General features: G+C 70.8%; 48 protein-coding genes (2 of these 48 only partly in view). 17 read left to right on the forward strand and 31 right to left on the reverse strand.

What is annotated here, in order from left to right; genetic code table 11:
* Window positions 1-456, forward strand: the final stretch of a protein-coding gene (gene sthA, locus AB0B68_RS08220) for a Si-specific NAD(P)(+) transhydrogenase (protein ID WP_355006606.1). 948 nt of this gene lie to the left of the window's left edge; 456 of the gene's 1,404 nt are visible here — the last part of the coding sequence; its start codon lies off the left edge, out of view; it ends in the stop codon at window positions 454-456.
* Here sthA and AB0B68_RS08225 read toward each other — a convergent pair.
* Entirely contained in the window at window positions 453-860 is a 408-nt protein-coding gene (locus tag AB0B68_RS08225; protein WP_357258552.1) for a MerR family transcriptional regulator, read from the reverse strand. The genes sthA and AB0B68_RS08225 overlap by 4 nt on opposite strands.
* Before the next feature lie 28 nt (window positions 861-888).
* Between AB0B68_RS08225 and AB0B68_RS08230 the strand changes: the two genes are divergently transcribed.
* Window positions 889-1,584, forward strand: a complete 696-nt coding sequence (locus tag AB0B68_RS08230; protein ID WP_357258555.1) for a methyltransferase domain-containing protein — start codon at window positions 889-891, stop codon at window positions 1,582-1,584.
* 154 nt (window positions 1,585-1,738) lie between these two features.
* On the opposite strand, the gene AB0B68_RS08235 is transcribed toward AB0B68_RS08230, so the two are convergent.
* The 9 genes from AB0B68_RS08235 to AB0B68_RS08275 form a co-directional block, all read right to left on the reverse strand.
* Window positions 1,739-3,046 (reverse strand): endo-1,4-beta-xylanase, encoded by a 1,308-nt coding sequence (locus AB0B68_RS08235; RefSeq protein ID WP_357235191.1) that lies wholly within the window; start codon window positions 3,044-3,046, stop codon window positions 1,739-1,741.
* 115 nt (window positions 3,047-3,161) lie between these two features.
* Window positions 3,162-4,517, reverse strand: coding sequence for a PHB depolymerase family esterase (locus AB0B68_RS08240; RefSeq protein ID WP_357258558.1), 1,356 nt, complete (start codon window positions 4,515-4,517; stop codon window positions 3,162-3,164).
* A 312-nt stretch (window positions 4,518-4,829) separates the two neighbouring features.
* A complete protein-coding gene (locus tag AB0B68_RS08245) occupies window positions 4,830-6,968 on the reverse strand; it encodes an alpha-glucuronidase (RefSeq protein ID WP_357203522.1) in 2,139 nt (712 codons plus the stop codon).
* Entirely contained in the window at window positions 6,965-8,998 is a 2,034-nt protein-coding gene (locus AB0B68_RS08250) for a beta-galactosidase (RefSeq protein ID WP_357203519.1), read from the reverse strand. The genes AB0B68_RS08245 and AB0B68_RS08250 overlap by 4 nt, the downstream gene beginning before the upstream one ends.
* Complete coding sequence (locus tag AB0B68_RS08255; protein WP_357203516.1) at window positions 8,995-9,684, reverse strand: DUF624 domain-containing protein; 690 nt, start codon at window positions 9,682-9,684, stop codon at window positions 8,995-8,997. The genes AB0B68_RS08250 and AB0B68_RS08255 overlap by 4 nt, the downstream gene beginning before the upstream one ends.
* A 90-nt stretch (window positions 9,685-9,774) precedes the next feature.
* Entirely contained in the window at window positions 9,775-11,412 is a 1,638-nt protein-coding gene (locus AB0B68_RS08260; RefSeq protein ID WP_357203513.1) for an extracellular solute-binding protein, read from the reverse strand.
* Window positions 11,413-11,459: 47 nt separating this feature from the next.
* Entirely contained in the window at window positions 11,460-12,371 is a 912-nt protein-coding gene (locus AB0B68_RS08265) for a carbohydrate ABC transporter permease (RefSeq protein WP_357203510.1), read from the reverse strand.
* The gene (locus AB0B68_RS08270) at window positions 12,368-13,357 is read right to left on the reverse strand and encodes an ABC transporter permease subunit (RefSeq protein ID WP_357258561.1); all 990 of its coding nucleotides are present in this window, start codon (window positions 13,355-13,357) and stop codon (window positions 12,368-12,370) included. The genes AB0B68_RS08265 and AB0B68_RS08270 overlap by 4 nt, the downstream gene beginning before the upstream one ends.
* Window positions 13,358-13,367: 10 nt before the next feature.
* A complete protein-coding gene (locus AB0B68_RS08275; protein ID WP_357203504.1) occupies window positions 13,368-15,731 on the reverse strand; it encodes a glycoside hydrolase family 3 N-terminal domain-containing protein in 2,364 nt (787 codons plus the stop codon).
* Window positions 15,732-16,050: 319 nt separating this feature from the next.
* Between AB0B68_RS08275 and AB0B68_RS08280 the strand changes: the two genes are divergently transcribed.
* From AB0B68_RS08280 to AB0B68_RS08290, 3 genes are all read left to right on the forward strand, one after another.
* On the forward strand, window positions 16,051-17,088 hold the full coding sequence (locus tag AB0B68_RS08280) for a LacI family DNA-binding transcriptional regulator (protein WP_357203501.1): 1,038 nt from the start codon (window positions 16,051-16,053) through the stop codon (window positions 17,086-17,088).
* A gap of 20 nt (window positions 17,089-17,108) precedes the next feature.
* Window positions 17,109-18,107 carry an acetylxylan esterase gene (locus AB0B68_RS08285; RefSeq protein ID WP_357258564.1) on the forward strand — a complete coding sequence of 333 codons (999 nt, stop codon included), beginning with the start codon at window positions 17,109-17,111 and terminating at the stop codon, window positions 18,105-18,107.
* 277 nt (window positions 18,108-18,384) lie between these two features.
* Window positions 18,385-19,539, forward strand: coding sequence for a cellulose binding domain-containing protein (locus AB0B68_RS08290; RefSeq protein ID WP_357258567.1), 1,155 nt, complete (start codon window positions 18,385-18,387; stop codon window positions 19,537-19,539).
* A 72-nt stretch (window positions 19,540-19,611) separates the two neighbouring features.
* Here AB0B68_RS08290 and AB0B68_RS08295 read toward each other — a convergent pair whose 3' ends face one another.
* The 11 genes from AB0B68_RS08295 to AB0B68_RS08345 all read right to left on the reverse strand — a co-directional run bounded on the left by AB0B68_RS08295 (window position 19,612) and on the right by AB0B68_RS08345 (window position 31,734).
* The gene (locus tag AB0B68_RS08295; RefSeq protein WP_357258570.1) at window positions 19,612-20,076 is read right to left on the reverse strand and encodes a MaoC family dehydratase; all 465 of its coding nucleotides are present in this window, start codon (window positions 20,074-20,076) and stop codon (window positions 19,612-19,614) included.
* 20 nt (window positions 20,077-20,096) lie between these two features.
* Window positions 20,097-21,245, reverse strand: coding sequence for an acyl-CoA dehydrogenase family protein (locus tag AB0B68_RS08300; protein ID WP_357258573.1), 1,149 nt, complete (start codon window positions 21,243-21,245; stop codon window positions 20,097-20,099).
* 46 nt (window positions 21,246-21,291) lie between these two features.
* Entirely contained in the window at window positions 21,292-24,117 is a 2,826-nt protein-coding gene (locus AB0B68_RS08305) for an AAA family ATPase (RefSeq protein ID WP_357258577.1), read from the reverse strand.
* A 64-nt stretch (window positions 24,118-24,181) separates the two neighbouring features.
* The gene (locus AB0B68_RS08310; RefSeq protein ID WP_357203488.1) at window positions 24,182-24,793 is read right to left on the reverse strand and encodes a TetR/AcrR family transcriptional regulator; all 612 of its coding nucleotides are present in this window, start codon (window positions 24,791-24,793) and stop codon (window positions 24,182-24,184) included.
* A gap of 94 nt (window positions 24,794-24,887) precedes the next feature.
* Window positions 24,888-25,655, reverse strand: coding sequence for an SDR family oxidoreductase (locus AB0B68_RS08315; RefSeq protein WP_357258580.1), 768 nt, complete (start codon window positions 25,653-25,655; stop codon window positions 24,888-24,890).
* Between the two features lie 145 nt (window positions 25,656-25,800).
* Window positions 25,801-27,087 (reverse strand): ABC transporter substrate-binding protein, encoded by a 1,287-nt coding sequence (locus AB0B68_RS08320; protein ID WP_357258583.1) that lies wholly within the window; start codon window positions 27,085-27,087, stop codon window positions 25,801-25,803.
* Between the two features lie 84 nt (window positions 27,088-27,171).
* A complete protein-coding gene (locus tag AB0B68_RS08325; RefSeq protein WP_355006586.1) occupies window positions 27,172-28,284 on the reverse strand; it encodes a branched-chain amino acid ABC transporter permease in 1,113 nt (370 codons plus the stop codon).
* Window positions 28,281-29,159 carry a branched-chain amino acid ABC transporter permease gene (locus tag AB0B68_RS08330; RefSeq protein WP_355006585.1) on the reverse strand — a complete coding sequence of 293 codons (879 nt, stop codon included), beginning with the start codon at window positions 29,157-29,159 and terminating at the stop codon, window positions 28,281-28,283. Before AB0B68_RS08330 ends, AB0B68_RS08325 begins: the two co-directional genes overlap by 4 nt.
* A gap of 30 nt (window positions 29,160-29,189) precedes the next feature.
* A complete protein-coding gene (locus tag AB0B68_RS08335) occupies window positions 29,190-29,912 on the reverse strand; it encodes an ABC transporter ATP-binding protein (RefSeq protein ID WP_357258587.1) in 723 nt (240 codons plus the stop codon).
* On the reverse strand, window positions 29,909-30,697 hold the full coding sequence (locus tag AB0B68_RS08340; RefSeq protein WP_355006583.1) for an ATP-binding cassette domain-containing protein: 789 nt from the start codon (window positions 30,695-30,697) through the stop codon (window positions 29,909-29,911). Before AB0B68_RS08340 ends, AB0B68_RS08335 begins: the two co-directional genes overlap by 4 nt.
* Before the next feature lie 137 nt (window positions 30,698-30,834).
* Window positions 30,835-31,734 (reverse strand): alpha/beta hydrolase, encoded by a 900-nt coding sequence (locus tag AB0B68_RS08345; protein WP_357195861.1) that lies wholly within the window; start codon window positions 31,732-31,734, stop codon window positions 30,835-30,837.
* Window positions 31,735-31,918: 184 nt separating this feature from the next.
* Between AB0B68_RS08345 and AB0B68_RS08350 the strand changes: the two genes are divergently transcribed.
* The gene (locus AB0B68_RS08350; protein WP_357258590.1) at window positions 31,919-34,180 is read left to right on the forward strand and encodes a catalase; all 2,262 of its coding nucleotides are present in this window, start codon (window positions 31,919-31,921) and stop codon (window positions 34,178-34,180) included.
* Window positions 34,181-34,289: 109 nt separating this feature from the next.
* Here AB0B68_RS08350 and AB0B68_RS08355 read toward each other — a convergent pair whose 3' ends face one another.
* A complete protein-coding gene (locus AB0B68_RS08355; protein WP_357195867.1) occupies window positions 34,290-35,162 on the reverse strand; it encodes an LLM class F420-dependent oxidoreductase in 873 nt (290 codons plus the stop codon).
* Window positions 35,163-35,311: 149 nt separating this feature from the next.
* Between AB0B68_RS08355 and AB0B68_RS08360 the strand changes: the two genes are divergently transcribed.
* The 3 genes from AB0B68_RS08360 to AB0B68_RS08370 are packed head-to-tail and all read left to right on the forward strand — an operon-like array spanning window position 35,312 to window position 38,627.
* Window positions 35,312-36,466 (forward strand): acyltransferase, encoded by a 1,155-nt coding sequence (locus AB0B68_RS08360; protein WP_357258593.1) that lies wholly within the window; start codon window positions 35,312-35,314, stop codon window positions 36,464-36,466.
* Window positions 36,463-37,605: an alanine racemase gene (alr, locus tag AB0B68_RS08365; RefSeq protein ID WP_357258596.1), complete on the forward strand. Its 1,143-nt coding sequence runs from the start codon at window positions 36,463-36,465 to the stop codon at window positions 37,603-37,605. The genes AB0B68_RS08360 and alr overlap by 4 nt, the downstream gene beginning before the upstream one ends.
* Complete coding sequence (locus AB0B68_RS08370; RefSeq protein ID WP_357195876.1) at window positions 37,602-38,627, forward strand: D-alanine--D-alanine ligase family protein; 1,026 nt, start codon at window positions 37,602-37,604, stop codon at window positions 38,625-38,627. The genes alr and AB0B68_RS08370 overlap by 4 nt, the downstream gene beginning before the upstream one ends.
* Before the next feature lie 12 nt (window positions 38,628-38,639).
* Here the strand turns inward: AB0B68_RS08370 and AB0B68_RS08375 are convergent, their stop codons facing one another.
* The 4 genes from AB0B68_RS08375 to AB0B68_RS08390 are packed head-to-tail and all read right to left on the reverse strand — an operon-like array spanning window position 38,640 to window position 42,283.
* Window positions 38,640-39,143, reverse strand: a complete 504-nt coding sequence (locus AB0B68_RS08375; protein WP_357258599.1) for a hypothetical protein — start codon at window positions 39,141-39,143, stop codon at window positions 38,640-38,642.
* Window positions 39,140-40,600 carry an ATP-binding protein gene (locus tag AB0B68_RS08380; protein WP_357195881.1) on the reverse strand — a complete coding sequence of 487 codons (1,461 nt, stop codon included), beginning with the start codon at window positions 40,598-40,600 and terminating at the stop codon, window positions 39,140-39,142. Before AB0B68_RS08380 ends, AB0B68_RS08375 begins: the two co-directional genes overlap by 4 nt.
* A complete protein-coding gene (locus AB0B68_RS08385; protein WP_357195884.1) occupies window positions 40,597-41,289 on the reverse strand; it encodes a response regulator transcription factor in 693 nt (230 codons plus the stop codon). Before AB0B68_RS08385 ends, AB0B68_RS08380 begins: the two co-directional genes overlap by 4 nt.
* A gap of 16 nt (window positions 41,290-41,305) precedes the next feature.
* A complete protein-coding gene (locus AB0B68_RS08390; RefSeq protein ID WP_357258602.1) occupies window positions 41,306-42,283 on the reverse strand; it encodes a phosphatase PAP2 family protein in 978 nt (325 codons plus the stop codon).
* Between the two features lie 270 nt (window positions 42,284-42,553).
* Between AB0B68_RS08390 and AB0B68_RS08395 the strand changes: the two genes are divergently transcribed.
* Window positions 42,554-43,060 carry a winged helix-turn-helix domain-containing protein gene (locus AB0B68_RS08395; protein WP_357195890.1) on the forward strand — a complete coding sequence of 169 codons (507 nt, stop codon included), beginning with the start codon at window positions 42,554-42,556 and terminating at the stop codon, window positions 43,058-43,060.
* 73 nt (window positions 43,061-43,133) lie between these two features.
* On the opposite strand, the gene AB0B68_RS08400 is transcribed toward AB0B68_RS08395, so the two are convergent.
* Window positions 43,134-47,558: a S8 family serine peptidase gene (locus tag AB0B68_RS08400; RefSeq protein ID WP_357258605.1), complete on the reverse strand. Its 4,425-nt coding sequence runs from the start codon at window positions 47,556-47,558 to the stop codon at window positions 43,134-43,136.
* A gap of 195 nt (window positions 47,559-47,753) precedes the next feature.
* On the opposite strand from AB0B68_RS08400, the gene AB0B68_RS08405 reads away from it, so the two are divergent.
* A complete protein-coding gene (locus tag AB0B68_RS08405) occupies window positions 47,754-48,326 on the forward strand; it encodes a winged helix-turn-helix domain-containing protein (RefSeq protein ID WP_357195896.1) in 573 nt (190 codons plus the stop codon).
* A gap of 13 nt (window positions 48,327-48,339) precedes the next feature.
* Here AB0B68_RS08405 and AB0B68_RS08410 read toward each other — a convergent pair whose 3' ends face one another.
* Window positions 48,340-49,230, reverse strand: coding sequence for a diiron oxygenase (locus AB0B68_RS08410; protein ID WP_357195899.1), 891 nt, complete (start codon window positions 49,228-49,230; stop codon window positions 48,340-48,342).
* Between the two features lie 48 nt (window positions 49,231-49,278).
* Between AB0B68_RS08410 and AB0B68_RS08415 the strand changes: the two genes are divergently transcribed.
* The 6 genes from AB0B68_RS08415 (at window position 49,279) to AB0B68_RS08440 (ending at window position 55,166) form a co-directional block, all read left to right on the forward strand.
* Window positions 49,279-50,007, forward strand: coding sequence for a TetR/AcrR family transcriptional regulator (locus AB0B68_RS08415; protein WP_357258608.1), 729 nt, complete (start codon window positions 49,279-49,281; stop codon window positions 50,005-50,007).
* On the forward strand, window positions 50,004-50,300 hold the full coding sequence (locus tag AB0B68_RS08420) for a DUF4873 domain-containing protein (protein WP_357195905.1): 297 nt from the start codon (window positions 50,004-50,006) through the stop codon (window positions 50,298-50,300). Before AB0B68_RS08415 ends, AB0B68_RS08420 begins: the two co-directional genes overlap by 4 nt.
* Window positions 50,301-51,794, forward strand: a complete 1,494-nt coding sequence (locus AB0B68_RS08425) for an NAD(P)/FAD-dependent oxidoreductase (RefSeq protein WP_357258611.1) — start codon at window positions 50,301-50,303, stop codon at window positions 51,792-51,794. It abuts the gene before it with no gap.
* Window positions 51,784-52,656 (forward strand): SDR family oxidoreductase, encoded by an 873-nt coding sequence (locus tag AB0B68_RS08430; RefSeq protein ID WP_357195911.1) that lies wholly within the window; start codon window positions 51,784-51,786, stop codon window positions 52,654-52,656. The genes AB0B68_RS08425 and AB0B68_RS08430 overlap by 11 nt, the downstream gene beginning before the upstream one ends.
* On the forward strand, window positions 52,653-53,480 hold the full coding sequence (locus AB0B68_RS08435; protein ID WP_357258614.1) for an alpha/beta fold hydrolase: 828 nt from the start codon (window positions 52,653-52,655) through the stop codon (window positions 53,478-53,480). The genes AB0B68_RS08430 and AB0B68_RS08435 overlap by 4 nt, the downstream gene beginning before the upstream one ends.
* Window positions 53,481-53,606: 126 nt before the next feature.
* Window positions 53,607-55,166 carry an OFA family MFS transporter gene (locus tag AB0B68_RS08440; protein ID WP_357195979.1) on the forward strand — a complete coding sequence of 520 codons (1,560 nt, stop codon included), beginning with the start codon at window positions 53,607-53,609 and terminating at the stop codon, window positions 55,164-55,166.
* An 89-nt stretch (window positions 55,167-55,255) separates the two neighbouring features.
* Here the strand turns inward: AB0B68_RS08440 and nrfD are convergent, their stop codons facing one another.
* From nrfD to fdh, 3 genes are all read right to left on the reverse strand, one after another.
* On the reverse strand, window positions 55,256-56,221 hold the full coding sequence (gene nrfD / locus AB0B68_RS08445; RefSeq protein WP_357258617.1) for an NrfD/PsrC family molybdoenzyme membrane anchor subunit: 966 nt from the start codon (window positions 56,219-56,221) through the stop codon (window positions 55,256-55,258).
* Window positions 56,218-57,261, reverse strand: a complete 1,044-nt coding sequence (locus AB0B68_RS08450) for a 4Fe-4S dicluster domain-containing protein (RefSeq protein WP_357258620.1) — start codon at window positions 57,259-57,261, stop codon at window positions 56,218-56,220. The genes nrfD and AB0B68_RS08450 overlap by 4 nt, the downstream gene beginning before the upstream one ends.
* 3 nt (window positions 57,262-57,264) lie before the next feature.
* Window positions 57,265-57,671 carry part of the coding region annotated (gene fdh, locus AB0B68_RS08455; RefSeq protein WP_357258623.1) for a formate dehydrogenase on the reverse strand (this coding region is incomplete at its 5' end). The annotated region continues 2,524 nt past the right edge of the window, so 407 of the 2,931 annotated nt are shown.

A 57,671-nucleotide genomic window follows, 5' to 3' on the forward strand; every position in this document is an offset into this window, starting at 1 on the left:
GCGTCCACCTCGATGGAACAGGGTCGGCTGGCCGCGCAGCACGCCTGCGGCGAGCCGATCCGGGAGATGCACGGCCTGCAACCGATCGGCATCTACACGATTCCGGAGATCAGCTTCGTCGGACAGACCGAGGCGCAGCTCACCGAAAGCTCGACACCGTTCGAGGTGGGCATCGCCCGGTACCGGGAGTTGGCGCGGGGTCAGATCGTGGGCGACTCGTACGGCATGCTGAAGCTGCTCGTGTCCCCCGACGACGGTCGACTGCTCGGGGTGCACGTGTTCGGCACCGCCGCCACCGAGATCGTCCACATCGGTCAGGCGGTGATGGGCTGCGGGGGCACGATCAACTATCTCGTCGACGCGGTGTTCAACTACCCGACGCTGGCCGAGGCGTACAAGGTCGCCGCCCTGGACGCGTCCAACAAGATCCGCAACATCACCCGCATCGACGGCTAGCCACCACCGCCGACCTCGACCAGCTCCGCCAGCTGAGTGCGGTAGTTCGGGCAGGTCGAGATGTCCTCGTGTGAGCAGTTCAGCCCGGCCGCAAGCAGGTCGAGCGCCGAGCGCAGCGCCGCCATCCTGGCCTGCACCGCGTCGTGGTTGCGGCGCAGTACGTCCTTTCGGGCGGCCGGGTCGCCCGCGGCGAGGAACGCCCGGATGTCCGACAGCGACAGGCCGGCCTGCTTCGCGCGCAGAATCGAGGCCACCCTGAACAGGTCGTCGCGGGTGTAGCGGCGACGACCGCCGGTGACCCGCACTGGGCGGAGCAGGCCCACCGACTCCCAGTGCCGCAGTACGTGCGCTGGCAGGCCGAAGTGGTCGGCCACCTCGCCGATCGTCATCGGGCTTGACTTCATGTCGACATTAAGTCCGAGGCTGGCAGGCATGTCCAGTCTTCTAGCTGCCCTCGATGCGATTGAGAGCGAACCCACGGCCGTCGCACTGCGCGCCCGTTCCTACGAGTTGCTCGGCGACCTCACCGGCCGAACCGTCGTCGACGTTGGTTGTGGCAGTGGCCGTGCCGTCGGCGAACTGGCCGTGCGCGGAGCCCACGCGGTCGGCGTCGACGTCGATCCCGAGATGATCGCCGTGGCCCGCGCGCGCTGGCCTGCCGGCGAGTTCCACGTCGGCGACGCCACCGAGCTGCCGATCGAGACCGGATCGGCCACGTACTACCGGGCGGACAAGGTGTTGCACGTGCTCGACGATCCGGCGCGGGCCGTGGCCGAGGCACGGCGCGTGCTCACACCGGGCGGTCGAGCCGTACTGCTGGGCCAGGACTGGGACCTGATCGCCATCGATTCGGACCAGCCGGAGACCACTCGCCGGCTGGTCCACGCGCGGGCAGACTCGCTCCCGTCGCCGCGCGTCGCCCGCAGGTATCGCAACCTGCTTCTCGACGCCGGCTTCACCGACCCGATCGTCGAGGTGCACAGCGCGGTGTTCACCGAGGACACCGCGCTCAAGCTGTTGGAACGGATCACCGACGAGGAGATCTGGCTCGCCGAGCAGGCCGAGCGCGCCCGGACGAACCGAATCCTCGTCGTCGTCCCGATGTTCCTCGTCGCCGCCCAAACCTGACCCCAGCATCTAGACGACGGTCAAGCCTCTCCCGGTGATCAAGAGGTTTCCGTCATCCGATCTGGCGTGGGTGACGCAAACCTCTTGATCAACGAGGGCAGGAGAGGGTGGGGCCGGTGCGGGGCCCTGCCCCCCACACCGGCCGGTGGGTGCGTCAGCCTGCGGAGCAGGTGGGGCTCAGGCTGCCGGCGGTGCCGTTGGCCTGGAACCCGAACTCGGTGGACTGCCCGGCGCCGACCTGGCCGTTGTAGGCGACGTTGGTCCAGTTCGTCGTGCCGGTGTTACCACTGCGGTTGGCGCTCCAGGCGTTGGTGACTGTGGCACCGGACGGCAGTCCGATCGACACCGTCCACCCGTTGAGCGCCGACGAGCCAGCGGTCACCCGTACGTTCGCCACGAAGCCACCGTTCCACTGGTTCACCGACACCGTGGCGGTGCAGCCACCCGTGCCCGGCGGCGGCGTGGTGGGCGGGTCGGTCGGCGGGTCGGTGGGCGGGTCGGTCGGCGGGTCCGTGGGCGTGGTGCCGTTGTTCAGCGCGGCGAGAACAGCGTCGTACGCGGGCTTCTTCGAGCCGTTGCTGTTGAACAGCAGCGGGGTCTGCGAAGCGCGCCACGAGTCACTGTCGCGGATGCCCCACACCGTGATGCCGTTGCAGCGGGCAACGGCCAGGCAGTCCTCGACGACGCTGCGGTACGTGTTCGCCGAAGCGCCCTGGATGTCCAGCTCGGTGATCTGCACGTCCACACCGAGCGCAGCGAAGCTCGACAGGGTGGTGCGGTAGTTGCTCACGTACGGTGAGTCGTTGTTGAAGTGCGACTGGAACCCGACGCAGTCGATCGGCACGCCACGGGCCTTGAAGTCGCGCACCATGTTGTAGACGCCCTGGGTCTTGGCGTGCGTCCAGTTGTCGGTGTTGTAGTCGTTGTAGCAGAGCTTCGCGCCCGGGTCCGCGGCACGCGCCGCCCGGAACGCCGCCTCGATCCAGTCGTTGCCGGTGCGCTGGAGGTTGGAGTCGCGACGGCCTCCGGAGCTGCCGTCGGCGAACGCCTCGTTCACCACGTCCCACGCCACGACCTTGCCACGGAAGTAGGTGGCCACCTGCGTGACGTGGTTGAGCATCGCCTGCCGCAGCGCGCTGCCGCTCATGCTCTCCATCCAGCCGGGCTGCTGCGAATGCCATGCCAGGGTGTGACCCCGCACGCTCATCCCGCGGCTGCGGGCGTGGTTGACGATCTGGTCCGCCGCCCCGTAGCTGAACTGGTTCTGCTGCGGCTCGGTGGCGTTCATCTTCATTTCGTTCTCGGCGGTCACCATGTTGAACTCACGGTTCAAAATCGTGGTGTACGCGCTGTCGGAGAGCTTGAAGCCGGCCACCGCCGTACCGAAGTAGCGACCCTTCTCGGCGGCGGACGCGCCGAGCGTCGTCCCGGCGGAGGCGGGCGCCGTCGCGAACAGCGCCATGCCGGCGGCGAGGGCACCCGCGCCGGCCAGCGCGACGGCGGCTCTGGATGCCGCCTTCCATCTCGGACTTCTCATCGTGTGACTCCTTTGAGGGTGGTGGGGTGGGAAGGGGAGATCAGGACACCGAACAGGCGGCACCGTTGAGCGCGAACGAGGTGGGCTTGCCGGTGCCGCCCTCGTGCGTGGCCTGGAAGCCGATCTCGACCGACGCGTTCGGGGCGATGGTGTTGTTGTAGGAGACGTTGCGGGCGGTCACCGCGCCGCTCACCGGGGCGTACTGGGCGTTCCAGCCGCTGGTGATGCGCTGTCCGCTGGGCAGCGTGAAGGTCAGCGCCCAGCCGTTCACGGCGGTGGCACCGGTGTTGGTGATGACCACGCTCGCGGTGAAGCCGCTGTTCCAGGCGTTGACCGTGTAGCCGACCCGGCAGGCGCCGTCGGTCGGCGGCGGCGTGGTCGGGGGCGGCGTGGTCGGGGGCGGAGTCGTCGGCGGCGGAGTCGTCGGCGGCGGCGTGGTCGGGGGCGGAGTCGTCGGGGGCGGGGTCGTCGGCGGCGCGGTGCCGTCCAGCCCGAAGAAGCGGATCACCTGCGCGGCGTCGACCGGCAGGTTGTGCGTGACACCCTGCATGCTGATCGCCTCGACCGGCGCCATCGGGCCGCTGCTGCCGTACCGGGTGCGGGTGTGGCCGGACTGCGGGGAGTCGGTGTACGTCGGGGTCTGGCTCAACCCGTGCACGTTGGTCCACTGCTTGACCTGCTCGCCGAAGTTCGGATAGCGCAGCGTCTCGTCGTTGGTGCCGTGCCAGATCTGCATCCGGGGTCGCTGGCCGGTGTAGCCGGGGTACGCCTCCCGGACCAGGTCACCCCACTGCTGCGCGGTCCGGATGAGTTGCCCGTTGGCGCACTGGCTGTTCCATTCCGAGGTGCCGCCGGTGGCGAAGCAGGCGAACGGCACCCCGGCGAACGAGGCGCCCGCCGCGAACACGTCCGGGTAGACGCCCAGCATGACGTTGGTCATCATCGCGCCGGACGAGGTGCCGGTGGCGAAGATCCGCGCGGGGTCGGCGGAGTAGCGCTGCTTCACGTAGTCGACCATCGACATGAGCCCGACCGGATCGCTGCCGCCGCCACGGCGCAACGCCTGCGGTGAGTAGACGTCCCAGCACTTGCTGCTGCGGGTTGCCGACGGGTAGATCACGATGAACCCGTACCGGTCCGCGAGGGAGGCGTACTGGGTGCCCGAGTGGAACGCGGGGCCCGTCCCGGTGCAGTAGTGCATGGCCAGGAGGATCGCCGGTCGGGTGGCTACCCGGTCCGGGACGTACAGGTGCATTTGCAGGTTGGTGGGGTTGGTGCCGAAGTTGGTCACCTGCGTGAGCGTCGCCGCCGACGCGGGAGCGGCGAACGTCAACGCGGCGGCGGCCAGTGTCACGGCCGCCATGACGACGCCAAGCATTCTCGTCTTCAGTGTCATCGTCGCGATCCTTTGCGGAAAAAGGCGCGTGGAAGGGGACTTAAGTCGAGGACTGCCCTTCGCCCGACCTTGACCGCGGCTCGCGTGACCATGTCAGCTTCAATCGAGCACACTCGATTGTCAAGACTTCCGGAAACCTTTCGCCGCAACGGTTCCGGCGGCCACCTGCGCGATAATGGGCATCGACGGGCGTCTTCAGCACCGGTGGGCGGCGATGAATTATCGGCACGTTTTCGGAACCTGCCAGGCCGCCGCTGGGCACACGGCACGACGGCGACCCGACCGGGTCACCCCGGCCGCCCGCACCGCCACTCAGTGGATGTCCCGCCCTCGCTCGTCCGGCACCCCGGACTTGCGGTAGAAGTACGTGTTGATCTGGTCGCGCCACTCGGTGGCGCAGCGCACCTGCTCGTCGAGGCGTTCGGCGACCCGCTCGTACACGCTCGGGTCGATCATGCCGGTCAGCGTCTGCCACCTGCGTCGCATCGCCGTCACCTCCTCGACCCCGGCGAAGTGGGTGTCGTAGATGTGCTGGATGACCGTCGAGCCGCTGTGCAGCACGTGCCCGTACGGCACGTGGTGGAAGAAGAGCAGCAGCTCGTCGGGGCAGGTCTCGGGTGACTCGTACACCTGCGCCCAGTACGGCGGGTACTGGCCGGCGAAGCCGGTGCCCGACGCTCGGCTGCGGTCCACACCGACGCCGTCGCGGTCGGCGAAGTGGTAGGTGCCCCACCGGGTGTACTCGTACCCGTCGACGCCGGGGCCGTAGTGGTCGCCGGGGTTGACCATGAAACCGACACCCAGCGGGGCGGTGTAGCGCTCGTACGTGCGCCACGAGTCGTCCATGATCTCGTGCAGGACCCGCCGCACCAGCTCCGCGTCGGCGGTCGCCGACGGCGGAAAGGTCAACGTGATCCACTCGTCGAGGATCGCCGTCGGGTCCCGCCGAGGGTCCCAGGCCAGCCGGCCGAACGCGTACAGGTTGGCCTGCGCCAACGGATGCCCGGTCCAGAAGAGGTCGTCGCCGACGTTGGCGACGGCGACCATCCCGCCGCCCGCCGCCGACTCCCCCGTGACCACGTCGGCGATCGTCCGCCCATCCGGCCCCCAGGGAGCGAAGCCGAGCACCTCACTCCACCACGGGCCGAGGTGGCAGACGTGCCGCTGTTGGCCCGTGTACTCCTGAGTGACCTGCAACTCCACCGCCAGCCGGGTCGCCGGCATCGCGGCGAGCACCGGTGAGACCGGCTCGCGCGGCTGGAAGTCCACCGGGCCGAACTTCACCTGGACGACCACGTTGGTACGGAACCGCCCGTCGAGCGGGGCGAAGTGGTCGTACGCGGCCCGAGCCCGGTCGGTGGACCGGTCCCGCCAGTCCTGGTGGTGGTTGTAGACGAACGCCCGCCAGTGCACCACTCCCCCGTGCGGGGCGAGGGCCTCGGCCAGCAGGTTCGCCCCGTCGGCGTGGTCACGGCCATACGTGAACGGGCCGGGTTGCCCCTCCGAGTCGGCCTTCACCAGGTAGCCGCCGAAGTCCGGGATCCGGTCGTACACCCGTCTGGTGGTGCCGGCCCACCAGACGCGTACGTTCTCGTCCAGGGGGTCGGCGGTCGGCAGGCCACCGAGGAGCACCGGCGCGGCGAAGCTGACCGACAGGTGCACCCGGATGCCGTACGGGCGCAGCGCGTCCGCGATCTCGGCCACGTCCCCGATCCGTTCAGTGAGCAGCAGCGCCTCGGTACGGGCCACATTGACGTTGTTCACCGATATCGCGTTGATCCCACAGGAGGCCAGCAGCCGCCCGTACTCCCGCACCCGGGCCAGGTCGCCGCGCGGACGGCCGTCCTGCCAGAAGATCGAGCCGCCCGCGTACCCCCGTTCGACCTGGCCCATCACCGGGTGCACTGCCACGTTGTCCCAGTGGTTCAACATTCGTCGGCGCAGCGCCGGCCGGTGCCACTCCGGGGGGCGGGCCGGGTCGAAGGCCGCCGCGCAGAGCCGGACCACGTGGAAGAGCCCGTACAGCAGGCCGGCGGGCGCGTCGGCCAGCACCGCCGTCACGTCGCCGGCCCGCGCCAACACGAAACCCTCGTCGCCGAGCGTCCCGCCGTCGCCCAGCTCGACCAGAGCCGCCTCGCCGGCGGCGCGGGCCGCCTCCACCGCCGGATTGGGCAGCTCGGCGGCATCGCGCAGGGCGAGCACCAGGTCGACGTCTACGTCCCAGGACGGGGAGTGCCACACCCGTCCGCCGTAACGGGCGCAGGCGCGCGAGACCTCGTTGAGGACGGTGTCGACGAGCAGCCCCTCGCCGTGCAGGAGGATGCGACGCGCGCCGAGCGACCGGAACGCCTCCGGCGGCAGCCAGGCCGGGTGAACGCGCGGTTCGCCACCGTCCATCGGCTCCTCGACGAACATCAGCTGCTCCAACTCCACCGACTCTTCGGCGTTCACCGGTCCTCCTCCAGCACGACAACCCCGTACGCCGGCAGTCGCAGGGCGCCGCCGGCCGCCGTACGGTCGCCGGTGAGCAGGTCGACGCCGCCGGTCCGGGCGGTCACCTCGACCGGCTCGGCGCGGTGGTTCAGCAGAAACAGCAGCCGCGACCCGTCCGCCGCGACCCGCACGGCGGATTCCAGGTCCGGCACGTCCGGGTAGGGCCCGAGCAGGTCGTGCCGGGCGAGCACCTGCCGAACCACCCAGGACACCCCGGCCTGGTCCAGCCCGGCGGCCACGTACCACCCGTCGCCGGCACCGAAGGAGTTACGGGTCACCGCGGGGGTGCCCGCGTAGAAGTCGGCCTGGTACGTGCCGACGACCTGCGCGCCCTGCGGAATCACCAGCTCGAACAGCAGGCTCGCGTCGACGTCGACCTGATCCGCGCCGTCGCCGAGGCGGACGGTGTTGACCACCTCCGGGCCGCGGGCGTCCCACTCGTCGACCCGGACGCCCATGAGCTGACCGAGCGGGCCCGGCACGTCCATCAGGAACGCCTGGTCGTTCTCGTCCACCCGGCCGGACAGGTAGGTGGTCAGCACCGACCCGCCGCGCGTCGCCGCCGCCTCCAGCCGCTGCGGCAGGTCACCCTTGAGCAGGTGCAGGGCCGGGGCCACGACCACGTCGTAGCCGGACAGGTCGGCGGCCACCGCGACGACGTCCAGGTCCACACCGGCGTCCCAGAGGGCCCGGTGGTACGCGAGCACGACCTGCTGGTAGCGGACCAGCCGGGACGGGCCGTCGGACAGCTCCAACGCCCACCAGCTGTCCCAGTCGAACAGCAGCGCCACCCGGGCCGGGGTCCGCGCGCCCAGTGACGCCGGGCCGAGCCGTTCCAGTTCGGCGCCCAGCTCGGCGACCTCCCGGAACACCCGGGTGTCGGAGCGACCGGCGTGGCCGATGACGGCACCGTGGTACTTCTCGCTGGCTCCACGGGAGGCCCGCAGCTGGAAGAAGAGGACCCCGTCGGCGCCGTGCGCCACGGCCTGCCAGCTCCACAGCCGCATCAGACCGGGGCGCTTCAACGGGTTGACGTCGCGGCACGCGGTGAAGCTCGGGGTCTGTTCCATCAGCCAGAACGGCTGGCCGTCCTTGAGCCCGCGCATGAGGTCGTGGGTCAGCGCCATCCTGGCCGCCGACGTGTCGTCGGGCGGGTAGTTGTCCCAGGAGACGAAGTCCAGATGAGGTGCCCAGCGGTGGTAGTCGATCGGGCGGTACATGCCCATGAAGTTCGTGGTCACCGGCAGTGCCGGGCTGGACTCCCGGATGGCCGCCTTCTCGTCGCGGAAGTTCGTCAGCATCGCATCGGAGGTGAACCGCAGGTAGTCCAGTGTGATGCCCGGGAACGCGGTGTGGTCCGGGCCGCGCCAGTGCTCGGTCAGCGCCGAGGGCGGCTCGATCTCCTCCCAGTCGGTGAAGGTGTGCGACCAGAAGGTGGTGTACCAGGCCTCGTTCAGCTCGTCGAGGGTGCCGTAGCGGTGACGCAGCCAGTTCCGGAAGCCGGCCGCGCACAGGGCGCAGTAGCAGGCGCCGCCGTACTCGTTGCCGACGTGCCAGGCGAGCACCGCCGGGGTGTCGGCGTAGCGACGGGCGACCCGGCGGGCCAGCTCCGTCGAGAGCCGGCGAAAGATCGGCGAGCTGGGGCAGGAGTTGTGTCGCTGACCGAAGCGGTGCTTGCGGCCCTCGAAGTCGGTCCGGGTCACCTCGGGGTACGCCTTCGCCAACCACGGTGGGTGGGCTCCGGTGCCGGTGGCCAGGCAGATCCCGCGTCCCTCGGCACTGGCCCGCTCGACGATCCTGTCCAGCAGCGCGAAGTCGTAGGTGCCCTCGGCGGGTTGGGTGAGCGCCCAGTCGAACACCCCGAGGGTGACCAGGTCGATCCGTGCCGTGTCGAAGAGACGGTAGTCCTGCTTCCACACGTCCTCGGGCCACTGTTCCGGGTTGTAGTCGCCCCCGAAGGGCACCTTGGCGCTGAGGGGCAGGCTCATCTGGTGAACTCCTCCCGGATCAGGTGGATCATCGGGTCGCCGACGCGCAGGTACGCCAGCACCGCGATCGACGCCAGCAGCATCAGCACCGCTTCGGAGAGGGCCGCGGTGATCCCGGCCGCTGCGGCCAGCAGCAGGGCGTTGCCGACGGCAACACCGGGGGTACGCACAAGGAAGTGCACGGCCAGCCGGAGCACGTCGCGGGTGCGGAAGTCGAACAGCGAGGTGATCACCAGGGCGTTGGCCGCGCAGAGCGTCACGCCCACTCCGATCAGCACCAGCGGCACCGCCCACCAGCTCGACAGGCCGACCGCGTCGCGGTAGGCGAGGTTCACGGCGAGCACTGTCAGCCACAGCAGCGTCGGCACCCAGACGCGCAGCACGCCGAGCACATTGGCCCGGTAGCCGCGCCAGAACAGGGTGGCCGGCCGCAGGTCGGTCAGGTCGGTTCGCTGGTGGCGCAGGGCGTACAGGGCGGCGGAGATCGCCGGGCCGACCGGTACCAGCAGGAACGCGGCGAGCGGCAGGTTGCTCGGATCGCGGCCCAGCACCAGCAGCGGAAGCAGGGCGGGCAACGTGGTGAGCAGCAGGAGCAACTCGACCACGAGCAGGATGTAGACGCGCGAGGTGATCCGCGACAGTGGTCCGTCGCCGAGCTGTCGCCGGGCCTGAGTCGCGCCACTCACGCTCGCTCCCTCCCGTCGACTCAGCTGATCCGTGGTCGCCGGGGGTCCGGCCGGGCCGCGCCAGGGGCGACCCGACCGGACTCCCGCCTATCAGCCGTTGTTCTTCTGGAACCGCTCGTACGCCTTGTTGACCAGGTCGATGTACTGGTCGGAGTTCTTGGCCTTCAGCTCGGCCACGTACGCGTCCCACTCACTGAGCGGACGCTGACCGAGGGCGAACTTCAGCGTGTTCTGGGTGACGAAGTCCTTCAGCGGCGTCTCCCAGAGCGACACCTGCTCGCGCTCCTCGTCGCTCAACGGGGCCGGCGGGGGCACCACCCTCGGCTTGCGGGCGTCCATCACCTTCTGGAACTCCAGCTCCTCCGGCGAGAAGAACCCGCGAACCAGGTCGGGAGTGCCGCCGTAGGCGAAGACGCCGTTGTGGAAGCCGAAGTCCTTCTGCAGGTGCTTGGGCGCCTTCGGGTTGAGCCCGAGGAAGTCGACCCCGGGGTTGAGCGTGCGCTTGCCGGACGCGTCCTTGGTGAAGGTCGTGCCCTCGACGCCCCAGCGGGCAAACTCCAGGCCTGCGTCCGAATACCACAACCAGTCGATGAACTGCATCATGGCCACGAAGTTCTTGCTCTCCCGAGCCTTCGTGGAGATCATGATGCCGTTCTCCAACCGGGGGAACGGGTTGATCTCGCCAGCCGGGCCGATCGGCAGCGGGATCTTGGCCATCTTGGCGTTCGGCAGGGTCTTGGCCAGGTCGGGGCGGTGGTTGTTGACCAGGGTCTGCGCGTTGCCGGTGACCACGAAGGACTTGCCGTTGGCGAGCTTCTGGCGTGCCTGGTCGTCGGTCTGGGTGAAGCTCTCCGGGTCGAGCAGCCCTTCGGCGACGAGCTTGTGCAGGTAGGTGACCATCTGCTTGTACTGCTCGGACGCGCCGGTGTAGCTGAACTTCTTCGCCGCCGGGTCCCAGGTCGCGTGCTGGTAGTCCCAGCCCGCCTGGGTGCCGTGGGCCGAGCCGAGGATGTTCAGCAACGCGCCGGTCGGGTTGGGCTTGCTGAAGAGGTCGGAGTACGGGTAGACGTTCGGGTACTTGGCCTTCATCGCCTTGAGCACCGTGTACAGCTCGTCCCAGGTCTTCGGGACCGCCAGGTTGAGCTCCTGCATGATGTCGGTGCGCACCAGCACCGTGTAGTCCTGCGTGGGCTTCTCGTGAAGGCCGGGCAGCAGGTAGAACTTACCGTCGGACTGCCGCAGGTTGTCGATCTCCGGCTGGAGGTTCCACTTGGTGATCTTGTCCTTGAGGTTGGGCATCAGGTCCAGGTAGTCGCTCACCGGGAGGATCGCCCCGGAGGACACGAAGGCGTTCTCCTGCGGGTGGTACGTCTTCGGGATGATCATCGGGGCGTCGCCGGCGCCGATCAGCAGGCTGCGCTTCTGCTCGTAGTCGCTCAGCGGCACGGCCACCGGTTCGATCTTGACATTGGTCCGCTTGGTGAGCTCCGACCAGAACAGCCAGTCTTCCTTGAGCGGGTAGAACGTGTGGTTGTTGTAGAGGGTGGAGAACGAGAGAGCCTCGGTGGCCTTGAACTGGTCGCCGATGCCGTAGTTGGCCATCGCGCCGACCCGGTTCTCGGAGAGGTCGGTCGACTCACCGGGGTCCTCGGAACAGGCGGTGGTAAGGGAGAGCGCGAGCAGACCCGCGGTGGCTACCGCCACGCGGCGCCACGTCTTGTGGAGCATGGCTCGTCCTTTCAATGGTGGGGTTCGGAGGTGCCGCGCGCTCGCCGTCATCCCTTGACCGCGCCGAGCATCACGCCGCGGACGAAGTACCGCTGGACGAAGGGGTAGACCGCCAGGATCGGCAGGGTGGTGAGCACGATCGTCACGGCCTGGAGTGTGGCCGCGGCCTGCACGACATCGGCCTCGGCCGCGCCTGACTGCTGTGCGTCGGTGGCACCCGCGATCAGGTTGCGCAGGTAGACGGTGACCGGCAGCAGGTCCTGCCGGTCGATGTAGAGGAACGCGGTGAACCACGAGTTCCAGAAGGACACCGCATAGAAGAGCACCATCGTCGCGATGATCGCCTTCGACAGCGGCAGCACGATCCGCAGCAGGATGCCGTACGTGTTCAACCCGTCGACCGCTGCGGCCTCCTCCAGCTCGCTCGGCAGACTCTCGAAGAACGCCTTCATGACCAGCAGGTTGAACACGCTGATGGCGTTGGGGACCACCACCGCCCAGATGGTGTTCTTCATGCCCAGGCTGGTGACCAGCACGTAGTTGGGAATCAGGCCACCGGAGAAGAACATGGTGAACAGCGCGACACCGACGAGCACTCCGCGCCCCTTGAGCTGCGGCTTCGACAGCACGTACGCGTAACAGGTGGTCAGCACGATCGAGATGAGCGTCGCGACCACCGTGTACACCACAGTGTTGCGGTAGTTCGTCCAGAACATCGAGTCGGACATCACCAGCTTGTACGCGGTCAGGTCGAACCCGCGCGGGAAGAAGGTGACCTTGCCGGCGATGATGTACGCCTCTTCGCTGAGCGAGCGGGCCACGATGTTGAGGAACGGGTACAACGTCACGACCACGACGCCGAGCAGGACGACAGTGTTGACGACGCGGAAGATCCGGTAACCCCGGCTGTCGTCCGGCCCGCGCGTCTTCGGGGCGTCGATCTTCGTACCGAAGGTCACCACAGGCTCGTCCCCACAGTGCGACGGGAGATGACGTTCGCCGACAGGACGAGGATCAGCCCGATCACCGCCTCGAAGAGGCCGATGGCCGCCGCGTAGCTGAAGTTGCTCGACTGGAAGCCCATCCGGAACAGGTAGGTGGAGACCACGTCGGCGGTCGGGTACGTCAACGGGTTGTAGAGCAGCAGGATCTTCTCGAACCCGACGGCCAGGAAGCTGCCGATGTTGAGGATCAGCAAGGTCATCATCGTCGGGCGGATGCCGGGCAACGTGATGTGCCAGGTCTGGCGCAGCCGGCCGGCTCCGTCGATCCGGGCGGCCTCGTACAGGTCCTCGTCGATGGTGGTGAGGGCGGCGAGGTAGAGGATCGTGCCCCAGCCGACCGTCTGCCAGACCTCGGACGAGACGTAGATGGTGCGGAACCACTCAGGTCTCTGCAGGAACGCCACCGGGTCGCCGCCGAACAGGTTGACGATCTGGTTGGCGGTGCCCTCGATCGAGGTCAACTGCATGACCATCGCCGCCACGATCACGATCGACAGGAAGTGCGGCAGGTAGGACACGGACTGGACGAACCGCTTGAAGCGGCGGGCCCGGACCTCGTTGAGCAGCAGCGCCAGCACGATGGGCAGCGGGAAGCAGAACAGCAGGGTCAGCGCCCCGAGCACCAGAGTGTTGGTGAACACCTCCCAGAACGTCGGGTCGCTGAGAAACATCCGGAAGTAGCGCAGCCCGACCCAGTACTCACCGAAGATGCTGCCGCCCGGCTTGAACCGACGGAACGCGATGATGTTGCCGATCATCGGCAGATACCGGAACACCAGGAAGAACAGCAGCGGCAGGATGGCGAGGGAGTAGAGCTGCCAGTCCCGGCGCAGTGCCTGCCGCCAACTGCGACGGCGTCGTGGCGAGCGCGGGGCAGGGCTCTGCACCCGCTGCGGAGGACTCGGCGGCGCCGGCGGCGGTGGCCGCAGGGTGGATGTCATCCGTGGCCTCCTATGCCGACTGCGCAACGGCCACGAGGGGCTCGACCCGCACCGAGGTGAGCAGTTCCCGCTCGAAGCCGACCTGGCGTTCGGTGCCGACCAGTCGCAGCGGCAGGGCCGCCGCCACCTCGCCGCTGGAGCGGCCGAACCGCAGTTCGACGTCGCCGGGCTCGACGATCCGTCTGCCGGTCAGCCCGGTGAACGACGCCACGTCGGCAGGTACGCCGAACGTCACGTGCGCCACCTCGCCGGGCGCCAGCGGCAGCCGGGTGTAACCGATCAGCCGGACCACCGGACGGGTGGTCTGCGCGACCGGGTCGTGCAGGTAGAGCTGCACGACCTCGGTGCCGGCCCGCTCACCGGTGTTGGCGACGGTGATCCGCACCCGTACCTCGCCGTCGACCGGCCAGGCGGTCGGATCTTCACGCGGTTCAACCACTGTGGCGTCGGACCACTCGAAGGTGGTGTAGCTCAGCCCGTGGCCGAACGGGTACGCCGGGGTCGGGTCGATCGAGGAGACCTTGTTGCGCCGGCCGAGCGGTGGCGCGAGGTAGGTGCTCGGCAGTCCGCCGGCGTCGCGCGGCACGCTGACCGGCAACCGTCCGGAGGGGTTGACCGCGCCGGTGAGCACCTCGGCGAGTGCCTGCCCACCGAGCTGGCCGAGGAAGAACGCCTGCACCACGGCCGCCGCGTCGTCGAACTCCGGGCCGAGCGCGTACGGGCGGCCGGTCATCAGGACCAGGACGACAGGGGTGCCGGTGGCGAGGACGGCGCGGACGAGGTCGCTCTGCACGCCGGGTAGTCGCAGGTCGACGGCGTCGCAGCCCTCACCGGAGGTGCCCCGGCCGAACATTCCCGCCCGGTCGCCGACGGCCAGCACGCACACGTCGGCGGCGGCGGCAGCGGCGACCGCGGCCGGGATGCCCGAGGTGTCGTCACCGGTGACGGTGCACCCTGGCTCGTGGGTGAGCATCGGGACGCGCCGGGCCAGCTCGTCGCGCAGTGTGGGGATGGCCAGGCCGAGCCCGAAGTCGCTGTGGTTGACGCCCACGTGATTGGGGAACGAGTAGCAGCCGAGCATTCCCATCGGGTCGTCGGCGACCGGGCCGACCAGGGCGACCCGGCTTGCCACGGCCAGCGGGAGGACGCCGGTGTTGCGCACCAGGACGACTGACTCCCGGGCCAGGCGAAGGGCGATGTCCTGGCTGGCCTCGTCGTCGAAGCGCAGGGACGCCACGTCGTCGGGCAGCTCCTGCCAGCCCTCGTCGAGCAGACCGAGCTCGATCTTCTGGATCAGCACCCGACGCAGCGCGCAGTCGATCAGCGCCTCGTCGACCTCGCCGCGGCGAGCCGCCTCGACCAACGGTTCGCCGAAGGCGTCCACTGTGGGCAGCTCGACGTCGATCCCGGCCCGCAGAGCGAGCCGGGCGGCCTCGGCGGCATCCCCGGCGACTCCGTGCAGGGTCTGCAGGAACCGTACGGCGAAGTAGTCGGCCACCACTGTGCCGGTGAAGCCCCACTCGTCCCGCAACAGCCCGGTCAGCAGCCCACGGTCGGCCGCGACGGGCAGGCCATCGATCTCGGCGTAGGAGTTCATGACCGAGCGGGCGCCGCCGAGGCGCAGCGCCATCTCGAACGGCGGCAGGATGACGTCGGCCAGCTCGCGGCCGCCCATCGGCACCGGCGCGAGGTTGCGTCCGCCTCGGGAGGCGGAGTAGCCGGCGAAGTGTTTCAGCGTGGCCACCACACCGGCCCGCTCCAGGCCCCGCACGTAGGCGGCACCTGTCGTCCCGACCAGGTAGGGGTCCTCGCCGATCGTCTCCTCGGTACGACCCCAGCGGTAGTCCCGGGTGACGTCCAGCACCGGGGCGAGGCCCTGGTGCACACCGGCGGCCCGCATCGACCGCCCGATCCGGTCGGCCATCGCCTCGACCAGTTCGGGGTCGAAGGACGCGCCCCAGCTGAGCGGAGTCGGGTAGACGGTGGCCCGCCACGCCGCGAACCCGGTGAGGCACTCCTCGTGCACCTGCGCCGGGATGCCGAACCGACTGGCGGCCACGATCTGCGCCTGCGAGGCCGCCAGTGACCGGGCGCCGAGCACCGGGTCGACCGGGGCGGTGCCGAACGGACGGGTCAGCTGGCCCAACCCGTACTGGATGACAGTGCTCCACGGCGGCAACTCGCTGATCATGTCCGACTGGTGCGGTGCGACGCCCTCGCCGCTGGCGTCGGCGCCGACCCAGACCCCGACGAGCTGGGCGATCTTCTCTTCGAGGGACATCTTCGGCAGGAGCGCGTCGGCCCGCTCGGTCGGCGACAGCCGCTGATCACGCCACGGCGCGGCGCCGCCGTCTCCGAGCGACTGACTTCTCATGCCCTGACCCCTTAGCTCCGGCCACATCCCCGTGCCCTGGTGGAACCAGTTCCGTGGCGGACGTTTCTCACGATCCGAAACTTTCCGGAAACCTGCGTAACCTTTTCGGCAACCTAAGTGTCCCATCGATGCCTGTCAAGTGTCCCAATCGGACTACCAGGGGATGTTTCCTGCACACGGTGAGCCCACGATCGGCGTTCCGTTGCCGACGAGCCGCGCAATGTCCAGTCAATGCGCAGTCCGAGTGCGGCAACTACTGGCGTGAATGTCCCATCATGTTAAGGTCGCCCGAAACTTTCGGATGTTGTATGAGGCCGCGATGACAGAGCACCGCCCGCTCGACCCACCCGCCTCCACCACCATCGCCACCATCGCCAACGATGTCGGCGTCTCGGTCGCGACCGTGTCCAAGGTCCTCAACGGACGCGGTGATGTCGCCCCCGGCACCAGAGCCCGGGTGGAGGCGAGCCTCGACCGCCACCAGTACCAGCGCCGCGCCCGGCGACAGGCGACCAGCGGCGGCCGGGTGGACCTCGTGTTCCACGAGTTCGACACGGGCTGGGCGATGGAGATCCTGCGGGGCGTCGAGGCGGTGACCTCAGCGGCCGGCATCGGGCTGTCGATCGCCCAGCTCGACGGCGCGCACCGCCCGCCGGCACGCTGGTTGGAGGCGTTACTCGCCGACCGCCCCCTGGGCGTGGTGTTCGTCCTCTCCCACCTGGCCGAGGCCCAACAGCAGCACCTGCGCCGGCAGGGCATTCCGTTCGTCGTCGTCGACACCGACAGCGCCACCTCGGCCTCAGTGCCGACCGTCGGGTCGAACAACTGGAACGGCGGCCTGCTCGCCGCCCGGCACCTGCTGGAGCTGGGGCACCGACGGATCGCCATCATCTCCGGGCCACCCGACGTGCTGTGCAGTCGAGCGCGCGCGGCCGGCTTCCAGTCGGCCCACGACGAAGCCGGAATCGTGGTCGATCGCGAGCTGATCCGCTACGGCAGTTTCTCCGCCGGAGCGGGGCACGCCCACGGGCTGCAACTGCTCCAGCGGCCGGACCGACCCACGGCGATCTTCGCCGGGTCGGACATCCAGGCCATGGGGGTGCTCCGGGCCGCCCGTCAGTGCGGCCTGCGAGTGCCCGAGGACCTCTCGGTGATCGGGTACGACAACCTGCCGGTCTCCGCCTGGACCGACCCGGCACTCACCACGATCAACCAGCCGTTGCGCGACATGGCCGGCATCGCCACCCAGATGTTGCTCGACCTGACCAGGGGGAACGAGCCGGCGACCAGCCGGATCGACCTGGTGACCGAGTTGGTCCTCCGGGAGAGCACCGCGCCCCCCGCCCGTCCGCACTGACCCGGCCCCTGCGAGGACCCGTGCCCCACACCGCCTCCACCTTCGACGACCTCCAGCGGTACGCGCCCGAGGTCGCCGAACCCGACGACTTCGACGAGTTCTGGCGGGACACGCTCACCGGGGCGGCAGCCGTACCGGTGCTCGTCGACGCCCGCCCCGAACCCACCGACCTGCGGCTGCTCGACTCCTGGGACGTCACGTTCGCCGGCTTCGGTGGTGACCCGGTCCGCGCCTGGTACACCCGCCCGGCCGGGGTCAGCGAACCACTGCCGGCCGTGGTCGAGTACGCCGGCTACGGGCGCGGGCGCGGTCTGCCCCACGAACGCCCGACCTGGGCGGTGGCCGGGTACGCGCACCTGCTGATGGACAACCGGGGACAGGCGGGGCAGCACGGCGCCGGGGACACCCCCGACCCGCACGGCGCGCCCGGCGGGCCCTGGCCGGCCACCTGGGGGATCCTCGATCCGCGCACCTACCACTATCGCCGCCTGATAACCGACGCGGTGCGGGCGGTCGAGGCGGTCCGCGCGCTGCCGGGGGTCGAGGGTGACCGGGTCACCGTGGTCGGCAACAGCCAGGGTGGCGGCATCGCCCTGGCGGTGGCGGGTCTCGTCGAGGACCTCAGCGCGGTGCTGACCACCGCCCCGTTCCTGTGCGACATGCGCCGGGCCGTCGCGCTCACCGACCTCGCGCCGTACGGCGAGATCGCCCGGTACCTGGCGGTGAACCGGGAGGCACAGGACGCGGTGTGGCACACGCTGTCCTATGTCGACGGGGTGAACTTCGCGCGTCGGGCGACTGCGCCGGCGCACTTCGGCGTCGGCGGACGCGACACCGTCTGCCCACCGCGAACCGCCTTCGCCGCCTACAACCACTACGGCGCCGCGAACGGGAGGCCGGTCCCGCCCGAGCGGGAGATGCACGTCTACCCGTTCAACGGCCATGAGGGCGGCGAGGCCGTGCACGTGCGGCGTCAGCTGCGCTGGCTGGGCTCGGTCCTCCATCCAGCGCGGGCCTGAACGCCCGAGGCATCGTCGGGTGCTGATGCGTTGCCGGTGTTAGCGATAACACGCTATGGTGCGTCAGGCGAGGTGCAGGGCACACCTCCGCCACGGCTTCCCGGTCCGTCCCGCCACATCCTCGACGGCCGGTGCCCGCCGTACACCGCCACGACCACCAGTGCAGACGTCCGGGTTGTTGGTCGTGCCGCGCACCCCACCTCCGCGTACCGCGTCATGACGGCAGCCGTCTCGCCGGTGGCCGCTGATGTCGCGCACCCCCACCAGAGGAAGTCCCATGCGCAGTCCAACGCTCGTGCAACCCGTCCCTCTCGCACCGACCGGCAACGCACCGACGTCGAGGCCCCGGCGGGCTCGTCGATGGTGGACGGCCCTGGCTGCCGTCGCCGCCATTGTCGCCGCCGTGCCGATCGCGACCACTCCCGCCAGCGCGGAGTCCAACGGCGGCGTCCGCGTGATGCCGCTCGGCGACTCGATCACCGACGGATTCAACGTCCCCGGCGGTTACCGGATCGAGTTGTGGCAGCGGTTCACGTCCGGTGGTTACCGGATCGACTTCGTCGGCTCCCAGTTCAACGGGCCAGCCAGCCTCGGCGACCACGACCACCAGGGCCACTCCGGCTGGACCATCGCCCAGATCGACGCCAACGTGGTGAACTGGTTGCGGGCCACGAATCCGCGGACCGTGCTGCTGCACATCGGCACCAACGACATGTACGGCGACACGTCCGGGGCCCCGTCCCGGCTGGCCACTCTCGTCGACCGGATCACCAACACCGCCCCGAACGCCGACGTGTTCGTCGCGACGATCATCCCGAAGTCCGGCGCGGACAACCAGGTCCGGGGCTACAACGCCGCGATCCCCGGGATCGTGCAGAGCCGGGCCGCCGCCGGCAAACGCGTACACCTGGTCGACATGTACCGCGCCCTGACGCTCAGCGACCTGGCCGACGGGGTGCACCCGAACGCCACCGGCTACCGCAAGATGGCCGCCGCCTGGTACGACGCCCTCCGTGCGGTGCCCGGCAGCATCGGGGGCGACACCCCTCCGACCACTCCCCCTCCGACCACTCCCCCGCCCACCACGCCCCCGCCGACCACGCCCCCGCCGTCCGGTGACTGCCGCGTCTCGTACACGATCAACGCCTGGAACAGTGGTCTCACCGCGTCGGTCTCGGTGACCAACACCAGCAGCACGCCGGTGAACGGTTGGAGCCTGGCGTTCACGCTGCCCAGTGGGCAGAGCATCACCAGCGGGTGGAACGCCACCTACTCCCCGTCCAGCGGAGCGGTGACCGCCCGAAACGTCTCCTACAACGCGACGATCGCGCCGAACGCCTCGGTCGACATCGGCTTCCAGGCAACCCACACGGGTGGCACCGGTCGGCCGGCCGCATTCACCCTCAACGGCACCGCCTGCACGCTCGCCTGACACCAACCGCCGCGGTGCCGGGTCACACCGGCTCGGCACCGCGCGGACGACCGCCGACGCGGGGTCGAGCGGTCACTGCTGCGCAGCGCCGTAGAGCCGGCTCACGGTCTCGGCCACGCAGACGGGCTTGCCGCCGCTGTCGCTCTCCACGGTGACCGTCACGACCAGCTGCACACCGCCGCTGACCGGCGACACGTCGGCGATGGTGGCGGTGGCCCGTACGGCGGCACCGACCCGCAGCGGCGCGGGGAAACGCACCCGGTTCAGCCCGTAGTTGACGCCCATCGCCACCCCCTCGACCCGGTAGAGCCCGCCCGCCAACGCCGGCAACAGCGACAGAGTGAGGTACCCGTGGGCGATCGTCCCGCCGAACGGCCCCGCCGCGGCTCGGACCGGGTCGAGATGGATCCACTGGTGGTCGTCGGTGGCGTCGGCGAAGAGGTCGACGCGGCTCTGCTCGATGCGCTGCCACGGACCGGGCCCGAGGCTCTCGCCGGTCGCGGCAGCCAGCTCCTCGAACGAGGTGAACACTCTCATGCCGGATCTCCCTACAGGTGCTAGAAGGCGTTGACGCCGGTGAGCGCGCGTCCGATGAGGAGTTGCTGAATCTGGCTGGTGCCCTCGTAGAGCGTGGCCACCCGGGCGTCGCGCAGATACTTGCCGACCGGATACTCGTCGATGTAGCCGTACCCACCGAAGACCTGGACCGCGTTGTTGGCCGCGCGGACGGCGGCCTCACTGGCGAAGAGCTTGGCCATCGACGCCTCGGTGGCGAACGGCTGGTCACTGTCGATCAGGTCGGCCACCTGCCACACCAGCAGCCGGGCGGCGGCGGTGTCCACAGCGATGGCGGCGAGCAGTTGTTGGACGAGCTGGTGCCCGGCGATCGGCTTGCCGAACTGGGTGCGCTGCCCGGCGTAACCGACTGCCGCGTCGAGGCAGCCCTGCGCGATGCCGACGCACCCGGCGGCCACCGACATCCGGCCCTTGGCGAGGGTGGCCAGGGCCAGTCGGAATCCGGCGCCTTCGGCGCCGAGGCGGGCCGTGTCGGGCACACGCACCTCGTCGAAGCCCAGCTCGCCGGTGGCCTGACCGCGCAGACCGAGCTTGCCGTGGATCTCCCGCCGGGTCAGCCCCGGGCTGTCGGTGGGCACCAGGAACGCGGTGATTCCTCGGTGCCCGGGGCCGCCGGTGCGGGCGAAGACCAGCGCGACGTCGGCGGTGGTGCCGTTGGTGATGAACATCTTCGTGCCGGTGAGCAACCAGTCGGTGCCGTCGCGGACCGCGCGGGTGCGCAGTGCGGCCGCGTCCGAGCCGCTGTCCGGCTCGGTCAGCGCGAAGCAGCCGAGTGCGGTGCCGGCGCAGAGCCCTGGTAACCACTCGGCCCGCTGCTCCGCGCTCCCGTGCGCAGCGATCGACTTCGCGACCAGACCGAGGGAGACCGAGACGATGCCGCGCACCGCCGAGTCTCCCCGGCCCAGTTCCTCCAGGACCAGGCAGTACGCGAGGTGGTCGCCGCCGGAACCGCCGTCGGCCTCGGCGATGGTCAGCCCCAGGAAGCCCAGGTCACCGAGCATGCCGACGATGGCGGGGTCGACCGATTCGCGGCGGTCCCAGGCGGCTGCGTGCGGTAGCAGCTCGCGGTCGGCGAACTCGGCGGCCAACTGGCGGACCGCCGCCTGCTCGGCGGAGAGGATGAGGTCCATGACGCACAAACTAGCGGTGATAGTTAAACGCGTCCAGACCGGACGTTCACCGGTCGGAGCTCAGACCGACGTGCCGTTCGGCCGTGAACGCGCGGGCCAGCTCGGTCCGCGAACGGATACCCAGCCGGTGGAACACGTTGCGCAGGTGGTGGTCGACCGTACGGGTGGAGAGGAACATCCGGGCGGCGATCTCCCGGTTGGTGGCGCCCTCGGCGACCAACTCGGCGATCCGCAGTTGCTGGCCGGTCAACAACCGCGCCGCGGGCAGGTCCGGCGGACCGATCGACTCCCCAGCCGCCCGCAGCTCCGTGGTGGCCTGCTCGGCCCAACACTCCACCCCGAGCAGGCTGAACATCTCGCGGGCCTGGTGCAGGTGCGTCCGCGCGTCGCGAGGGCGTCGACTGCGGCGCAACTCCTGACCGAAGAGCAGCTCGGTGCGGGCCCGCTCGAACGTGCCAGCCTCGGTGGGGTGCAGGCGCAGCGCCGCCTCGAAGTCCCGTTCCGCGTCGGTGCCGCCCCGAGGGGCGAGCAGTGCGTGGCACCGCGCGGACAGGGCCCGGCGCAACGGGCTCGCGGTGCTGCTGGCCCACCTGTCGAACGCGGCGAGCGCGGCCGTCGCCGCCGGCCGGTGCGCCAGGTGCGCCGCCGCCTCCACCAGGTACGGGGTGGCCATCACCTGCACGAGGACCTGACCTCGGCGCGTGCCGAGCCGGGACAGCGACGCCAACCGGTCCGCCGCCTCGGCGTGCCGGCCGTCCACCAGGTCGAGCACCGCCAGGGCCCACGCGGCGAGCGCGTGCGGGCGGCTGCCCGGCGTCGGCGACTCGCCGATCTCACGGATCCGCCGCAGGCTGGTCTCCCGATCGGCCCGGATCGCGGCGAGGACGGCGAGCATGCCCAGGTGTACGTTGGCGCAGTTGACCTGCCCGGTGGCCCGGGCGACGCGCAGCCCGTCGCGGGAGGTCTCCGCCGCCGCCTCGTGTCGACCCAGCCAGTACTCGGCGACCGCCCGCAGCTCCAACGCCCGCGACAGCATGGACAGCTCACCCCGTTCCCGGGCCAGCTCGACCGCGCGTTCGGCGAGCCGGTGGGCAGCACCGTCCACGGCCACCAGCAGCCCGGCCGCCGCGGCGCAGCTGAGCGCGGTGGGGGTCAACGCCCAACCGGTCAGCCGGTCACCCAGCACCACGGCGCGGCGCAGCGCGGGCCCGGCCCGCTCGTGGTCGCCCCGCAGGGTCGCCGCCACCCCGGCGATCAGACAGCCCATGACCTCCAGGGCCGGCGGGTCGCCCGGGCGCCGCAACGCCAGCGCCCGCCGGCCGACCTCGGCGTAGCGGTACTGGTCGCCGGTGAAGCAGACCGCCTCGCCGGCGCGTACCAGCCCGGCCATCGCCAGGGCACGGTCGGTGCCGTCCACCGCCGCGGTGGCGGCCAGCAGCGTGGCCGACGCACTCGAGGCGGTGCCGCAGCGCAGTTCCAGCTCGCCGCGGAGCAGGTCGGCGCGGCCCCGAACGACCGGGTCGACGCCCACCGCGCGGAGGCGGTCGAGCAGCAGCCGGGCCTCGTCGGGTTGTCCCCCGGCCCAGGCGTACCGGGCTGCGGCCAACAGACGGGTGGCGGTCAGCCTCGGCTGGTCGCTCAGTTCGGCGGCCCACCGCAGGGCCACCGAGGCTGCGGCCCAGCCGTCGGATCCGCCGACCGCCGCCTGCTCCAACTCGGCGGCGAGGGCCGGATCGGCACCCGCGGTCGCGGCGGCGAGGTGCATCGCCCGGCGCAGCCGTTGCCCGTCCGCGACCAGCACCTCGGCGAGCAGTCGGTGCGCCGCGCGGCGCTCCGCGAGCGGCGCGCTGGCCGCGATCATCGTGCGCACCAGCGGCTGCGGGAAGGTGACGCCGCGTTGCTCGACGCGGACCAGGCCGGCGACCTCCGCCGGGGCGAGCGCCTCGACCTCGGCGCCCGCAGCCGCCGCGGCCCGGATCAGGGTGCCCGGCTCGCCGTCCTCATCGAGCGCGGCGAGCAACAGCACCCGTCGGGTCTCCGGGGGCAGCCGGTCCAGCCGGGCACGGTACGCGCGACCCAGCGCCCCGTCCGCCGGTGGCGCGGCGGGCAGCGACTCCTCGCCCCGCCACTGCCCGGCGGTGAGGACCTCGGCGAGGTCCACCAGCGCCTGCGGGTTGCCCCCGCCGACCGCGGCCAAAGCGGTCAGTACCGACGCGGCCGGCCGGTCGGGCAGCCGGTCGACGCTCTCGCGCCCGGCCAGCCGATCGAGTCGATCGGTGAGGACAGCGCGGCTCTCGTGCTCGGTCAGCGCGCGCAGTCGGTGTGCCGGTATCCCGTCGAGGTTGGCGGTGACGTCGGCGGTGAGCAGGACGGCGAGCGGCAGGTGCCGCAGTCGGCGGGCCACGAACGCCAGCACCTGCGCGGTCTGCGGGTCACCTCGGTCGACGTCGTCCATCGTGGCGAGCAACGGCCGGTCCCGGGCGGCGGCGGTGAGCAGCCCGAGCACCGCCATCGACAGGGTCAACTGCCGGTCGGCCGGGCAGCTCTCCCCGGCCAGCGCGCGCCGCAGCAGATGGCGCTGCTCATAAGGGAGCGCGGCGGCCCGGTCGAGCAGCGGGTCGACCAGACGTTGCAGGCCGGCGTACGGCAGGGCGGCCTCCTCGGCGAGCCCGCTGCCGGCGAGCACTGTGCAGCCACCCTCGGCGTGTCGATGGGCGTAGCCGAGAAGCGCCGTCCGGCCCGATCCGGGCTCCCCGCGCAACAGCAGGGCACCGCCGGCGTTGGTCATGCCGTCGAGCAGGCTCCGGACAGCCCGGCACTCGTCGTCCCGGCCACGCAGCACGGTTAGTTGCACTCTTGATGCAGTAACCATGCCTGTCAGTGTTACCCATCGGAAACCGAATGGAAAGAGGGGGCGATATCGGGCCGGGCCGGAATCAGTCGGGCGCGACCTCGGCCAGCAGAGCGCCCACGGTCCGGGCCATCACCGCGCGGGCCTGGTCCACGCCGAGACCGAGCCCGTAGCGCAGCATCGACCAGGCCTGCCAGGTGCTCGCCACGACCAGGGCGTTGAGCAACTGCTCCCGTCCCGCCCCGGCTTCGGCCAACTCGACGGCGAAGAGTTCCTCGACCTCGTCGCGGACCCGTTCGATGTGCTTGAGACGGTTGCGGTGCAGCTGTTCGGAGACCGGCTCACGCATCTGGGCGGCCCGCGCCGACGGCGCGATGAGCTGGAGCAGGCGAGCCCGCTGCCGGCAGTACGCGTCGACCCGCTTCGCCAACGGCAGCCCGGGTGAAATCGGCCGGTGGGCGGCGTCCTGCTGGCGGAGCACCTCCGCGCCGCTGGCCTCGAAGAGCGTCTCCATGTCCTTGAAGTTGGTCCAGAGGGTGCGCAGCGAGATGCCGGCCCGCTCGGAGATGCGCTCCCCGGTCGGGCGGAGGTCGCCCTCGGAGATGAGCGCGAGATGCGCCTCGACGATGGCGGCGCGGGTGCGCTCGGCGCGGGCGGTACGCCCGTCGACCCGACCCGCCACATCGACTGCGTCCATCCGCCCTCGCCCCCTCACCGCCACGGCGTCCCCCGACACACCGCCGAGTCTAGACAGCCGTTGATCAGCGGCTCCGGACGCTCCGCCGACGCCGTCATCCGGCCCGGCCGGTCAGCGAGACGCCGCCGTCGCAGACGATGGTCTGCCCGGTGATCCAACTGGCGTCGTCGGAGGCCAGGAAGGCGACCGCGCCGGCCACGTCAGACGGCAGACCGAGGCGCCCGAGCGGGTACCGCGCGGCGACCTCGGCCTCCCGTCCGTCGTAGAGGGCGGCGGCGAAGCGGGTCTTCACCACGCCGGGAGCGACCGCGTTGACCCTGACCGTCGGGCCCAGCTCCACGGCGAGGCTGGCGGTGAGGTGGTTGAGCGCGGCCTTGCTGACCCCGTAGCAGGCGATGCCGGGTGACGGACCGAGCCCGGCGATCGACGAGACGTTGACGACGCAGCCGCCGCGCTCGCTCATGCCGGCGGCGCAGACCTCCTGCACCCAGCCGAGCGCGGCGACCACGTTCACGTCGAGGATCTTGCGGGCCGCGGCCAGGTCCAGCTCGACCAGCGGGCCGTGCACCGGGTTGATGCCGGTGTTGTTGACCAACAGATCCACCGACCCGAACGCCGAGGTCACCGCACGCACCGCGGCGGCCCGATGCTCGGGATCGTCGGCTCGGCCCGGCACCGCGAGGGCGTGTGCCGGGCCGCCAAGTGTGGCGACCGCCTCGGCCAGCCCTTCGGGGCGGCGGGCGGTCAGGCCCACCCGGGCGCCTTCGGCGACGAGGCGTTGGGCGATGGCCAGACCGATCCCGCGACTGGCGCCGGTGACGATGGCGACCCGGCCCGCGAGCCGGCCCGAATATGCATTCACGGTGCAGATAGTAGGAGTATCGATCGGTATCGGTCAACGCCCTCGACGGTCGGCCGGCAGGCCGCGCCGGCAGCACGCGCGCAGCCGTCCGACCGGGCGTGGTCAGGCGGGACCACGCCCGGTCGGACGTCGGGGCTGCGGAGCCTCAGGAGACGGTCGGCACCCCGTTCGCCGGGGGCGCAGCCGGAGTGACGGTGTACTCGTTGACCGCCCCGTCCGCCTCGTCCGTCTCGTACGCCGGCCCGAAGTAGGTCTGCACTCCCCCGGTCACCCGGCTCAACCGCTGGCCGCCGTACCCGGAGTGGTCAGTGGCGGAGAAGCGCAGCGGCACCAGCCCGGGGCCCTGGAAGCCGCCCTTCTGCACGGCGTCGAGGACCTTCTCCCGGGTGAGGTCCTTGCCGGCGGCGAGCAGCGTCTGCACGAAGAGATAGCCGACCGACATCCCGTAGACGGTGTTGCCGTCGAACGGCGCGTCCCCGTTGTGCTCCTTGTTGATCTTCGTGAAGAGCTGGACCCACGGGTTGGCGGTGTCGTTCTGCATCGGCAGGTAGTTGGTGCCGACCATGCCCTCCAGCAGTGGCGCCGCGGCGCCGAGCTGCTTGGCCAGGGTCGGGTGGTCGGCGCCGACGTTGGAGACCAGCCACTGCGGCTTGAAGCCCAGCCGCGCCGCCGTGCCGACGGAGAGCGCGGTGAAGCCGGGCACCGTGGCGAGCACGACGACCTGGCAGCCGGCCGCCTTGAACGCGCCGATCTGCGGCGCCACGTTGGTGTTGCTGGTGACGTACGTCTGCTTGGCCACCACGGCACCGGCGCCGAGCACCTTCTCCACGCCGGCCAGGCTGTCCCGGCCGAAGTCGTCGTCCTGCCCGAGGAAGCAGACCTTCTGGCCGGCCAGGTTCGCCTTCGCGTAGTTGGCCAGGATCTTGCCCTCGACCGTGTAGTCCGGGTTGAACCCGAACGTGCCCGGATACTTGTCCGGTTGGTCCCAGCTGCGGCTGCCGGAGGCGACGAAGAGGTCGGGCACCCGGTTGCTCTTGAGGAAGTCGAGCACACCGGTGTGCGTCGGCGTGCCCAGACCATTGAGGATGGCGAAGACCTTGTCCTGGAGGACGAGCTGGCGGACCACCTGCTGGGTGTTCGCCGGGTTGTAGCCGTCGTCCATGATCTTGTACGTGATCTTGCGGCCGTGCACGCCACCGTTGGCGTTGACGTAGTCGAAGTACGCCTTCGTCGCCGGGGCGATCTTCGAGTAGCCGGCCGAGGCCGGCCCGGTCAGCGGCATGTGGGTGCCGACGACGATCTCGGTGCCGGTGACGCCCGGCGCCGACGCCCCGCCGGAGCCAGGGCCGTCGTCGCCGCTACAGCCGGCAGCGGTGATGAGCAGGGCAAGGGTGCTGGCGATCGCGAGGCCGCGATGCGCTTTACGGTGCATGGGAGACACCGACCTTTCTCGGTCCGGTTTTTTGGGGAACGGTGTGGTGGTGGGGCGCCCGGCCGAGGCCGGACCGAGGACAGCTCAGGAACGCCGGGTCGGCCGCCTGGCCAGCAACGCCCGGCCGAGACGCGACAGCAGACCCTGCACACCGCCGGGGGCGGCGATCATGACGACGATCAGGGTGAGTCCGAAGATCGCCAGGGGGAGATTGCCCTCCATCCGCTGCGCCACCGCTGGCGAGAGCGTGAGCATCCCGGTCAGCGAGTGGGTGAGATCGGGCAGGGCGACCAGCAGGACCGCCCCCCAGAGCGCGCCGGTCAGTCGACCCAGGCCACCGATCACCACGGCCATCAGCAGGAACAGCGACAGGGTCAGCGAGAACGCGCCGGGTGAGACGCTCTGCGCGAGCACCGCCAGCAGCGCGCCGCCGAGCCCGGCGGTGGCGGCGCTGACCACGAAGGCGAGAACCTGGGTGCGGGCCACGTGGATGCCGGCGAGGCGGGCCGCCACCTCGTCGTCGCGGACCGCCCGGAAGGTCCGCCCGTACCGGCTGCGGATCAGGTTCGCCAGCAGCAGCAACGCGAGCAGGGTGGCCGCGCCGGTGACCCAGAGCTGCCACCGCTCGTACGGGAAGTACGGGCCGAGCGACAGCGGCGGCGGCTCCACCGGCACCGACAGCCCCTGCTCGCCGTTGAACACGCCGTCGAAGGTGACCGCCAGCGCCGGCACCACCACTGCCACCGCGAGGGTGAGCCCGGCCAGATAGGGGCCGCGCAGCCGGGCCGCTGCCACACCGACCACCGCGCCGACCGCGACCGTGCTGACGATCGCCGCGGCCAACGACAGCGGCAACAGCCAGCCGCCGGTCATCCCCCGGTCGGCGAACGCGGTCTGGCACAGCGCCACCGTGTACGCCCCGGTGGCCATCAGCGCGCCGTGCCCGAGCGACAGTTGACCGTTGAGCCCGGTGAGGACGGTCAGCCCGGCGGTCGCGCACAGGTAGGCGGCCACCGTGGCGAGCTGGAAGTTGCGGAACGGCTCGACGGAGTAGCTGACCGCCACCAGTAGCAACCCGGCGGCCAGCACCACCGCGAGGTGGCGCAGCAGGGTGGAGCCCCGTCGCCGGTCGACCGGCCGACCGGCCGGGTCGTCGAGCTGCTCTCTCGGCGGCACAGCCGCCTTCGTGGCGCTCACACCCGCCTCGCCACGACCGGGGCGAACAGCCCACCGGGCCGGACCAGCAGCACCGCCAGCAGCAGGACCAGCACCGCGAGCGGGGTGAGGTCACTGCCGGCGTAGCCGCTCACGTAGGAGAGCAGCAACCCCACCACCAGCCCACCGACCACCGCCCCCGGTGGACTGTCCAGCCCACCGACCACCGCCGCGGTGAACGCCGAGACGAACACCAGGTCCATCGCGTGCGGGTGCAGGCCCAGCTCGGTCGGCAGGACCAGCATGGCGGCCAGCGCGCCCACCCCGGAGGCGAGCGCCCAACCGAGGGTCAGCATCCCACCGACGTTGACCCCGAGCAGCCGGGAGACCTCCGGAGCGAAGGCCGCCGCGCGCATCCGCAACCCCACCGGGGTACGCGCGAACATCCAGGCCAGACCACTGACGACCACGCCGATCGTGGCGAAGACGAACAGGTCGTACGGGGACAGCACGGCGACGCCGCCCACGGTGAGGGCGGACCGGCTGAACGGGGCCTCGGCGGGGCGGAACTCGCTGCCGTACACCATTCCCAGCACGGCCTGGATCAGCAGCACCAGCCCGAGCGCGACGATCACCGGGTTGAGCGGTGAGGCGTGATCGACGTGCCGCATCACCACCCGGTCCACCAGCGCGCCGAGCAGCAGGCCGGCGACGATCGCGACCACGAAGCCCAGCCAGTAGGAACCGGTGGCGGTGCTGACGGTGTAGGCGACGTACGCGGCGGCGACGGCCATCGCCCCCTGGGCGAAGTTGACGACCCGCGCCGCCCGCCAGATGAGCACCAGGGCCAGCGCGAACGCGGCGTACACCGCGCCGCGGGACAGGCCGTCGACGGTGAGGAAGACGAAGCGGTCCAACAGTCCTCCCTCCGGGGGACGAGATGGTGGTCAGAAACCGAGGTAGGCGTGGCGCAGGTCGACGTCGTCGCGTAGCCGTGCCGCCGGGGCGGCGATCACCACCCGACCGAGGGACATCACGACGCCCTGGTCGGCGACGGCGAGCGCGCTGCGCACGTTCTGCTCGACCAGCAGGACGGTCAGGCCGGTGCGGTCGCGCAGTTGGCGGAGCAGGGCCATGGTCCGGGCGACGACCCGGGGCGCCAGGCCGAGCGACGGCTCGTCCAGCAGCAGCAGGCGGGGTCGGCCGACCAGGGCCCGACCGAGCGCCAGCATCTGCCGCTCGCCGCCGGAGAGCTGGTGACCGAGGTGCCGGCGGCGTCGGGCCAGCGGCTCGAAGAGCTGGTAGACCTCGTCGAGGGCCCGCCCGGCGTCGGCCCGGTCGCGCCGCCACAGCCCGCCCAGCCGCAGGTTCTCGTCGACGGTCAGCTCGCTGATCACGCCCCGACCCTCCGGGACGTGCGCCATGCCGCGTCGGACGAGCTGCTCCACCGGCGTACCGCGAAGGTCCTCGCCGGCCAGCAGGACCTGGCCGGCGGCCGGACGGATCATGCCGGAGAGCGCCCGCAGGAGAGTGGTCTTGCCGGCGCCGTTGGCACCGACGACAGCGGCGATGGTGCCGGCCGGGACGGTGAGGTCGATGGCCCGCAACACGGGCGCGGCGCCGTAACCGGCGACCAGCCCTCGCACGACGAGCAGTTCGGTGCCGCTCATGGGGAGACCTCTTCCTCGACGGTGGCACCGAGGTACGCGTCGGTGACCGCGGGGTCGTCGCGGATCTCGTCCGGGGTGCCGGCGGCGATGACCCGGCCGAAGTCGAGCACCACGAGCTCGTCGCAGACGGCCATCACCAGGTCCATGTGGTGCTCGACCAGGAGCACGGCGCAGGGATCGGTGTCCCGCCGGGGCAGTTGGCGGACCAGCTCCCCCAGCTCGGCGATGTCGTCCGCCCCGAGGCCACCGGCCGGCTCGTCGAGCAGGAGCAGCCGGGGGCGGGCGGCGAGCGCGCGGGCCAGGGCGACCCGCTGGCGTACGGCGAAGGGCAGGGTGGTCGGCGCGGCCCCGGCGTGCTCGGCGATGCCCAGCTCGTCGAGGATGGCCAGGGCGTCCGCGCGCAGCCGGCGTTCGTCGCGGTCGCTGGCCGGCAGCCCGAGCAGTGCCGGGACGAAGCCGGCACGGGCGGTGTGCGAAGCGCCGGTCATCACGTTCTCCAGCACGCTCAGCCCGGCGAAGAGCCCGGTGCCCTGGAGGGTCCGGGCGATGCCGAGCCGGGTCAGCCGGTGCGGCCGTGGCCGCAGCGGCCGGCCGTCGAGGGTGAGTGAGCCCGTCTCCGGCGCGACGAAGCCGCAGATCACGTTGAACAGCGTCGTCTTGCCGGCGCCGTTGGGCCCGATGACGCCCACCACCCGGTTGGGTGGCACCCGCAGGGACACGTCGTCGAGGGCGGTGAGGCCGCCGAAACGGACGCCGATGTGGTGCAGTTCGAGGCCGCGCTCCATCACCCATCCCTCTGTCGTGGCGGGTGTTTATTTACACTCGCAGTGTACGTTTCTCGGGTTAGCCGTCAAGACCTTCAATGCCCCCTTCACGCACGTGGACGGGGCGGCCGCCATCGGCGACCGCCCCGTGACCGCCGTCAGGCGCTGGGACAGGTGTTGCGGTACTCCTGGATCTGCGAGCCGCTCGGTCCGGGGCAGAGGAACTGCTCGTAGCGGGTGTCGTCGTCGACGAACCTCTTCAACCAGGCCACCATCTGCCGCGCGGTCGGCGTGTTCGTGGTCTGCGGGAAGAAGTGGCTCGCCCCGTTCAGCTCCAGGTACGCCTTCTCGGCGGAGGCCGGGATGCTGTTGTAGAAGGGCACCGAGTGCGACGAGACCGGCGCGACGCTGTCGCTCTCGCCACCGACGATCAGCGTGGGCACCCGCAGCTCGGACCAGCTCTTGTCCAGGTTCCACGGTGCCAGCGGCACCGCGGCCTGCAACGACGGCCGCGACGAGGCCGCCTCCAGGCTGCCCCCGCCACCCATGGAGTGGCCGGCCACAGCGAGTCGACTGCTGTCGATCCGGGTGCGCACCGAGCTGCGCTCGGTGAGGTAGTCCAGCGCGGCGAGCAACTGCCGGCCCCGGCTGTCCGGCTGGTCCAGCCGAGTGTTGGTCTCGATGCCGATCACCACGAAACCGTGCGAGGCGATACGCGGTCCGAGCCAGCTGATGCTGGACCAGGCCGCTGTGTAGCCGGGCGAGATGGCGATGGCGCCGAAGGTGCCCTCGCTGGTGCTGGTCGGGTAGTAGATGACGCCGCCGCCGAAGCCGGTGACGCTCAGCGAGGACACGCTCTGCGACGCCGTGGCGAACGGTCCGCGACTGGCCTCCAGGATCGAGGTGGTCGGGGCGGGGCCGCGCTCGTACGGGCCGGCGGCCTGGGCGGCGCTGGACGACCCGGCCAGGGCACCGCCGGCGGCCAGGACGGCGGCCAACGCGAGCCGGGTGGCACGGGCTGTGACGGAACGGGGACGGGTGGTGGTTGGTGAGGACACGTCGGGCACTCCCTAGAGTCGAGGGATATCGACGTGTGTCAGTTTTGGCTGCTCCGCCGATCCCGGCATCGGCGAAATCACCAGTCCCGACGTGAAATGCCGAGATCAGTCGTGTTTCGACCCTCTGACCAGGGGTAGCAGGGCAGGCGCCGGCCCGCCCACGTGCCATGGAGAGGTTCATTCAGTGGATTCCAGCAAGCCCGCCGAGGCGGTCAAGAACGCCGTGAAGACCGCCTCAGGAAAGATCGCCGACGCCCTCAGCCCAGCTGTCCCCGGTGCGCCGGGGAGCGCGCCACCGACCGTCGAGGAGCCGACGACGCCGCACGACCCGCTGCCGCCGAAGCCAGAACAGGGGGCACCGCAGACGCGTACGCCGACCGGCGCCGAGACCGGCGCGCCGACGACCGCGAACGGTCAGCAGGGGGCCTACCTCACGACCGCGAACGGGGCGCGGCTGCGCGACACCGACCACTCGCTCAAGGCCGGCCCGCGCGGCCCGGTGCTCCTCCAGGACCACCACCTACGCGAGAAGATCACGCACTTCGACCACGAGCGCATTCCGGAGCGTGTGGTGCACGCCCGCGGCGCCGGCGCGCACGGGGTGTTCACCGCGTACGGCACCGCCGAGGCGGTCACCCGTGCCGGCTTCCTCAAGAAGGGCCGGGAGACCGACGTCTTCGTCAGGTTCTCCACTGTGCTCGGTTCGCGGGGTTCGGCCGACACGGTCCGCGACACCCGTGGCTTCGCTACGAAGTTCTACACCGACGAGGGCACCTTCGACCTGGTCGGCAACAACATGCCGGTCTTCTTCATCCAGGACGCGATCAAGTTCCCGGACATCATCCACGCCGGCAAGCCGCACCCCGACCGGGAGATTCCGCAGGCGCAGAGCGCCCACGACACCTTCTGGGACTTCGTGTCGCTGCACACCGAGGCGCAGCACCACACCATCTGGAACATGTCCGACCGGGGCATTCCGCGTTCGTACCGGACGATGGAGGGCTTCGGCGTGCACACCTTCCGCCTCGTCAACGAGGTCGGGGAGACGGTGCTGGCCAAGTTCCACTGGAAGCCGAAGCTGGGCGTGCACTCGCTGACCTGGGAGGAGGCCCAGCTGCTCGGCGGCATCGACCCGGACTTCCACCGACGCGACCTCTACGACGCCATCGAGGCCGGCGCGTATCCCGAGTGGGAGCTGGGCATCCAGGTCTTCCCGGACACTCCCGACGAGACCTTCGCCGACATCGACCTGCTCGACCCGACGAAGATCGTGCCGGAGGAACTGGCCGAGGTGCAGCCCATCGGGCGGCTGGTGCTCAACCGGACGCCGACGAACTTCTTCGCCGAGACCGAACAGGTCGCCTTCCACCTCGGTCACCTGCCCCCGGGCATCGACGTCACCAACGACCCGCTGTTGCAGGGCCGGCTCTTCTCGTACCTCGACACGCAGCTCACCCGGCTGGGCGGGCCGAACTTCACGCAGATCCCGATCAACCGTCCGCACGCCGCCGTGAACGACATGCTGCGCGACGGTTTCCACCAGCACGCCGTGCACGCCGGCGTCGCACCGTACCGGCCGAACTCGCTCGACGGCGGCAACCCGTTCCCCGCCGGGGACGCCGAGCAGGCCTTCGTCGACGTGCCGGTCGCCGTCGCGCAGGCACCGAAGGTACGCGCGAACCCGGCCTCGTTCGACGACCACTACAGCCAGGTCCGCCTGTTCTGGCTGAGCATGTCGCCGGTCGAGAAGGAACACATCATCCGGGCGTACACCTTCGAGCTGGGCAAGTGCTACCACCAGGCGATCAAGGAGCGTCAGCTGCAGAGCCTCGCCAACATCGACCCGGTGCTGTGCGAGCAGGTCGCCACCGGCCTGGGCCTGCCCGCACCCCAACCGACCGTGCCGCTCCCCGACGTCACGCCCAGCCCGGCGCTGTCGCAGGTCGGTCGGGAGTGGCCGAGCGACGGCCGCGTGGTCGGGATCGTCGTCGACCCCGACGGCGACCTGGACGGCGTCGACGAGGTCCGCCGGGCCGTGTTCGACGCCGGCATGGTGCCGCTGCTGATCGCCCCGCACGGCGGCATGGTGGGCGACCTGCCGGTGCAGCGCACCTTCGCCACCGGCAGGTCGGTCGAGTTCGACGTGATCCTGCTGGCCGGAGCGCCGACACCCGCACCGGACGCCCTGCCCGCCCGCGACGACAAGGCGGGCACGCCGGACCGGACAACCGTGGACCCCCGCGTGCTGCTGCTCGTCGAGGAGTGCTGGCGGCACTCCAAGGCGATCGGCGCCTGGGGCGCCGGCGTCACCGTGCTGGAGCAGGCCAGCGTCGCCGGCACCCCGGGCGTCGTGGCGGCCGGCTCGGGCGCCGAGGCGCTGACCGCGGTGCAGCAGTTGATGGCCGCGCACCGGGTCTGGGAACGATTCCCCGCAGCGGTCGCCTGACCGAACCACCGACGAGGGCCGTCCTCCGCACCACCGGGAGGACGGCCCTCGTCGATTCCAACCATCGCATGGGATCCGGCTCGTCCCCGCCGTCATCGGCGAGGCGGAATCAGCCGATGTCGGCCAACCGGGGCAGCACCTCGTCGCCGAGCCGCCGGGCGAACTCGACCGGGTCCCGATCCGGCGTCACCTGCACCTCGCTCACCCCGAGCGCCGCGTACTCGGACACCTCGGCGAGGAACGCGTCGGTGTCGTCCAGCGGCGCCTGGGCGGCGACCACAGTCTTCTCGATGGTGTCGTAGTCGCGGCCCTCGGCGGCGCAGTGCCCGCGCAACACATCCAGCTTGCGGGCGATGTCGTCGATGCCACCGCGGCCGAACAGGTTGCAGGCGTCGGCGTACCGGGCCACCAGCAGCAGTGTCTTCTTCTCGCCGCCACCACCGATCATGATGGGCGGACGCGGACGGCTCAACGGCTGCGGCGAGTTGATGGTCTCGGCGAGCTGGTAGTGCTTCCCGTTGAACGGGCCGTCGTCGGCACTCCACATCTGAAGGCAGACGCGCAGCGTCTCCTCCAACCGCTCGAACCGCTCGGCCACCGGGACGACCGGCACACCCAGCCCGAGCTGCTCCCGCTCGTACCAGGAGGCGCCGATGCCGAGGCGGGCCCGGCCGCCGGAGAGCACGTCGAGGGTCGTCACGGTCTTGGCGAGCAACCCCGGGTAGCGGTACATCACGCCGGTGACCAGTACGCCCAGTGTCATCCGCTGGGTCATGGCCGCGACGTAGCCGAGGGTGGTGTACGCCTCCAGCATCGGCTCCTCGGCCGCGAACACCGCGTCCATCTGGAAGAAGTGGTCCATCACCGTGAACGACGCGACCCCGGCCTGCTCCGCGACTGTCGCCGCCTGCGCCAGGGTCGGCGCGATCGCCGCCGGGTCGGCCGGGATCGAGTAGTTCCAGTAGTGCAGTCCGAGCTTCATGTTCGGCACCTCCGCAACGAGCCTAGTGCCGTCCGACGTGCGCCGGGGGCGGCTCGGAACCGCCTACGGATCGGGTCCTGCGCCGTCCATTACCTGATCATGACAATTCGTGGATCACGTGCGGATATCCGGCTGGCAGCTTTCGGTGCGTGATCCCACAGCCCACCAGGTCCCGGCCCGCCGAACTGGAGCCCGACGCGACGCGCGTCCGGTCTCGCCACCGCCAACGGACCGGACCCGCCAGTGCCTCCGCGCCCGCCGCCGCCGGATCACACCGGGCGCAGTGGGCGGACGCCGCGAAGGGCGTCTGCATCGTCCTCGTCGTCCTGTGGCACGTCGTCGTGAAGGACTACCTCCAGATCGACTGGCACGTCGGCGTACCGGTGCCGGGCTTCTGGGGAACGCTGGGTGAGCAGTTCCTGCCACTGCGGATGCCGCTGTTCTTCACCATCTCGGGCGTCTTCGCGGCGAACGCCGCCCAGCGGCCGTGGCGGGTCGTCGCCCGCAGCCGGATCGCCGGCTTCCTCTACCTGTACGCCGTCTGGCTGCTGATCCACACCGTGGTCCTCGCCGCCGCGCCGGAACTGCCGACCGACCGGGCCACCTCGGCGCTCGGCCTGTTGGAGCAGCTCACCGTCACGCCGTCCAACCTCTGGTACCTGTACGCCCTGGCGCTGTACTTCACGATCTCCAAGGTGACCCGCCGGGTGCCCCGGGCGCTGGTCCTGGCCCCCGCCGCCGCGTTGTCCGCCGTCGCCGCCGCCGGTGTGCTCGACACCCCGGGCAACCGCGCCGGCCTCTACCAGAACCTGGTCTTCTTCCTCGCCGGTCTGTACCTGCGGCCGCAGATCCAGCGGTGGGCCGCCACCGCCAGCCGCCGCCGGCTGTTGCTGACCTCGGGTGGCTACGTCCTGGCGCTCGCCGCGATGGCGGTGACCGGCGCCCAGCAGTGGTTCGGAGTATGGCCGGCGGTCTCGGTGGTGGCAGTGATCTTCGGCATAACCGCCGCTGCCCGGCTGTCGCGGTGGTCGGCGCTCAGCGAACCGCTGGCTAGGCTCGGCCGCATCACCCTGCCGATCTACGTCATTCACATGCCGGTCCTGGCCCTGCTGCACCGGTTGTTGCTCGTACCGGTTTCCGGGCTGGGTGGGTCCGCTCAGGGCCTGATCGTGCTCGGCTATCCGATTCTGCTGAGCGGGTTGGTGATCGGTCTGAGCCTGGCCGTTCACCGCGGGCTGCTGGCGATTCGCGCGGGCTGGCTGTTCGCGCTGCCCGGCAGGCGCACGGTGGAGGCGGCCGGATGAGCGCCCTCGCCGAAGCCCTGGTCGACCTGGACGCGATCGCCAGCAACGTGCGGACGATCGCGTCGGTCGCCGGCACCGGACTGATGGCGGTGGTGAAGGCCGACGGGTTCGGCCACGGGGCGGTGCAGGTGGCCCGGGCCGCGCTGCGCGCCGGCGCCTCCTGGCTGGGAGTGACCTCGACGGCCGAGGCGCTGACCCTGCGCGAGGCGGGGGTGACAGCGCCCACGTTGAGCTGGCTGCACGGTCCGGATGACGACTTCGGTATCTTGATCAAGAACGGCGTCGACGTCGGCGTGTCCACGACGACGCACCTGCACGCCGTCGCCGACGCGGCCCGCCTGCTCGGCGCACCGGCGATGGTGCAGCTCAAGGCGGACACCGGGTTGTCCCGCAACGGGGCCGCCGGGGACGACTGGCCCGAGTTGGTCGGTTGGGCCCGCAAGTACGAACGAGAGGGCGGGATCCGGGTGCGCGGGGTGTGGTCCCATCTCGCCGACGCCGATCTGCCGGGTGCCCCGGCGCTCACCCGTCAGGTGGCGATCTTCGAGGAGGCGCTGCGGACCGCACGGTCGGCCGGCCTGGACCCCGATCTCGTCCACCTGGCCAACTCGGCGGCCGCGCTCTCCGCACCGCGGACCCGATTCGACCTCTGCCGGATCGGGATCGCCCTCTACGGCGTGGATCCGTTCGGCGTGAGCGGTCCGGGTGCGTTCGGGCTGCACCCCGCGATGACTCTGCGGACGAGCGTGGTCAACGTCAAGCGGGTGCCGGCCGGCACGGGCGTGTCCTACGGGCCCGACCACGTGACCGGCACACCGACCACGCTGGCGCTGCTGCCGCTCGGCTACGCCGACGGGCTGCCCCGGGCCGCGGGTGGCAGCGCCTCGGTGTGGCTCGCCGGCCGGCGATGCCCGATCGTCGGGCGCATCGCCATGGACCAGTGCGTTGTCGACGCCGGGGATCTTCCCGTGACGATCGGCGACCCGGTCGTGGTGTTCGGCCCGGCCGAGGGCGACCAGCACCCTCCGACGGTCGTCGAGTGGGCCCGCTGGGCCGACACCAACCCACATGAGATCTTGACCGGCATCGGGGCCCGGGTGGCCCGCGAGCACCTCCATGGAAGGGCACGGAACTCATGACAACCCGACTGGCAGTGCTGTACGGCGGGCAGAGCGGCGAGCACGACGTGTCCTGCCGTTCGGCGGCGAGCATCCTCGCCCACCTGGACCGTGAGCGGTACCAGGTCACCGAGGTGCTCATCGACCGCGACGGCGGGTGGCACGTCGGCGGTCGACCGACGCCCCTGCCCGCTGCGTTGCGTGTCCTGCGCGCCCAGGACGTGGTGTTTCCGGCCCTGCACGGCCCGTACGGCGAGGACGGCACCGTGTCGTCGCTGCTGGAGTGGCTCGGCGTGCCGTACGTCGGCAACGGTGTCTTCGCCAGCGCCGCCGGCATGGACAAGGGGGTCACCAAGCGGCTCCTCGCGGCGGAGGGTCTGCGGGTCAGCCCGGGGGTGACCCTGCGTCCCGGTGAGGCCCTGTCGGCCGAGGACCAGCGTCGGCTCGAGCTGCCGGTCTTTGTCAAGCCGGCCCGTGCCGGGTCCAGCCTGGGCGTCGCCAGGGTGGACGACTGGGCGGGAGTTCCCGCCGCGCTGGAGCAGGCCCGCCAGGTCGACCCGAAGGTGCTCGTCGAGCAGGGGGCGCGGGGACGCGAGATCGACGTGGCCGTCCTCCAGCACCCGGACGGCCGGGTGCAGGCCGGTCCGCCGCTGGAGATCCGGGTGACCGGCGCCGGCTTCTTCGACTACGACGCGAAGTACGACGGCGGGGCGACCTTCCAGATTCCCGCCCCGCTCGACGCGGCGACCACCGAGGTGCTTCAGAACCGGGCGATTCGCGCCTTCCAGGCCCTCGACTGCCGTGGGCTGCTGCGGGTCGACTTCTTCCTGCCCACCGAGGGGTCACCCGAGCCCATCGTTAACGAGGTCAACACGTTCCCCGGTTTCACCGCCGCGTCCCAGTTCCCGCAGATCTGGCAGCAGGCCGGCATCGGCTTCGCCGCCCTGATCGACATCCTGATCGCCGGCGCGCTGGCCGACCAGGACCACGGCCACCACAGCGGGTTGCCCCGGCCGCAACGCGCGGTCGACCACCTGGTGTGAGTCGGCGCCCGGTCACCTGATCGGGCACGCCCGAGGCCCTCGGTCGCCGTCCGAGCCGACGATGGTGACGGTGGTGTTGGTGGTCGCCGCGCTGACCTGCGCCGCGGCGGCGACCGTCGTGCAGATGATCTGGTCGACCGCCTGCTCTGACAACGCCCGCGCGGCGATGTCCGCCCGCACCGTGAGGTCACCGGTCCGACCGGTTCCCGCCGTCACCGTGACCGGGTCCAGGCCCGCCGGAACGTCGCTGGTGAAACCCTGGGCACGTTCGTTCGCCTGGGGACCGGCCGCGAGCAGCGAGAGCGCGGCGGCGGGCGACGGGGCCGTGTTGACCGGGCGGAGGACCAGCACCAGTTCGCCCCGCGCGAGCAGGTAGAGCCATGCACCCTGGGCGGAGCCGCTGACCGGCGGGCGACCGGTGATGACAGTGCTGGGTCGTACCCCGCAGCCCGCCGCGACCAGCGTCAGAAGCAGTCCGCCGGCGAGCAGCGCGCGGCCCGTCTGTCGGCCGGTCACCAGGCACCTCCGGTGTCGGCCGTTTCGCGAGGCAGGCGGAGGGTGAACACCGCGCCGCCGTGGGTGCCGTTGCCCGCGACGAGACTCCCCCGTCGCTCCCCGTGGCAGTGCAGGCGCGCGTTCTCCCAGGAGATGGCGAGACCGAGGCCGCTGCCCTCGGAGCGGGTTCGCGCGGTGTCGGCCTTGTAGAGGCGGTCGAAGACGTGTGGCAGCACCTCCGGGTCCAGTCCGGGCCCCCGGTCGGCCACCTCGATGGTGACCCAGTCCGGGTCGGCGCCGAGTCGCACCGACACCGGCTCGGCACCGTGCCGGAAGGCGTTGCCGACCAGGTTGGCGACGATGACGTCCAGTCGGCGGGGGTCCAGTCGGGCCACGATGCCGGGTGGCAACTCCGTTCGTACCCGGTCCAGCCAGCCGCGGATCCGCAGGGTCGCGGTGACCGCCGCGGCCACGTCCACGTCGTCCAGGGCGAGCCGCGCGGTGCCGGAGTCGAACCTGCTGATCTCGATGAGGTCGTTGACCAGTTGGGTCAGGTTCTGCGTCTCCTGGCTAACCAGCCGGGCGGCCCGGCCCGCGTCCCCGGGAAGGTGTTCCGCCTCCTCGTCGAGCACGTCGGTGACCGCCGTCATCGCGGCCAACGGCGTCCGGAGTTCGTGCGAGACGTCGGCCACGAAGCGGCGGGCGTCGGATTCCAACCGCCGCAGCTCGCCGACCTGCCGCTCCAGCGTGCCGGCGGTGTCGTTGAAGGTCCGTGCCACATCCGCCAGTTCGTCGGCGCCCCGGACCGTCAACCGGGTGCTCAGGTCGCCCTCACCGAGGCGGCGCGCCGCCCGGCTGAGGTCGCGGACGGGTCGCAGGACTCCACGGGCGGACAGCAGGGCCAGCAGGACGGCGAGGACCAGGGACAACCCGCCGGTCAGCCATGCCCTGTTGGCGAGCCGGTCGATGCTCTGCTGCTCGGGCACGAGATTGCGCACCGAGTAGACCTCCAGCCCGGACGGGCGGGACGTGCCGTCCGAGCGGTCGAGTGCCAACTGGGTACCGATGAGCAGTGCGGGTTCTCCGTCGAGTGAGACCCGCTGCCAGGCGATGCGACCATCACGGACCTTCTGCCGCAGCTCGGGGGTGAGCGGGTCGGCGAGGTCGGGGCCGCCCTGCGCCCGCATGTCCCGATAGACGACCACCGCGAAGCTCTCCCGGTCGCTGAGGCGCTGGGCCAACTGTTCGAGGTCGTCCTGGGTCGGCGGCAGCTGGACGATCGGGTAGACCTTGGTGAGCTGGTCGGTCAGCGACATCACGGCGGCGTCCTGCGCCTGCTGCAGGACGACGGTCCGAGCCTGGAAATAGCTGCCACCGGCCACCGCCACCGTCGTGGTCACGCCCAGCAGCGCGAACGCCAGGAGGAGCCGGACCCGTAGACCCGAGACCCATGCGCCGGCCCGGCGCCACAGCGTCACAGCGGCCCGAACCGGTATCCGAAACCACGCACCGTCTGGATGAAGACCGGCGCCGACGAGTCGGCCTCGATCTTGGCGCGTACCCGCTGGACGCACGCGTCGACGAGTCGCGAGTCGCCGAGATACCCGTGCTCCCAGACGGCCTCCAGCAGCTGCTGGCGGCTGAGCACCTGGCCCGGCGTATGCGAGAGTTCGAGCAGCAGCCGCAGCTCCGTCGGCGCGAGGCTGACCGGCGTTCCGTCCTTGCTGACCACCAGCGCGGCCCGGTCGATGGTCAACTCACCGTGCTGTTCCGGGCCGGTCCGGTCGCCGCCACGCCGCGAGTCGCCACCGGTCCGTCGCAGCACCGCGCGGATGCGCGCCTCCAGCACCCGGGCCTGCACGGGCTTGACCACGTAGTCGTCGGCGCCGGCCTCCAGGCCCGCGACCACGTCCATGTCGTCGTTGCGGGCGGTGAGCATGATGATCGGCAGGTCGCCGAGCTGCCGGATCCGGCGGCAGACCTCGAACCCGTCCATCCCGGGCAGCATGAGATCGAGGACCACGACATCGGACGGGGTCGTGCGCAGCCGCTCCAACCCCTGCTCACCGGTGCCCACCGCGTGCACGGTGTGGCCCTGTCGGGTGAGCGCCAACTGCAGTCCGTCGCGCACCGTCTGGTGGTCTTCGATCAACAGCACCTGGGACATGTCGGCAAGTATCCCATCATGAGATCTTTCGGGTTTCGGTCGTCGACGGTGGCTGCGGAGGGCTCCGCGGGGAGAGCGGCACCGCGAAACCCGTCGACCGCACCAGGAACACCACCGCCCCCACCAGCGCCATCGTCGAGGCGGCCGCGGCCACGATGGCGATCAACAAGCCTCGCTGCACCGAGGCGGCCAGACCGGGCACGACCACCAGGAGCGCCCAGACCAGCACGACCAGCCCGACCGCCGCCTCGGCCAGCCTGCGCCAGAGGCTGCCGCCGTCCGAACCGCCTGTCGTGTCGCGGTCGCCGGACCAGGTAGCCAACGCTGCCGAGGCCAGGCAGAACAGGGTCACCCCCAGCAGTACGCCACCGAGCACGTCGCTGAACCGGTGCCAGCCCGCGATCATCGTGGCGGCGGCGATCACCGAGACCCCGGCCGCGCCCGGCGCCGCCAGCCAGCGCCGGGCCCACCCGGGCAGAACCAGCATGAACGCCAGCAGCAGGGCGGTCGCCGCCGCGACATGGCCGCTGGGGAAGCTGTTGTGGGTGGTGGAGCTCAGGACCTCCAGATCCGGGCGGGGCAGCTCCGATTTCACCGCGCCGGCCAGCAGCACCGCGCAGACGACGATGCCCACACCGACGACACCCGCCACCAGCCGCCGGCGAAGCACACCCACCAGCAGCACCACACCGAGCACTGCCGCGATGAGGGTCGGACTGCCGAAGGTGGCCAGCACGGTCTTGGCCGGGCCCACCAGCACGGTCTGCTGCTCGTAGCCTCCGCCCCGCTCGGCGCGTGGCAGGAGAACCCCGTCCAGCCACTGCCCGGGGTACGTCCGCACGAAGACGGCGGCGGTGAGGGTCAGGGCAACCAGACCGGACAGCGCCGCCGCGAGCAGCCGAGCCCCCAGGGGCACCGCGGCGCGGGCGTGGGGCAGCGGTCGCGCCGGACCGGGCGTCGACCGCCCGACGGAGTACAACGATCCGATGGACATGGCGACCATGCTCGCTTCGGCAGGTCCGTACCCCGTCCTCGGATTGTCTTGGTTCTGTCACAACCACCCCCACCGCTTCCGGAGAAGCGGATCGTCGGCGGTGTGGCCGGGCGGGCCCGGACGGCTCGATGGGATTCACATGCTTACATGCAACTATGTTTTACCCAGCCGAGATCAGCCACCACTAGGGTCAGGACGCCGATCGATGTTTCGGTCGGCAGTGCGAAAAATCCATCCGGAGTGAGTTGGGGAACCGGAAGGTGTTGGCAAATGCAGGGAACTCCAGTGGCCAGCCTGGTCATCGGCATCGCATCCTCGCCGGCCGAGCGGCGACATCTGGCCCGGCTGCTCGGCGGCAGTGACGCCTTCCTTATCGTCTCGACAGTCGACCAGGCACGAGACTTCCTCGGGGTGATCGAGGCGCCTGCCGCCCCAGCTCCCCCGACCACCGCGGCGCTCGCCGAGGTGACACCGAGCCCACAGCCACCGCCACCGGATCTGGCCGTCGACTCCGACCGCCGGGTGCTGCGCTGGCGCGACCAGGAAATCGACCTGACCCGGCTGGAGCACGACGTCCTGCTCTGCCTGGTGCACGCGCCCGGTCAGGTCTGGACCTACGAGCGCCTGCACCTCGAGGTCTGGGGCAACCGGCACCTCGGCCGGGGCTCCGACATCCACTCGGTGGTCCGCCGGGTGCGCGGCAAGCTCGCCAGTCTCAACGCCACGGCGACGATCCACTCGGTACGCGGCGTCGGCTTCCGGCTCGCGCCCGTCTGATCACCCCGGGCGCGGTCCGGCCCGCCTGGTCGGGGACCAGGCGGGCCGGACTTCTTCGGCTAGTGCTCAGGCGTCAGCACCTGATGGGCGCCAACCCGAAGTTCTCCACCGTCGGGGTGGCGGTGTCGATCCTGGTCTGACGGGTCTGCGGCTTCCAGCCGTCCTTGGCCACGATCATCGTGAGCGGGTTGTTGCGGCGGTCCACCCAGTAGGCGTACTTGCCCTCGGCGTCGGTGGCGAAGGTGTACGACGCCGCCCACGAGTCGACCTGCACGACCGCGCCGGTGAGCGGCGAGGTCGCACCCTGGCAGCTGGTGCCGGTGACCGTACCCATGAGCTTGCCCCAGGTCTTCGGGGGGTTCGCGGTCATGGTCACCGCGACCGGTGCCACCGAGTACGGGGTGTTCTCGGAGATCGCGACCGCGCCGGAGTAGGTGCCCGGCTGGTCCACGTTCGCCGTCAGACCGACGGTGACGGTGACCTTCGCACCCGGTGCGAGAGTGACCGCCGACTTGTCGATGGTCATCCAGCTGACGTCGGCCGCCGACTCGGAGCATCCCTCGAAGCCCGGGAGCACCTCGCTGTCCGGGGCCGCGTTGAAGCTGCCGGACGAGCCGCCGATCTTGTAGAAGCCGCACGCCGCGCCGCCGCGGTACCGCGCGGTGTTGGCGTTGGGCAGGTTGGACCACGAACCGGCGGCCGGGTCGAAGGCGAAGCCGGCGTTGCTGATGGCCCCGCCCTGCGAGCCGCCGACGACGAGGAGCTTGCCGCTGGCGACGGCGTACGAGCTGGCCCAGTTGTCGGCCGGGGCGTCGGCGACGGCGGTCCAGGTGTTGGCACCCGGGTCGAAGGCGTAGCTGGACTTCTGCGCGGCGGATCCGTCGTTGCCGCCGGTGCAGTAGAGGACGCCGTCGATCCCGCCGCAGGAGGCGAAGGCCACCGACTTCGGGTAGTTGGCCATCGTCTCCCACGTGTCACCGGTCGGGTCGTACCGGACGACGCTGTTCGACATCGGCAGACAGGCCGCCGTTGTGCAGCCACCGACCGCGTACAGCTTGCCGTCGACGACGGCCTGACCGGCTGCGGCCCGCGGTGCCGGGTTGTCGGCCAGTTCCGTCCAGGTGTTGGCCCCCGGGTCGTACGACCAGGTGGCGGAGTCCGGGCCGGAGTCGCCCCAGCCACCGCTGACGATGATCTTGCCGTTCACCACGCCCGCGGTCACCGCGTTACGCGCGCCGGGAAGGTCGGCGATCGCCGTCCAGGTCTGCGCGGCCGGGTCGTAGGCGTAGTTCTTGGTGGTGGAGGCTTCACCGTCGCCACCACCGATCGAATACACCTTGCCGTCCAGGTTCACCACCCGGTTGTCCATGATCGTGGCCGGGTAGTTGGCGATGTCGGTCCACGGCGCCGCCTGCGGGCCGGCCGCCGCGGCAGCCGCCTTGGCCTCCTTGCCGGACGCCTTGGCGGCGAACGACGTCGGTACGGTGAGCCGCTGCTCCGGCGCGCCGCTGGACCCGAGCACCTGCTGCCGGGTGACAGTGGAGCCGTCCGCCCGCAGGAGTTCGAACCCGTTGTCCCGCTCACCGAACTTGACCTCGACGGGCGCGCCGCCGGTGTTCGTCACAGTGAACGACTTGCTGGTCTTGCCGTTGGGCATCTGGAGCGTCGCGCTCAACTGCGTCGGCGTCACCGCCAGTCGACCGGCCGCGAGCTGGAAGTTCGCGGTGGTCGCCCAGTCGGCCTCGACGTCGACCTGCTTGGTCTGGCTGACGTAGTTGCCGGCGGTCGCCGTGAACGGGTGCTCGCCGGTCAGCGACGAGTAGATCCAGTAGAAGCCGTCGGCCAGCCCCGGGTCGTCCGGGGTCGCCACGGTGACGGCCTTCTCGGCGGGCCGGTCCTTGCTGGTGACGGTCGCGCCGTTGACGTAGCTGTCGTCGTTCTTGTCGCGGACGTTGCCGACGACCAGACCGCCGTCGACCGGCACGCAGAGGACCTGGCTGCCGATCAGGACGTTGTCGACCTCCCACCACCACTCGTACGAGGCGTCGTAGTAGTGGAACCGCACCTGCACCTGCGCCTTACCGGCCGCCTGCGGGATCGGGATCTCGGTCAGCTTCGGCCCCCGGACGTCCGTCTCCTGCCGGAGCACGTTGGTCCAGGTGGCACCGCCATCGATGCTGAGGTCCACGTCGGCAGTGTCGTCGTTGAGCTGGTTGAAGTCCTGGTTGAACCGGATGACCGGGGCCGTGACGCTGGTCAGGTCGACCACCGGGCTGACCAGCGAGGTGTCCTGGCTGGTGCCCGCCCCGTACGCGTCGCTGTCGATCATCGCGAAGTTGCCGCTGCCGCCGGTCAGGTTGCCCCGGTCGCCGTCGTCGGTGAACTTCCAGACCTGACCGCTGCCCGCGTTGTCGACGACGGTCCAGCCGGCCGGCGTGGTCGTGGCGTCGAAGGTCTCGTACTCACCGTCGGAGCCGTTCGTGTACCCGGGGGCGGTGGTGCAGGCGTTGCTGTCCACCGGCACGGCGACGTTGGCGGTGACGTTGCCCGAGCCGACCACGACCTGCTTGGTGACGGTCTGGTAGCCCGGGTACTGCGGCTCGTACTTCAGGGTGTACGTCTGCCCGGCCGGCAGCTTGATGCTGTAGCGGCCGTTCGACGGGGTGGTGTGGTCGTAGACGCCGGACACCCCCGTCACGGTCACCTTGGCGTACAACGGCCAGCCGTGGCCGGATCCGTCGGTGACCGCTCCGGTGACGTTGACGCTCGGCACCGCCGTGAGGGCGACGTTGAGCGTCGTGGTCGCGCCCTTGGCGACCGTCGCCGTCTTGGTGGTGCTGCCGTACCCGAACGCCGCGACGGCGACCTGGTAGTCGCCGGCGGGAAGCTGGGTGGAGAACTTGCCGTCGGCACCGGTGGTCAGCTCACGCTCGGAGGGGCCGGTGAGCGTCAGCGTCGCCCCGGCGATCGGGGCGCCGGAGGTCGCGTCGGTGACCGTGCCGGCCAGCGTGCCGATGTCGCCGGTCGGGGCGGCGTTGAGCAGGGCGAGGGCGTCCAGTCGGCCTTCGCCGTAGACGTTGTTGTCGGCGGCGGTGCCGCCACACTGGTCGTCGGCCTTGTCGATCGCGGCGCCGTTGAGCAGCGCGCGGGTCGCGTTGACGTCGCCGACCAGCGACGGCGCCGCCGAGTACAGCAGCGCGATCGCGCCCGCGAGGTGCGGTGCGGCCATCGAGGTGCCGCTGATGGTGCCGTAGGCGCTGCCCGGGATGCTCGACCGGACGTTCACGCCCGGCGCGGAGATGTTGGGCTTGATCTCGCCGTTCTGACCGACGCCGCGGGCGGAGAAGCCGGCGACGTTGTTGTTGACGTCGTACGCGCCGGTCGAGTAGTTGCTGGCGAGGCTGCCCGGCGAGCCACTGGTCTCGCATGCCGGCCCGCTGTTGCCGTTGGACCAGGTGCCGAAGATCCCGGAAGCGGTCCAGGCGTCCGTCACGTCCTCCATGAACGGCTCGTTGGACGGGTCCCGGGTGCCCCACGAGTTGTTGATGATGTTCGGGCGCTTGCTCGCGTCCGCGTTCTGACCGTTGAGGTCCAGCGGTTCGAGCATCCACTGACCAGAATTGATCAGCGCGGCGTCACTGGGGCAGCAACCGTTCGCCGCGATCCACTTGACCCCGGGGGCGACACCGATCTGGTTCGCGCCGTCGGAGCCGGCCATGGTGCCCATGGTGTGCGTACCGTGGCCGTCGCCGTCACAGGGGGCGGTGGCGCAGGCCCCGGTCGCGTTGGCGGCGTTGAACCAGTTGTAGTTGTGGTCGAACGTCCCGTCGCCGTTGTTGCCGCGGTAGGAGTTCACCAGCGCCGGGTGGTTGAACTGCACACCGGTGTCGATGTTCGCGATGGTGATGCCCTCGCCCTTGACGCCGTACTGGGACCAGACGTCGTCGGCGTTGATGTTGGCGATGCCCCACTCCAGGGCGTTCACGGTCTTCTCGTCGGTGCCCTTGGTCGTCTCCGGCACCTTGTACGAGACAGGGGCGTAGAGGCCCTCGACCTCCGAGTACCCGGCGAACTTCTGGGCCATCGCCAGCGAACCGCTGTTCACCTTGATGGCGTTGGTGGCCCAGAAGGTCTGGTACTTGGTGCCCGAGCTGTCGAGGTCGGCCCGGATCTTGCCCTGGCTCGCGGCGGCCGTCTTGCGCAGCGCGTCCGCCACCGCCGTGCCACGCTTCGACCAGTCCTTGATGGCGCTGGCCTTGCTCAGGTCGGCCCGGTCCTTGAACCGGATCCAGAAGTCCCCTTCACTCTTGGCCTGGAGCTGCTTCGCGAGCTCCGGTCGGATCTTGTCCCCGGTCTGGGCGCCCGCCCCCATCGCACCGCCCGGCGCGGCCTGCGCGCCCGAGCTGATCGTCGCCAAGCATGTCGCGGCGAGGATCGTCGCCGCGCCGGCGCTGACCAGTGATCTGGCCGCGCGCCGCCATTGTGGACGTCTGAACATCGGTGCTGCCTCCCTCAGAACGACCCAGGGTGTAATGGGCCATGGTGGACCTCCCCCATGCACCGCGCGGGTCACGCCGGTTGCCCGAGTGGACACTATGATCGAGAAGAACGGACGATCAAGAACTTGCCGTGAGCAACTTGTCGCTAAGAGTTGCCCTGGCTGGCGGCGTGCTTGCCAATCATTGTCAGAACCATGACGAGAGCTGGGCAGGGATGCCCATCGATCCCGGGCGGTGCGGTGGCCGAGGACGACGAGGCAACGGTGAACAGGGGTTATTCGGCTGACGAGCCGTTCCCACTGCTCATCGCGGTGACCCCGTCGCCGGCTGAGCGCATCCGGCTCGCGGAGCTTCTCGACGGCATCGCACCGCTGCTGCTGGTCGCCGACCTCGACGAGCTGCGCCGGCTGATCGCCGCCCCGCAGCAGGCAGCCGCCCCGTCCGAACCGACCCCGGTCGCCGCCCTGGTGATCGACTCGGCCCGTTCCAGCGCCCGCTGCGGTGACCGCGAGATCGACCTCACCCGCCTGGAACACGACCTGCTGACCTGCCTGATCACCGAGCCGGCGCGGGTCTGGAGCTACGCCGAGCTGCACCGGTCGGTCTGGGGTGACGAGGGACGCGAACGCAAGGCGGACGTACAGTCGCTGGTCAAGCGGCTGCGGCGCAAGCTACACGACCTGGGCACCAAAGCCACCATCGATGTGGTGCGCGGTGTGGGGCTGCGGCTGACCGATCACCAGCAGGCGCGGGTCGAACGGGCCTGACCAGGACGTCGGGTCAGATCAGCCCGGCCCGGGCCCACAGCAGACGCCCCGGCCCAGCGACCAGGCCAACGTCCGCCAGGTTGGCGTGCACCCGCGCCGCGGACCAGCGCAGCGTGGCACGCCAGTGCGGGTTGGCGCGGGCAGCGGCCCGACCGACCGCCGGCGGAATGCCCACCGCCGCGTACACGTCGGGATGGACCAGGCGATTGGCGATCGTGTGGGCTGCGCGACCGACCAGCAGTCGGGCGTACGCCATGCCCACCGGACCGGTGGCCGCGACCGCGGCGGCCAGCTCCTCGCGGGCGAACCGGACGTGTCGCGCCTCCTCCACCACATGGATGCGGGACACCATCCGGATGAGCGGCTGGAGTGACTCGTCCGCCATGATCTCGCGCTGAAACGCGTCGAGGATCTCCTCCGCGATGAGGATCGCGGCGTACATCCGAGGGCCGCTGGCGGTCGCCTTCAGAAACCGCCCGAGGTGGTGGTCGACAGTGCTCGCGCGGTAGACCGGACAACCCATCGCCTCGATCAGCCGGCCGAACATGATGGAGTGTCGGCACTCGTCGGCGACCTCGGTCAACGCGTACTGGGCCTGCCGGCTGGTCGGGTCGGCGCGGTAGTACTCCCGGATCAGCATCTGCATGAGGATCGTCTCGAACCACAGCCCGGCGCTGGCCGCGCTGGCCACCTCGTGCCTGGTCAGCTCGACGCGCTGCTCCTCGCTGAGCTGGTCCCACAGCGTCGTGCCGTAGAGGCTGCTGCGCTGTGGCGGAAGCCAGTAGGCGCCGGGGGTGTGCGGGGCGTCCCAGTCGATCTCGACGGTGGGGTCGTAGCTGGTCCGCAGTGAGGACGTGAGCAGGCGCTCGGCGACTGCCGCACGCCCGGTTTCCGCCGCCTCCATGGCTCCTCCATATTGACGTGACGACCAGTAACTGTTACGAGTAGTAGCATGCAACCGCCGCGCACGGGTGTCAATGCGTCCGACCCGCCTGCCACACCCCCCGACGGCAGCCCGAAAGCGAAGGGCAACGGCCGCCGGGACCGCTGGGCAGACCATCGTGAGCAACGACGGCAGCAACTGGTCGGTGCCGCCGTGCAGGCGCTGCTGCGGCACGGGCCGGAGGTCGACATGGAACAGGTGGCCGCCGCCGCGGGCGTCAGCAAACCGGTTCTGTACCGCTACTTCGCCGACAAGTCGCAGCTCTGGGTCGCTGTCAGCGAGGTGGTGGCGGCCCGGGTGGTCGACGCCATCGCGCCCGCCGTCGAACAGGTCCGCGAGGAACGTGACCTGGTCGAAGCGACGATCGACGCCTACCTGGGCGTGATCGAGTCGGAGCCGAGGCTCTACCGGTTCCTCATGCACCAGTCCGGCGACCCCGGCATCCACCAGGTGATCGCCGGCACCAGCCGGCAGGTGGCCGCCGGGCTCGCCCGGGTGATCGGCGACCGGCTACGCACGCTGGGCCTGGACGCCGGTCCCGCCGAGCCCTGGGCGTACGGCCTGGTGGGTTTCGTGCAGGCGGTCGGCGACTGGTGGACCACGCACGGCCAGCCGATCAGCCGGGCCGCACTCACCGACTACCTGACCGCCCTGCTGTGGAGCGGCATCGAGGGGGTACGGGCCAGCGCCGACCTGCCGCACGAGCTGACCCGCGCCCACGAGCGGATCGTGCCGTGAGCTACCACGGCCCGGCGGGTGTCGAGGGCACCACGGTGCGGGTGCACCTCAGCGGGCGGTGGGAGCCGGTGGACGGCCGCTTCCACTGGGGTGGACGGATCGAGCCCGAGCCACGGGTGGCCCATCTGCTGCGCTCCGGCCGGCGCGACGTCGAGGTGCGCATCGCCGACCGCGTCCGGGCGGCCCGACTGGCCGAGGTCGATCCGTGGGGCGGCGTACGAATCACCGGCGTGGGCGATCCGCCCTGGCCGCCGGTGGCCGACCCGACAGCGCCCGAGCTCACGGAGGAGTGAATGGAGACAGACGTTGCCATCATCGGCGCCGGCTTCGGTGGCCTGGGCGCCGCCATCCGCCTACAGCGGGCCGGGTTCACCGATTTTGTCGTCTTCGACCGGGGCGAGGACGTCGGCGGCACCTGGCGTGACAACAGCTACCCGGGCTGCGCCTGCGATGTCCCGTCGCACCTCTACTCGTTCTCCTTCGCCCCCAACCCCGGCTGGTCGAACACCTTCTCCAGCCAGCCGGAGATCTGGGACTACCTGCGCGGCTGCGTCGACCGCTTCGGCATTCGTCCGAGGTTGCGGTTGCGCCACGAGGTACTGGAGGCGAGGTGGGACGACCAACGCCAACGCTGGCTGCTGCGCACCTCGGGCGGCGACCACAGCGCCCGGGTCCTGATCTGTGCCGCCGGCCCACTCAGCGACCCGGCCATCCCCGACCTGCCCGGAATCGAGGAGTTCGCCGGCACCGTGTTCCACTCCGCCCGTTGGCGGCACGACCACGACCTGACCGGCCGGCGCGTCGCGGTGATCGGCACCGGCGCCTCGGCCATCCAGTTCGTGCCACAGATCCAGCCGACGGTCGAGAAGCTGACGCTGTTCCAGCGCACTCCCGCCTGGATCATGCCGAGGTTGTCGCGCCGGATCAGCGGGGTCGAGCAGGCCGCGTTCCGCACCGTGCCCGGTGCGCAGCGGGCCGCCCGGGCAGGGCTTTATCTGCTACGCGAGAGCATGGGCCTGGGCTTCCTGCACCCGACGGTCAACCGCCTCGTCTCGCGCCGGTCCCTGCGTACGCTGCGGCGTCAGGTTCCCGATCCGATCCTGCGGGACAAGCTCACCCCCCGCTACGCGATGGGCTGCAAGCGAGTGTTGATCTCCAACGACTACTGGCCGTCGCTCACCCGGCCGAACGTCGACGTGGTCACCGCCGGCATCGCCCGGATCGTGCCGGACGGTCTCGTCACCGACGATGGCGTCCACCACCGGGCGGACACGATCATCCTCGGGACCGGCTTCCACGTCACCGACTCCCCCGTCGTACGCCGCATCCACGGCCGGGCCGGGCGCAGCCTGGGCGACGCATGGACCCCCAGCATGCACGCGTACCGGGGCACGGCCATCGCCGGCTTCCCCAACCTGTTCTTCCTGCTCGGCCCGAACACCGGGCTCGGGCACACCTCGGTGGTGCTGATGATCGAGGCGCAGCTACGCCTGGTGCTCGCGGCCCTGCGTCACATGCGGGCCAGGGGCATCCAGGCCATCGAGCCCACCGCGCAGGCGCAACGACGCTGGACCGAGCGGGTCGACCAAAAGATGACCGGCACCGTCTGGCAGACCGGCTGTTCGAGCTGGTACCTCGACGCCACCGGCCGCAACACCACCATCTGGCCGGGCTTCGCCACCAGCTTCCGGATGAGGCTGCGCCGGTTCCGCCCGGCCGACTACCACATCGCCTCGACCGGCAGCACCCCCAACGAACCGGAGCGGGAGCACGCCGATGCGGTATGACCTGGCAGGCAAGGTCCTGTTCATCACCGGCGCGGCGCGCGGCATCGGGGCGCGACTGGCCCGCGAGGCCGTCGGCCGCGGGGCCCGCGTCGCCCTCGTCGGTCTGGAGGGCGAGCTGCTCGAACAGCTCAGCGCCGACCTCGACGCGCACTGGTACGAGTGTGACGTCACCGATCAGGCGGCGTTGGACGCCGCAGTTGTCTCCACAGTGGACCGCTTCGGCGGCATCGACGTCGTCGTGGCCAACGCGGGCATCGCGAACCTCGGCACCGTCGCCGTCGGACCGGTCGACGCGCTGGTCCGTACCGTCGAGGTGAACCTCTGCGGCGCGATCCGCACGGTCAGCGCGGCGCTGCCGCACGTCACCGCCGCTCGTGGCCACGTCCTGATCGTCTCGTCGGCCGCCGCCTTCACGGCGATGCCCGGGATGGCCGCCTACTGCGCGTCCAAGGCGGGCGTGGAGCAGTTCGCGAACGTGCTGCGCCTGGAGACCCGCCCGCGCGGCGTCACCGTCGGCACGGCGCATCCGATCTGGATCGACACCGACCTGGTCCGCGACATCCAAGACGACCTGCCGTCGTTCCGCGCCACGCTGCGCCGGCTCCCGTGGCCGTTGAACACCGTCGTACCCGTCGAGCAGTGCGTCGAGGGCCTGCTCCACGGCATCGAGCGTCGCAGGCGCAAGGTGTACGTGCCACGGTCGCTCGCCATGGTGCAGGCGCTGCGGCCGGTGGTGCTGAGCGGCCTCTCGGACGCGTTGATCACCCGCTTCGGCGGCCAGACCATGGTCGGCCAGATGGAAGACGAGGTACGCCAGCTCGGGCGTTCCTTCGGCAGGACGTCGGTGGGAGGGCAGTCATGAGCATTCATTTCCGACGTGCGGGCAGCGGCGAGCCCCTCCTGCTCATCCACGGCATCGGTCACCGCCATCAGGCGTGGGAGCCGGTGTTCGACCGGCTCACCGCCCACCACGAGGTGATCGCGCTCGACCTGCCCGGCTTCGGGAACTCTCCGGTGCCCGACACCGGCATGCCCGCCGACATGGCCGCCACCGTGGCCGGGGTCCTGCCGGCGCTGACCGAGTGGGGGCTGGAGCGTCCGCACGTCGCCGGCTACAGCCTCGGTGGGGCGATAGCCCTGGAGCTTGCCGCCACCGGGGCGGTCGCCTCGGCCACCGCCTTCTCCCCCGCCGGTTTCTTCACCCCGGCGGAGCGCCGCCGGGCGCTGGCCATCCTCCGGATGCTGCGGGCCAACTCGTACCTGCCCACCACGATCATGCGGGTCGCACTGCGCTCGGCGTACCTGCGGGCGCTGTGCTTCGCGCCGCTGATGGCCCGCCCGACGCTGCTGGATGTCGAGCGCGCGCTGGGCGACGCGCTCGCCCTGCGACGCGGGGTCGGCTTCAACGCCGTGGCCCGAGCCGCCCGCGACTATCGCCTCGACTGCCTTCGGCTGTCCGACGCGACGGTGCCGGTGACCATCGGCTGGGGGGACTGCGACCGGATATTCGGCGTCCACCAGGCCGAGCGGGCCCGGGCGGGCCTGCCGGCGGCACGGGTGGTGACGCTGCCCAGGTGCGGGCACGTGCCGATGAGCGACGACCCGGACCTGGTCGCCGCGCTCATCCTGGAGACCACCGGCGCCCTTCCCCGCACCGAGCGACCGGACCCGTCGGTCTCCGTCTAGCGCCGCAGGTCAGGAAGATCAGGGTCGGGCCGACGCCTCCGTACCCGCGTTTTGCGGTAATGACAGGCCGTGAACTCACCGACACGTAACGTGAGGATGCAGCCGTAGGAGGTGTGGACGATGCCCATGCTGTCGGTATTCGATCCTCGGCACACTGTCGCTCCCCCGGGATACAGCCGCTGGCTCATCCCGACCGCAGCACTGGCCGTGCACGTGTGCATCGGCCAAGTCTACGCGACAAGTGTCTACAAGAACTCCCTCATCGCGCACTTCGACGTCAGCCAGACGGCGATCGGGGCGATCTTCAGCATCGCCATCGTCATGCTGGGCTCGTCGGCGGCGGTCGGTGGACGTTGGGTGGAGCGGAACGGACCGCGCCGGGCGATGTTCGTCTCGGCGTGCTTCTGGGCCGTCGGGTTCCTGGTCGGCGCGCTCGGCATCGCGACCCAGCAGCTGTGGCTGCTCTATCTCGGGTACGGCGTCATCGGCGGTATCGGGCTCGGTATCGGTTACATCTCGCCCGTCTCCACGCTGATCAAGTGGTTCCCGGACCGCCCGGGCCTCGCCACCGGGCTGGCCATCATGGGGTTCGGCGGCGGTGCCCTGGTCGCCGGTCCGCTCGCGCGCCAACTGCTCTCCCTCTACGACTCCGGCTACAACCCCAACAATCCGGCCGCCGTAGCGTCCGGCCACGCCCTCGTGGCACTCTTCGTCACGTTCGGCATCGGCTATTTCGTGATCATGATGTTCGGCCCGTTCAACGTCCGGGTTCCGGCACCGGACTGGCGACCCGCCGGGTTCGACCCAGCGAGCGTCGCCGCCCGACCCCTGGTGACCACGGCGAGCGTGTCCGTGTCGAACGCCGTGCGTACCCGGTCGTTCTGGTTGCTGTGGATCGTGCTGTTCTGCAACGTCACAGCGGGCATCGGCATCCTGGAGCAGGCAAGCCCGATGATCCAGGACTTCTTCCGGGACAACGGGACCGCCACCACGGTCTCGGTGACGGCGGCTGCCGGTTTCGTGGGGGTGCTGTCGCTGTTCAACATGGCAGGGCGGTTCGTCTGGTCGACAACGTCCGACCTCATCGGCCGCAAGCCCATCTACATGGTCTACCTCGGCGTCGGCATGGTGTTGTACCTGCTGCTCGCCGTCGCGGGCCACTCCGCGACCGCGGTCTTCGTCCTCATCGCCGCCGCGATCATCTCCTTCTACGGCGGTGGCTTCGCCACCATGCCCGCCTACCTGCGTGACCTGTTCGGCACCTTCCAGGTCGGGGCCATCCACGGCCGGATCCTCACCGCCTGGTCGGCAGCGGGCGTCGCGGGCCCGCTGATCGTCAACGGGATCCTCGACACGCAGGGCAAGCCCGGCACGCTCACCGCGGCGGCGTACCGGCCCGCGCTGTTCACCATGGTCGGCATCCTCGCCATCGGGTTCATCGCGAACCTGCTGGTGCGTTCCGTGCCCGAACGGTTCCACGAACCGGACCGAGGACCGACCTCGCCCGTGGCGAAGGCCACCGTCACCGAGCCGGTCGCGCTCGGGCGGGACAGCCAACCGCCCGCGCCGCCGCACGTCGGTAACCAGACCGGGCGGCTCTGGTTGTCGTGGCTGCTGGTCGCGGTACTCCTCGGGTACGGCATCATCCAGACCGCGATCACCGCCGCGAAGCTGTTCACCGGCTGACGCGGGCGGCCCGTCGCGGGCCGGACCTGCTGCAATCGCAACGGAAAGGCGCCCCTCGAGAGGGGCGCCTTTCCGTTGCGCCGATACGCTCAGGGACGGGTCGCCGACCGCCCCTCGGCGAGCCGCTCCCGTTGTGGCACGACCGTGTACTTCGGATCGCGGGCCGACACCCGGCCCGCCTCGAACACGCCGAACCTGGTGGCCACCGACGATGCCACGAGGGCGGCGCCGGAGATCGCCGCCAGCACCCGGCTGCGTCGGCTGAACAGCGCGGCGACGGTGCCCACGCCGAGCAGCACGTCACCCGCACGGACCAGACGACCGCTGCGACCCTGCCGGTAGGGCTCACCGGTCAGGCCCAACCGCTCCATCCGGCGACCGCCGAGGTACTTGATGGTCGCCGCGACGACGGCGAGTCGCCGCAGCGGAGCGGTCTGGGCGGCGGGCGCCGCGATGAGGCCGACCCCGGTGGCGGCGGCGAGCGCGCTGCCACCGAAGACGAACGGCAGATAGGGGTACGCCTCGTGCCAGGCAGGTACGGCGGTGTCGGCGAGCAGCACCCCGGTGTACGTGGCCAGCGCCGGGGCGGTGGCAGCCGCGGCCAGCCCGGCGATGTCGCCGACGGGTGGTGCCAGCCGGCGGGCGAGGCCGAGAACACCGTGCTCGGGGAGCAGCGGCGCCAGCTCGGCGACCGCGGCCACACCGGCGGCCGGGCCGAACACGGCGAGGATCCAGGTGCCGACCGACATCGGCGACGTCACCTTGACCACCCGGAGCATGTGATGGAAGCGGGCCGGCCGGCCTAGGTCGTGGACCAGCAGGTACGTACTGGCGGCGACACCGCCGAGGGCCGTCCAACGGCCCACAGTGCACAGCCCTGGTCGTCCGGTCAGTTGGGCGGCCCCGCCGATCAGTGCGCCTCCAGCGGCGAGACCTCCGGTGAACAGGTAACCGGCGATGTCGTACTTCCACACCGGCGGCTTCAACACCGGCCGGCCGTAGTAGGAGGCGAAGTTGGCCGGCGGCACCGTGAGCTGCTCACCGCCGCGGGTCATGACCGCCTGCCCAGGAATGCGACAACAGTGGCGGCGGTCATCGCCAGGGCGGCCAGGCCGGCGCGCTTCCACATGGCCGGCAGGTCGCGGGTGGTCACGATCGGGTCCGGTGGCAACCCGTACACCTCCGGCTCGTCCAACAGGAGGAAGAACGCCCCGTCACCACCGACCCCGTCGTTCGGGTCGTGCCCGTACAACCTCGCCTCCGGCACGCCCCGCTCATGCAGCTTCGCCACCCGCGCGGCGGCCCGCTCCCGCAACTCGTCCAGAGCGCCGTACTGGATCGACTCCGTCGGACACGCCTGCGCACACGCAGGGGTCATGCCCGCGCCCAACCGGTCGTAGCACAGCGTGCACTTCCACGCCCGGCCATCGGCCTTGCGTTGATCGATGACCCCGTACGGGCAGGCGGAGATGCAGTAACCGCAGCCGTTGCAGATGTCCTCCTGCACCACCACAGTGCCGAACTCCGTCCGGAACAGGGAACCTGTCGGGCAGACATCCAGGCAGGCCGCGTGGGTGCAGTGCTTGCACACGTCCGACATCATCAACCAGCGAAAATCCGTCCGCCCCTCCGCGCCCGAACCCCTCCCCGGCGGCTGCGCACCCGGCATCCCCAGGAACTCCGGTCCGCCCGACATGCGGGCCGCCGCACCGGGCGAGCCGGTGGGCAGGCCGGGGTCCGTTCCGGTGTCGGTGCTGGTACGCGCGCCGGCCGCCGCCGTCACCGGGCTGATCGCCGGCCCGTCCGGGTCCCCCGCGAACGCCGGAGTCGCCCAGCCGGCCGAACGGGGCTGCTCGACGAACGCGACGTGCCGCCACGAGTTCGCTGTCAACGCGCCGGTGTTGTCGTACGACATGCCCAGCAGGTCGAGCCCACTCTCGGGGACGCCGTTCCACTCCTTGCAGGCCACCTCGCACGCTTTGCAGCCGATGCAGACGCTGGTGTCGGTGAAGAACCCCATCCGCGGCGGCGCGTTCTCGTAGCCGGCGTCCGGTGCGGGGTCCAGCGGCCCGTACAGGGCGTTGGCGTGGGGCATGGGTCAGAGCTCCTGGTCCGGGCCGCTGTCGGCGGAGTCGGTCGTGACCTGCGGTGGATAGTGCGGGCTCAGGTCGCCGGACCGTCGTCGGTAGTCGACGACGAGTTCCTGCAGCTCCAGGCCCCTGGGCCGGCGGCCGGGTCGCACGTCGCAGGTGCCGACCTTGCTCTCCTGGATCAGCACGTTCGGGTCCAGGCTGATGCCGAACAGGTCGTTGGCCGAGTCGCCGGTGACCAGGCCCTCGAAACCGAAGTGGTACGGCAACCACACCTGGTGGATGATCCGACCGTCCACCCGCAGCGGGGTGAGCCGGTCGGTCACCAGCACCCGTGCCTCGATCGCCGCACGGGCGGTGACCAGGTGCGCCCAACCCAGGTGGGTGAGACCACGTTCGGCCGCCAACTCCGGCG

It is taken from the genome of Micromonospora sp. NPDC049049, assembly GCF_040649115.1.
GTDB lineage: Bacteria > Actinomycetota > Actinomycetes > Mycobacteriales > Micromonosporaceae > Micromonospora.

What these genes read in the sequence shown, in the direction of transcription:
- AB0B68_RS08225 (WP_357258552.1), bottom strand. Translation starts at nt 860, where the DNA reads ATGAAGTCAAGCCCGATGACGATCGGCGAGGTGGCCGACCACTTCGGC.
- AB0B68_RS08230 (WP_357258555.1), top strand. Translation starts at nt 889, where the DNA reads ATGTCCAGTCTTCTAGCTGCCCTCGATGCGATTGAGAGCGAACCCACG.
- AB0B68_RS08235 (WP_357235191.1), bottom strand. Translation starts at nt 3,046, where the DNA reads ATGGCGCTGTTCGCGACGGCGCCCGCCTCCGCCGGGACGACGCTCGGC.
- AB0B68_RS08240 (WP_357258558.1), bottom strand. Translation starts at nt 4,517, where the DNA reads ATGACACTGAAGACGAGAATGCTTGGCGTCGTCATGGCGGCCGTGACA.
- AB0B68_RS08250 (WP_357203519.1), bottom strand. Translation starts at nt 8,998, where the DNA reads ATGAGCCTGCCCCTCAGCGCCAAGGTGCCCTTCGGGGGCGACTACAAC.
- AB0B68_RS08260 (WP_357203513.1), bottom strand. Translation starts at nt 11,412, where the DNA reads ATGCTCCACAAGACGTGGCGCCGCGTGGCGGTAGCCACCGCGGGTCTG.
- AB0B68_RS08270 (WP_357258561.1), bottom strand. Translation starts at nt 13,357, where the DNA reads ATGACATCCACCCTGCGGCCACCGCCGCCGGCGCCGCCGAGTCCTCCG.
- AB0B68_RS08275 (WP_357203504.1), bottom strand. Translation starts at nt 15,731, where the DNA reads ATGAGAAGTCAGTCGCTCGGAGACGGCGGCGCCGCGCCGTGGCGTGAT.
- AB0B68_RS08280 (WP_357203501.1), top strand. Translation starts at nt 16,051, where the DNA reads ATGACAGAGCACCGCCCGCTCGACCCACCCGCCTCCACCACCATCGCC.
- AB0B68_RS08290 (WP_357258567.1), top strand. Translation starts at nt 18,385, where the DNA reads ATGCGCAGTCCAACGCTCGTGCAACCCGTCCCTCTCGCACCGACCGGC.
- AB0B68_RS08295 (WP_357258570.1), bottom strand. Translation starts at nt 20,076, where the DNA reads ATGAGAGTGTTCACCTCGTTCGAGGAGCTGGCTGCCGCGACCGGCGAG.
- AB0B68_RS08300 (WP_357258573.1), bottom strand. Translation starts at nt 21,245, where the DNA reads ATGGACCTCATCCTCTCCGCCGAGCAGGCGGCGGTCCGCCAGTTGGCC.
- AB0B68_RS08305 (WP_357258577.1), bottom strand. Translation starts at nt 24,117, where the DNA reads ATGGTTACTGCATCAAGAGTGCAACTAACCGTGCTGCGTGGCCGGGAC.
- AB0B68_RS08310 (WP_357203488.1), bottom strand. Translation starts at nt 24,793, where the DNA reads ATGGACGCAGTCGATGTGGCGGGTCGGGTCGACGGGCGTACCGCCCGC.
- AB0B68_RS08320 (WP_357258583.1), bottom strand. Translation starts at nt 27,087, where the DNA reads ATGCACCGTAAAGCGCATCGCGGCCTCGCGATCGCCAGCACCCTTGCC.
- AB0B68_RS08335 (WP_357258587.1), bottom strand. Translation starts at nt 29,912, where the DNA reads ATGAGCGGCACCGAACTGCTCGTCGTGCGAGGGCTGGTCGCCGGTTAC.
- AB0B68_RS08340 (WP_355006583.1), bottom strand. Translation starts at nt 30,697, where the DNA reads ATGGAGCGCGGCCTCGAACTGCACCACATCGGCGTCCGTTTCGGCGGC.
- AB0B68_RS08355 (WP_357195867.1), bottom strand. Translation starts at nt 35,162, where the DNA reads ATGAAGCTCGGACTGCACTACTGGAACTACTCGATCCCGGCCGACCCG.
- alr (WP_357258596.1), top strand. Translation starts at nt 36,463, where the DNA reads ATGAGCGCCCTCGCCGAAGCCCTGGTCGACCTGGACGCGATCGCCAGC.
- AB0B68_RS08370 (WP_357195876.1), top strand. Translation starts at nt 37,602, where the DNA reads ATGACAACCCGACTGGCAGTGCTGTACGGCGGGCAGAGCGGCGAGCAC.
- AB0B68_RS08385 (WP_357195884.1), bottom strand. Translation starts at nt 41,289, where the DNA reads ATGTCCCAGGTGCTGTTGATCGAAGACCACCAGACGGTGCGCGACGGA.
- AB0B68_RS08390 (WP_357258602.1), bottom strand. Translation starts at nt 42,283, where the DNA reads ATGTCCATCGGATCGTTGTACTCCGTCGGGCGGTCGACGCCCGGTCCG.
- AB0B68_RS08395 (WP_357195890.1), top strand. Translation starts at nt 42,554, where the DNA reads ATGCAGGGAACTCCAGTGGCCAGCCTGGTCATCGGCATCGCATCCTCG.
- AB0B68_RS08400 (WP_357258605.1), bottom strand. Translation starts at nt 47,558, where the DNA reads ATGTTCAGACGTCCACAATGGCGGCGCGCGGCCAGATCACTGGTCAGC.
- AB0B68_RS08405 (WP_357195896.1), top strand. Translation starts at nt 47,754, where the DNA reads ATGACGAGAGCTGGGCAGGGATGCCCATCGATCCCGGGCGGTGCGGTG.
- AB0B68_RS08410 (WP_357195899.1), bottom strand. Translation starts at nt 49,230, where the DNA reads ATGGAGGCGGCGGAAACCGGGCGTGCGGCAGTCGCCGAGCGCCTGCTC.
- AB0B68_RS08415 (WP_357258608.1), top strand. Translation starts at nt 49,279, where the DNA reads ATGCAACCGCCGCGCACGGGTGTCAATGCGTCCGACCCGCCTGCCACA.
- AB0B68_RS08425 (WP_357258611.1), top strand. Translation starts at nt 50,301, where the DNA reads ATGGAGACAGACGTTGCCATCATCGGCGCCGGCTTCGGTGGCCTGGGC.
- AB0B68_RS08430 (WP_357195911.1), top strand. Translation starts at nt 51,784, where the DNA reads ATGCGGTATGACCTGGCAGGCAAGGTCCTGTTCATCACCGGCGCGGCG.
- AB0B68_RS08435 (WP_357258614.1), top strand. Translation starts at nt 52,653, where the DNA reads ATGAGCATTCATTTCCGACGTGCGGGCAGCGGCGAGCCCCTCCTGCTC.
- AB0B68_RS08440 (WP_357195979.1), top strand. Translation starts at nt 53,607, where the DNA reads ATGCTGTCGGTATTCGATCCTCGGCACACTGTCGCTCCCCCGGGATAC.
- nrfD (WP_357258617.1), bottom strand. Translation starts at nt 56,221, where the DNA reads ATGACCCGCGGCGGTGAGCAGCTCACGGTGCCGCCGGCCAACTTCGCC.
- AB0B68_RS08450 (WP_357258620.1), bottom strand. Translation starts at nt 57,261, where the DNA reads ATGCCCCACGCCAACGCCCTGTACGGGCCGCTGGACCCCGCACCGGAC.